A 56,579-nucleotide genomic window follows, 5' to 3' on the forward strand; every position below is an offset into this window, starting at 1 on the left:
GCCTTCCTGCATGAAAAAACGATGAGGACAAATGGTGTGCGCCTGGTCGGTATGCCGGGATGGAGCAGGTTGAAGGTGAAAAAAAATGGAAATGTGATTGTTACGGAAAGGAAAAAAATGATGACGCCACGGAGACCCGATCCTTCGGAGTGGACTGCATTGAGTCAGGCCTTCCCCAATCTTGTGCAAAATGATGTATGGATCACGGACATGCCAACGAATGCTTACAACTGTATCGCCTGGGCGCTTGGCTACACGGATCGCTGGATCAATCCGCCTGCGGATCTGGGTGATTTTGAAAAGCTCTTTTTGGCTTCGCCCCTCTATACCAATGTGCTTCCGGCTGAAGATTCCCGAGCTTCCGCCGATGGCTACAGGCTCAGCGCCATGACCCACGCAAGCCGTTTTCACGGTGGAAGCTGGACCTCAAAACTTGGAGCCTCCTTCCGGATCACCCATAACCGAAAAGGGGTGACAGGGGCGCTTTACGGGCAGATTGTTGTATCCTTTTCATGATGGAGCAGGAGGACACATGGCAGATATAAAATCGTCAGAAATGCTGTCTTCAGAAGAGAAGATGCAGTTGCATGAGATCGCAGGAGAGGTGGACAGGAATCTTGGTGAAGCGTTTGAAAAGGCGTTCATGTCCTGGAAAGCCAAATGGTTTACAGGGGAGGCTGCTTTTAGCAGCCACACCGAAGACAATAAAAAACTGCCTGAGTACCAGGCCCTGCGGGAAATGGGAGCAGCTATCATCCCCCTTGTGGTAGGAAAAATGATCGAAAAGGATCAGTTTGTTGCCCTGGTACTGTATGAGGAGCTGATTGAAAAGGCTGCTTTGAGGATCCGTTATGCGGGATCAAAGGATCCTTTTTTTATGGAAGGAGAAGCTGCCCGCGCCATCCGTACAGCCAGACTCTGGCTGGAGGCGCAGACATTATAAGTGCTAAGAAATCCATATAGCCTGAAAGATACAGACAAAGGGTTCAGAGCCGGAAGGGAAACGTCCTTTCGGCTTTTTATGGTTTCAGGTGCAGAGGCGGGATAATGTGAGGAGATCAGACGATGGGACGATTTTCCTGTCTACCAGCGGACGTAATGGTCTTCTGTCCATCCGGGGGTGGCGGAAAGTTCAAGGGCAGGGAGGGACGGAAGGTGGATACGGCCGGTAAATCGTCCTGTGTTCTGCACAAAATCCGTGGCCATGAGTCCTGCATTGAACCGTTGGGAGAGGGTTCCCAGGGGGTGAAAGTGAAGATTGATGCTTTTGTCTTCATTATGAATATGCCACAAATCCTGAGAGCGGTTTTCAGGAACATGAAAAAAGACAGGGCCGAGATCCACGGGATGGTCATCAAGCCATATCCGGTTTTCCGTAAATCCTGTTTCATTCACTCCCCAGGCAAGGTTCATACCGAAATTTCGGCCATCAGGAAGCAGGCTTGCGGCTGCGGCCCAGTTCCAGAAGGTTTCCCTGCGCAGGAGACCACAGGTACGGTCGGTGAGGACCCGGCAGGAGAAAGGAAGTAATTCCCGGTGAAAGTGTCCTTTGCGGAAATGTCCATGGGCTGTGATGGGCGCTGCCTTTCGTGTGAAAGTCCATCCGCGGTATCCTGTCTGGGTACAAAGGCGCAAGGGAGGCGGTTCTTTTTCGAGCTGGACTTCAAGATGGGCATTCCCGCAGCAGGCCCTGAGTGTCCCGTTCAGAAAGGAAAGATGGAAATCTCCGTGATTGAAGGAAAAATCTGGAAATTCTGATTCCGGATCCATGGGAGATGGGGGGAAAAGACTCCGGGCAAGGGTTCGGACCCAGAAGGGACCTGCATCGGGTTTTGCATAGAAAAAAGCCTGCTGGACGTATTTGAGATCTGCCAGGGCGATTCCTGCGCTAAAATCCTGGTCCGAAACGCCGAAAAATACAAATTGCCTGTACCGCAAAGGGAGGAGGCTCCGGGGCAGGGTGCAACCCATGGGGGTTTTTAAAATGAAATCCTTGAGATTGATGCGGCAGGGGCCGGTATAACGGCCATAGCGAACCCTGCCGGTTTCTGGACAGATCAGGGAAAGGACCATGGAAATACTCCGGGAGTTTTATGCGGCGGAAATCAGCGTATCCATTTCTTCTGTGGTAAGGACCTTGTCAATGTCAAGGAGGATTTTCACCCGTCCCTCCATTTTTGCCATACCGAGAATGTAGTCCGTATGTACGCGGGTTCCGAAGGCGGGAGAGGCTTCAATCTCTTCGGCCTTGATGTTGAGGACTTCTGACACGGAGTCCACGACGCAGCCCATGAGCAAGGAGCCGGAAGCGCCCTTGATTTCCACAACGATGATGCAGGTCCGTTCCGTATAATCCACAGGAGGCATGGAAAATTTCAGCCGCAGATCCACCACAGGAATCACCTTGCCCCTGAGGTTGATCACACCCTTGACAAAACGAGGCGTCTGGGGAACGGGAGTGATGGGCATCATGCCAATGATCTCTTTGACCTTGAGGATGCCGATGCCGTACTCTTCTTCACCTAAAGAAAAGGTGAGATATTTCCCAGCGTTTGCAATTTCACCCATGTGCCGTCTCCTTTCACGCTATGCCAGATTACGCCCACCGGCCCTTCACCCGTCCATGGCGAGCTTGCTTCTGTCTCAGGCCGGTGGGAAGGGGGCCACAAATACGGGGTTGATCTGCTTTTGCCCTGCATGGAGGCATAAGCCGTTGCTATCTGAAAAAATAAAACTGCACATTTTTTTAATTGGCCTGTTTTTTAAGCTTCATATAATATCATAAAAGCCTTAAAAAAAAACTTTTTTTTGCTGGAGTAAGTCGTTAGGATGAAAACATGGTTCCAAGGCTTTTGGGAAAAAGCTTCGGATCCAAAAAAACCGAGATTGATCGTTTTTGGAGTCTTTTTTACGTACCCATATCCCATCTGCGAGGGAGGCCTTCAATGCTTGAAAGCCGTTTGCGCCCCCTGATCCAACCCCTTTTTAATCTCATGGTACGGCCCTTTGTGGCATGCGGCATGACAGCCATGCATCTTACTTTTCTGGCTTTTTTTCTGGGCCTGATATCTGCTTTTTTGCTTCTGCAGGAGTATCCTCCCGCTTGGGCTGTGTTTTTTTTGTGGCTGTCGGGTCTGTTTGATGTTCTCGACGGAACCCTGGCCCGACGACGGGGAACCTGCTCCGCCACGGGGGCTTTTCTGGATGTCCTCGGAGACCGCTGTGTGGAGGTTGCGGTGATTATGGCCCTGGCCCTTGCCAGGCCCGAATTGCGTCTTGTGCTGATTTTTTTGCTTGCCGCTTTGCTGGTTTCAGTGACAGTGCTGCTGCTGCATGGGGCTCTGCTGCCGGGTGATGCGCGCAAGGTTTTCCGTCATCAGCCCGGATTTGCCGAGCGGAGCGAGAGTTTTCTTTTTTTTACCCTGATCATCCTTTTTCCCAAGGCAGCCATCTTTGTCACCCTGCTTTTCATCCTGGCTGTTCTTATCACGACAGGGCAGCGCATCCTGGAAAGCCTGATGCTTTTTCGCATGGAAGGGCAAAGGGCTGAATCCGATGGTTTTGAAGAATTTCCTTGACTGGGCCTCAGGTATCCTTAATTTTATGTACGCATTTTTTGCGAAGGAGGAATGATGCCCATTTATGAGTTTGTCTGCCTGAAGTGTGGTCACAGCTTTGAATTGCTGATGCGCCTGAAAGATCCGAATCCACGCTGCCCGTCCTGCGGTTCGGAAAAAACCCGGAAACTGATTTCCTGCGGAGCCATCCGACCGGATGGAATTGCCAAGGGGAAGGGAGGGTTCAGTGCGCCGTCCTGCGGTGGGGGTGGGGGGGGATGAAAAATCTGATGCCCGCCTGGATGGCGGCAGGCATATTTTTCATTGACGGTTACCGGGAAATACAGTAAAAGAACGCTGCTTATGCGGGAATAACTCAGTGGTAGAGTGTCAGCTTCCCAAGCTGAAGGTCGCGGGTTCAAGTCCCGTTTCCCGCTCCAGAAAAAATGAGAACCGACCCTAAAAAAGAGGGTCGGTTTTTTGTTTTGGATTTTTCTTGGGCCTGTATTTGATCGGGTAACTCAAATTCAAAGCCCCTGTCGGAAATCCGGCAGGGGCTTTGAGGTTTAGAAACAAGGTGTTAAGGCTTAGCCAATTAGTTCTTGGTCTGGTTTCTGCGGTAAACCACCATGAGGCTCACGAGGCCGATCATAAGGCCGAGGAAAAGGACAAAGGCGTCCTGCTGGGAAGCTGCGCTGTCGATGAAGCAGGGACCACCAGCGATCTCACTTTCCACCTTGGCGGGTTTGGGGTAGTTTCTTGCATCCGAGGTCCTGGCTTCCTGAATATCAGCTGCCAGCATGGAGTGGGCTTTGGAAGTGGGGTGGAGCAGATCCCAGAAAATGTAGGAGTCCGGATTTCTGCCATCAACAAGTTGACCGGCCATGACAATTTTATTGAGTTCGGCCAGAACCACTTTTTCCACTTCAACTTCAAAGATGGCTTTGAACTGGGGATTATTCATGTTGACAAGGGGATTTGGGTCAACGGCAATACCCTGAGCGATGGCGATGGGTACGGTATTGGCGTACCCTGTGTTGAAGACGGTTGATCCGGGCGTGCCTGCAGCTGTCTTGAGAGCCGCTAACTCCGCTGCAAAGTAGAAGTCCGGAGGCAGTTTAAAGGATCTGTCTTCTGCAGCCTTGTTTTTTTCAGCATTGATGATGCTGTCGAGGAATCCATAGACATTGTAGTACTGGAGAGAATATTTGGAACCCATGGCCTGGAAAGTCTGCTTGAGGGCGCTAAAATACAGGTCATTAAACCCAGCGGTCACGGCCGTGGCCAGAGCGATGGTATCTTCGCCCTTCATGACCACGCCTGGGGTACTTCCTACATTGGGCACGTTCAGAACGAGGAAATCCGTGGCACCTTTTTCCGTGAGTGTCCGGATGCTGGGGAGAATGTTGGTCTTGATGTTATCCAGGAGGTCTCCCCGGACAATGGTTTCTCCGGCATATGTCTGGATTTTTTCTTTGATGAGTTTTCCGATTTCTTCCTGAATCAGTGCCTGATCCAGCTGTATGCCCTCTGCCTGGGATCTTGCCAGAGCCTTTTGGTAGCCTGCAAGGAAAAGTTCCGACTGAGGATTTGCGGCTTCTGTCATCAAGGTTTTCTGGTAGGCAGCGATTTTTTCCAGACCAGCGCGAATATCGTTTCCACCAATCCAGAGGGCAACAAGGGTTCTGTCGCCATCAATGGAGTCTTTGTAGTTTTGGATGGCGGTTTTGAAGGCCTGGGTTGTCGCTCCACTTGCCGCTTTGTTTATGACATCATTCTGGAGAACCCCCATTTTTTCTGCCAGATACTGGACCCATACCTTGTCGTTTGCAAATTTGTGAACATTCGTACCATCATCTGACAGGCTGTCTCCGAAAACAAGGATCTGTGTGTACGTCTTTGCCCAGGCACCGGAGGCCATGGCGCAGAGGAAGAGGGCCGCAAGGCCGATGACAAGAAAATGCTTTCTGGAAAATTTCAACACGGTTTCCTCCTTTGGTCGATGTTTTCCTAAGGTGTACAAGACTGTTTTTTGTGAAATGCTGTTCAGGTTGCGAATCACTATACATGGGAGCGTACATGAGGGCAAGCCCTTTTCACAGGGGTTGCAAGAATTTTGGAGCTCCGGAAGCCAGAGGAAGGGCAGGAGAAAAAAAGGACTCGCAGGATATAGTGGCGATGTGGCGAAGAGCTGAAAAAGCAGGACTCTCAGAGGGGAGAGCCCTGCTTTTACAGGGGGCGCGGTCTTTTTCAGAGGACTGATGCTTAAAGGATGCGCTGCAGGGCATGACGGGTGACTGGCCATGCTGCGGCCTTATTGTCGGACAATCCTGCAAAACAGCACTGAGGAGTCCGCCTTACAGTTCGTGAAGAAAAATATCGGTTTCTTCGGGTTCTTCAATGCCAAGGTATTCCCGGGTTTGTTTCTGGCTGCTGTGATTGAAGATTTTCATGAGTCGGGAAATTTCCACGCCAAAGCTGTGGTTCTGGTGAAACCCCCAGGTTTTGCGCAGGGTGTGGGATCCAAAATTGCCAGGAAGATTCACGGTCTTGCACCATTTGGTGACCAATCTGTGCAAAGAAGGCACCACAAGGTTGCCGCGCTGGGACTTGAAAAGAAAATCTTCATCTGCGTAGGTGTCCGTTTCCAGGAGAGCCTGTATGGCAAGGACAGAGATGCGGTTAATGGGAATTTCTTTGGTTTTTCCGGTTTTTTCGTCCGTGATGGTGACAGGTGCGCCGGGTTTGAGGTTTCTGACCTGATGGACCTTGAGATGGAGAAGTTCGTTGGGCATGAGGGGGGTATTGATGCCCAGAGTGAAGAGCGCGGAATTACGGGGATTGTCTTTGATCAGTACCTTAATGGCTTTGATGTCCCGAAGCCGCCGGATGGGCTCAACCCGTGTCTGCTGCACGGCATCCGGCTCTTGCAGGGTATCGGAGGGTTCGTTTTCACTCATGTCCTGGGTTTGCATGGGAACCTCCTTGGTGGGTGGTTATGTTTTTACAGATAATTACCAAAACTTTGCAAGTTTTCAAGTTTTTTTTAGGGTTCCTGGAAAAAAAGATGGGGATGGAAGGTCCAGTTTTGTCTGAAAGCCTCCGCCATCCGCCCATAATGACCGCTGACAACAAAGGCGTCGAAAATTTTTGTGAGTTCCTCTACCAGTATGGGGTCGCTTTTTTTTCCTGTGACAAGGTAGTAATCACTGTCAAGCTCAGGGAAGAAATGGACAGCACGCAGAAGACTGGGGTCGTATCCCAGTTCCCGGGCGAGCTGAAAACCGACAATGAGGTTGCCGGCCCACAGATCAATGCGTCCGGCCATGAGTTTGCGCATGTTCTGGCGATAGGTGGAGACCCTCTGAAGCTGAAGTCCCATGGCTTCCTGTCTGGCTGTCAGATACTGATCCACCACATCCTCAATGACAGTGCCAATCTGAAAGGCCGCCATGTCTCTTGCTTCTGTAAGCCGGATATCTTTTCTGGAAGCGAGGCTGAGCAGGCCTTCGGCAGTGGGCCCCACAGGGCCGATCCAGTGAAAGAGGTCTTCCCGTTCCGGCGTGCGCGCCACGCAGAATTCAAAGATGTTTTTCCCATCCCGGGTGGTGGCATAGGCCCTGGCAAAGGGAAAAAGCTGGATGGTGAGGGTATAGGGGTGGTCTTTCAGGGCGGCATGGACCATATCCATGCAGATGCCGGAAATTCTGCCGTTTTCTGCAAAGCTGTAGGGAGGAAAATCATCGGTCAGCATGTCCAGCTGCGCAGTGCGGGCCACAGGCGGCAGCATCAAAAGCAGGAACACCAGAAGTCTTGTCATGGTCCTTTTCCTTTCGATAAAGCCAGATCTGGACACTCCCGGCTGGCGCAGGGGGGAGCCCGACTGGGATCAGCGGAAATGCTTTAAAAATACATGCACACTGCCGGATGGACCTCCATCGGTTTCATGTTCCCATTTCCAGGCAAGGAGTGTTCCCGCTCCTTCCATTTCCCGCAGTTTCTGGTCCACGATATCCGGCAGTACGGCGGGACCTTGGGAATGCAGGCCCCGGCCTACGATGATACGGACGGTGAAAAAACCTTGCCGCTGCGCCTCCTCAAGAAAAATTTCTGTTTTCAGACGGGCCTGAATCCCGGAAAAGCCGTGCAGGTCCAGGGTTTTCTGGGGTTTGGGGTAGCGACGGAGACGTTCTTCAAGGCTTATGGGGGCGTTTTTGGGAGTTCCGGCCTTTTTTTCCCGTAAGAGTACGTCTTGATTTTTGAGCCCCAGATTCTGCAGTAAAACACTGGGAAACTCGCCAGCCTTTTCTTTTTGCCCCGGATAGGGGGGGGAGGTGTGATGACCGGATGGGCGAGTGTGTGAAAGAGAGTCTTCTTCTCGGGTGTTGAAGATCCGGGTGAAATCCGTCTGGTCTTTCAGAATGGGAATGCCGTTTTTGTCCCTGGAAAGGGGCTTGGTTCTGGCGGCGGGAACGCGGACCTTTTTTTTCACGTGGGAAGGCAGTTTCCGGCCTGTGTTGTCATGGGGGGGGGAAGACGACTGCATGGCAAGGAAAAGATCCGCATCCTTGGGGAGAATGGGCAGACCCTTTCGGGAAATTTTTGCCTTTTTGTCCTGGCTTCCCGGCGCCTTGGAAAAAGAGACAGGCTTTTTTTTCAGGCAGACCAGATCCTGCGAGGTTGTCTGGGGATGCTGGGGAGCGCTGGTTTCCATGTCCAGAAACAGATCCTCTGCAGGGCCTTTGAGCAGAGGAATGCCATGTTTGTTCTGCTTTGTTTTTCCCACGGGTTTTTCCGTGGGTGGGGAAGAAGGAAGGGCGGCTTGGGGCGCAGGCCCGGAGATGGGCGCTTCAGAGCCCAAGGGCTTTACCTCAGAATCTTCCTTCCGGGGCAGGTGCTTAAAGAATTTTTGCAGGCCTTCAAAAAAGCTCATGGGGCAAAGGTTCCATTCTGTTCTTCTGGGGAGGGCAAAAGAATTTCCCTGGGACGGGCGCCATCTCCAGGGCCGATAATTCCCTCCTTTTCCATGGTTTCGATGATGCGGGCTGCGCGATTATAGCCAATGCGCAGGTGACGCTGTACAGCGGAGATGGAGGCCTGGCGTGTGCGCAGCACCAGATCCACGGCTTCATCGTAGCGATCATCATACTCTGTCTCTCCGCCTTCGGAGGTTTCCCTGTGTTCTGCGGTGGTGATGTCCGGCAGATAGTCGGGTTCTCCCTGGGACTTGAGAAAGCCTGTGATGCGGGAAAGCTCGGTTTCCGAGACAAAAGCGCCGTGGATGCGCTGGATGCGGGAAGTACCGGGCGGCACAAAGAGCATGTCTCCGTTTCCAAGGAGGCTTTCTGCCCCCATGCTGTCGATGATGGTGCGGGAATCAATCTTGGAGGAGACCTGAAAGGAGATGCGCGTGGGGAAGTTGGCCTTGATCACACCGGTAAGCACATCCACCGACGGTCTCTGGGTGGCGAGAATGAGGTGAATACCCGCAGCCCTTGCCATCTGGGCCAGTCTTGCCAGGGCCACTTCCACATCTCTGGAGGCCACCATCATGAGATCAGCCAGCTCATCAATGATGATCACGATAAAAGGCAGAGGAGCTTCCAGACCTGTTTCCCGCATTTTTTGATTAAAACCTGTGATATTGCGGGTTTTATGCTCAGCCAGCAGGGTATAGCGCCGTTCCATTTCACGGACCGCCCAATAAAGGGCATTGGTGGCGAGCTTCATATCCGTCACCACAGGGGAGATGAGGTGAGGAATATCATTGTAGAAGGAAAGCTCAATGCGTTTGGGATCAATCATGAGCAGCTTCACCTCGTCAGGTCTTGCCTTGTACAGGAGGCTTGTGATCATGCTGTTGAGCCCCACACTTTTTCCCGTGCCCGTGGCACCTGCAATGAGCAGGTGGGGCATGTGATCCATGGGGGCCACCACGGGTCGTCCTTCGATGTCCTTTCCCAGGCAGAGGGTGAGGCGTGAGGGATGGTCGCTGAAGGCGGGGGACTCAATGACTTCCCGCAGGCGCACCATTTCACGGTCCTGGTTGGGAATTTCTATTCCAATGACATCCTTTCCCGGTATGGGCGCCACAATACGGATGCTTAAGGCGGAGAGGGCAAGGGCCAGGTCATCGGAAAGATTCACGATCTTGCTGATCTTGATGCCGGGTGCGGGCCTGTATTCAAAGGTGGTGATGACAGGCCCTGGCACAATGCGCACCACGTCTCCCCGGATGCCGAAATCACCCAGTTTGTTTTCAAGAATTTCAGACTTCATCCGCAAAACACCTTCATCCTGATTACGGGGAGAAGGATCCCGTGGGGTGAGAAAATCCGCAGAGGGCATGGACCAGGCGAGCGGAGTCGGAGGTTTGGGTTTTTTATCAGAAAAAGATCCAGCAGCGGCAGGCGGAGGCTGGAGGGGGGGTACAGCGGTATCCTTTTTTCTTAAGGAGTCCGTGGTCAGGGTTGTGGAAGAGATCGCCGGAGTCTGGACGAGCAGAGGAGAGGGGCTCTCCGAGGATATGGCGCAGGAGGCATCCGGATCAGGGCGTTTGTTTCCTTGCATGGCGTTTTCCCCTGGGTGGAAGAGGGGAGGATCCATGGTCTTTGTCTCTGTCCGGAGGGGGCTGGCGGAAGAAGACACAATCTCCGGTGTTTTCTTGCAGAGGGCTGTGTTGAGACAGCAGAGCAGGGTGTCAAAGCGGTTGGTGACAGTATCCTGGAGAAGGGATTTTTCCCGTCGCAGCTCCAGAAGTTTTTTGGAAAGATTTAAGGCCGCTGTGAGCAGAAGCTTTTCGTTACCCACCATGTTGGGGCTTGGCGGCGCATTGCCCTGCACGGCTTTCAGCTCTTCGCTGAGCAGGGAGAGAACGGATTCCGGCTCCGTCACAGAGGAGGAGGCTATGATTTTATGGGGCGTTCCAAAAAGATTGATGGTGAGCATTTTATGGTTGTCGGCGCGGGACATGACGGCTCCGTTTCTGGGTAAGGGGGAGTGTCTTATGGCACTCCGGGACGTCTCAGGGCCTGGTGATCAGGGCCTTATGGCAAGGGTATGACCACAGTTTTCCGGAGAGCGATTTTGCCTTTGCAGAATATTTTCTGCCCTCGCTGTGACGACCCTGACCTCATTCTGGTATCCCCTGCTGAAAATTTCACTGGTCCAGTACCAGCGGTCCGGATAGGGGAGGGGATAGGCTGGCGGATTTTTAAACAAAACAGCCAACTCGTTTTCTGTTGGCAGACGCCAGTCTCTGTAGCCCCCCAGCTCCAGTTGTTGCACAAAGTTTCTGGCACCTTCAAAATCCAGACAAGAACCCGTATACGCCTCGGCATCCACCAGCATCCATATTTTCTGGGTACGCGTATCCTGCATAACCCCGTTTCCCAGGTTGCGGAAGCGTTCGTGAACCTGGGTAAGTCGCTGATTCATTTCACGCTGGGCATTTTCGAGGCGCAGCCTGGCAGCGGCCCTGCGGGCCCTTTCTTCCTCCTGCTGGCGCTGGAGCGCAAGGGCGGTCTGTCGGGCTCTTTCTTCCCTGGCTTGTTTTTCCTGGGCTTCCATGCGTTCGGCCATGCGTGTGCGTTCTTTCTGTGCTTCCATGCGGTGGCGTTCCGGTGGATTTTCCATGAGGTAGCGATCAAGGAGGGCGATGCGGGCAGGATCGGTGAGGCCCGGACGCCTGAGATCCGTCAGTACCTGTTCCCAGATGCGGTCCTCGTCCACCCTTTGTCGCAGCTCCGTGATGCGTTCCTGGAGGAAGGGTTGGACCAGGGGATCCTTTTCCTCACGCCTTGCCCTTTCATAAAACCGGAGCTGATCGGCATGATCTGGCATCTGTGAGGCGGCAGCCCTGAAAGCGGCGATGCGATCTTCCCGATGCAGATGGTCGAGGTATTCGCCGACTCGGGTGCGACCGGGATGTCCGGGAAAATTTTGTATAAAATCGCTGGCAAGGGCTATGATCTGGCTGCGGGCCTGGGAGGTTTGCGCAGGAAGTGTGAAGATATGTTCCATATGAATGTTGCCACGCATGAGAAGGCTTTCCTGAAGCGCCTGAATACCGGGACTTTCCGGAAAGCGGGAGGTAAAATTCCGGACCTCTTCCAGCCATTGGGCTTCCGCTGGGGTTTCCCTGCCCCTTGAGGCCAGATAGTGGGCCATGGCGAGGATGCGGTTTTCCTGCAAGGTACGCACGGCATTGGCCTTGTCACCCTGGGGGTGGGAAACAAGGAAGCGCTCGTAAAGGCGCAGCGCCTTGTCAAAGGATTCGGGAGTCTGGGAAAGACTGGATTCCTCGGTAAGGAGATCCTGATAATCGCGCTCAAGGATCAGATCCCGGAGTTGGTCCCGGGTTTTTTGCAAATCCGGCGCATGACGGCTCTGGGGAAAGGAGGCGAGAAAACGGCTGAGTACGGCTTCCCGCTGTTCCGGCAGTTCCAGACGGCCGAGGGCTTCCTGGAGTCGGGCATAGGCATCCTGGTGCTGGTAGATTCTGTATGCGTAAAGACCTCCGAGGGTCATGAGAGTGGCCAGTGTGAGGATGGAGACGAGAAAGAGGGCGGCTTTTTTTCGGGAAAAAGAAGGCTTTACCGTAGCAGGTGCGGAGGCAGGCGAGGCTGGTTTCCGGGTGCGGCCGGTTTTTTTTGGGGATTTTTTCTTTGGGAGGGGATCCGTCTTTTCCGTAGCGTCCAGGGAAAGCTGCTGGGTGAAGTCCGGCTGAGTGGCCTGGCGGAACTCCTCATCGGAAAATTCATAAGCCGCAAGTCCTGAAAGGTCCGGATCCTCCGTTTCCCACCCTGGGGTATCCGCATGATGCTGGGGAGAGTTGGGGGCCCCTGGGCCTTGAAATGATTCCGGGACGCAAGGGGGGGGTTCCGGAGACACTTGTGGAAAAAAATCCGCATCCTCTTCGTCAGAAATCCGGGAGGCGCGTTCATCAAACCGCCTTGTGCCTTCCATGAGAAGGTGCATCATGGGAACCCGGATTTGCCTTTGCGTATGTGCGCAGTCCTTTTCCATATGAATGACAGGATCCGGGAGGCAGAGAATCTCATAGGCAGCTTCCAGAGCCGCAAGATCGGCGTACTGGGCGTCAATGACTTCACCATCACGGATAAAGAGCCTGCCTGTGGATCTTTTGCCTTGAACCGTGAGGGTGCAGGTGCTTTTTTCCATTTGAATCATCTGGAGAAAAGCGGGGAGACTGATGCCCTGGATTTTTCCGCCTGGAGATGAGGCCATGAAACTCCCTTGGATACGAAGGCAATGGGGCGCATGACATTGCCGACGGTGGTATGGGTTGCGCAGGGTCTGCGGGCTGCCCGGAAAAGACAAAACGTTCAGACAGCTTTTTTTAAAGTGAAAAATATCCTGCCATTCTCCGGAATGACAAGACGTTTTTTAATGGGGATGGGGGTGGGGATTTTCCGGCGGCAGAAAATCCAGGGATTGCACGCTGCGGAACCCCCTGGGCAGGAGCTGGCCCCTGCGTCCGCGTACGCCCTTGAAGGGATCGAGAAAACTCGGCTTGAGGGAAAGGCTTCGTTTTCCCGCCTGGATCACAAGGGTGGCGTTTTCCGGAAAGACGAGGAGATGCTGAAGTCTTTCCTCTCCGCTGGCCGCACGGGCGGCAAGGATGTTGATGATTTTATTGCCCTTGCCCCTGGGAAGCTCGGGCAGATCCTTTACCGGAAAAATCAGCAGGCGGCCTTCGTTGGTAAGGGCGGCCAGAAGGCTTTCTTCTTCCTGGGGCAGGAGGATGGGCTTTAAGGGGCTGGCCCCCCGGGTTAAGGTGAGAAAGCTCTTCCCCGCCCGGTTCTTGGCCATCATGTCCCCAAGGCGGGCGATGAAGCCGTAGCCTGCGTCACTGGCCACAAGAAAACGGTCTTCCGGGTCTCCTGTGAGAAGGTGGAGGGGGATGGCATCGGGCGGAAAACTTAAACGTCCGCTCAAGGGTTCTCCGTAACCTCTTGCCGAAGGCAGGCCGTGGGCGGGAAGGGAATAGGAACGGCCTTCAGAGTCGATGAACACGGCCTGCTGATCGCTCCGGGCCCGGACAGCGGTAAGGAAGGCATCCCCGGATTTGTAGGAAAGGCTTTCCCCTTCGACTTCATGGCCCTTGGCGGCCCGTATCCACCCCTTTTCCGAAAGGATGAGGGTGAGGGCTTCGGTGGGCAGAATCTCCTCGTGGCGCAGCACCCTGGATTCTTCCCGCAGGACGACCTCAGACCTTCGCGCATCCCCGAAGTTTTTGGCATCCTGGAGCATTTCCTTTTTAAGAAGACTTTTGAGCTTTTTTTCCGAACCGAGGATGTCCTCGATGCGGCTGGCTTCGGCCTCACAGGCATCCTGTTCGGCCTTGAGGCGGATTTCCTCAAGCCTTGCCAGCTGGCGCAGGCGGGTGTCGAGGATGTAGTCCGCCTGAATGTCCGTTAAGCCGAAACGCTCCATGAGGATGGGTTTGGGCTTGTCTTCTTTCCGGATGATGGCGATGACGGCATCGATATTGAGGCAGGCCAGCAGAAAGCCTTCCAGCAGATGCAGCCGGTCTCTGAGTTTTTCCAGGCGGTGCTCAAGGCGTTTGCGCACGGTTTCGGTGCGGAAGATCAGCCACTGGGAAAGGAGAGTTTTCAGGCCCAGCACACCGGGTCTGCGGTCAAGGCCGATGAGGTTCATGTTGACCCGGCAGTTTTTTTCAAGATCCGTGGTGGCGAAAAGATGGGCCATGAGGGCTTTGGCATCCATTTTTGCATTCTTCATGACCACCACGATGCGTACGGGTTCTTCGTGGTCGGCCTCATCCCGGAGATCCACCACCATGGGAAGTTTTTTGGTCTGCATCTGGGCTGCGATCTGCTCTAAGATTTTAGCCCCTGAAGTCTGGTGGGGAAGGGCTGTGATGATGATCTCTTCGTTTTCCACCGTAAAGACCGCCCGCATCCGGACAGACCCCGAGCCGGATTCATAGAGGCTTAAAAGCTCTTCCTTCGGCGTGATGATTTCTGCTCCCGTGGGAAAGTCCGGGCCTTGGATGAAGTGGCACAGGGCTTTTGTATCCGCCTCCGGATGATCAAGAAGATGGATACAGGCATCGGTGACTTCCCTCAGGTTGTGGGGCGGGATATCCGTTGCCATGCCTACGGCGATGCCGGAAGCGCCGTTAATGAGCACATTGGGAAGCCTTGCGGGCAGAACCTTCGGCTCGGTGAGGGTGCCGTCGAAGTTGGGAATCCATTCCGTTGTCCCCTGATCCAGCTCCGCCAGCAGCACTTCCGCATAGGGCGCAAGCCTTGCCTCGGTGTAACGCATGGCGGCAAAGCTTTTGGGGTCGTCCTGGGCCCCCCAGTTGCCCTGACCGTCCACCAGGGGATAACGGGTGGTGAAGGGCTGGGCCAGATGCACCATGGCCTCGTAGCAGGAGGCGTCTCCGTGGGGGTGGTACTTGCCGAGAACGTCCCCTACGGTGCGGGCGGATTTCTTGTGCTTGGCCGCAGCTTTCAGCCCCAGCTCGCTCATGGCATAGACGATGCGGCGCTGTACGGGCTTGAGGCCGTCTCCGATGTGGGGAAGGGCCCGGTCCAGAATCACGTACATGGCGTATTCGAGGTAGGCGCTTTCCGTGAAGGCGTGGAGGTTTAAGGATTCGTCTCCGCCCGGCTCCAGCCTTTCCTTTTCCGGGGCATCTGGTGTCTGGATTGTCATGTGAGCACCTCTTTTTCTCCATCCATGCGCGCCTCAAGGGTTTCATTGCCGTGGGTTTCCAGCCAGACCCGCCTGTCTGAAGAACGTTTTTTTGCAAGGAGCATGTCCATGATCTCCAGAGTGCGAGAGGCATCCTCCAGGGTCAGCCGCACCAGCCTCCGGGTGTCCGGTGCCATGGTGGTTTCCTTGAGCTGGATGGGGTTCATTTCCCCAAGACCCTTGAAGCGCAGCACACTGGCAGGCCCCTTTCTGCCCTTTCCCGAAGCAAGGCGTTTCAGGATGGCGTTTTTTTCCGACTCGTCCAGGGCGTAAAAGACCTCCTTTCCCGCATCAATGCGGAAGAGGGGCGGCATGGCCACATGCACGTGCCCCTTTTCCACAAGGGGCCTGAAGTGGCGCATGAACAGGGCGCAGATCAGGGTGGCGATGTGCAGGCCGTCGGAGTCCGCGTCCGCAAGAATGCAGATTTTGCCGTAGCGTAAGCCGGAAAGATCCTCGGAGCCGGGATCGACCCCGATGGCAACGGAAATGTCGTGGATTTCCCTGGAGCTGAGAATCTGTTCCGAATCCACCTCCCAGGTGTTGAGGATCTTGCCCCGCAGCGGCAGGATGGCCTGGGTCTGCCGGTCCCGCGCCTGTTTGGCTGACCCGCCTGCGGAATCCCCTTCCACGAGAAAAAGCTCGGTGCGCTGGCAGTCCTGGGAAATGCAGTCCGCAAGTTTACCCGGAAGGGCTGGTCCTGCGGTGATTTTTTTGCGGGACACGACCTTGGAAGCCTTGAGCCGTTTCTGGGCCGCCTGGATGGCAATGGCGGCTACGGCTTCCCCCACTTCCGGGTGACGGTTCAGCCAGAGGCTGAAGGCATCCTTTACCGAGGCCGAGACAAAGCCCGCCGCTTCCCTGGAGGAAAGCCTTTCCTTGGTCTGACCGGAAAACTGGGCTTCGGCCATTTTGAGGGAAAGAACAAAGGAGCAGGACTCCCAGACATCCTCCGGTGCGAGTTTCACCCCCCTGGGCAGAAGGTTTCTGAACTCACAGAACTCCTTCAGGGCAATGAGAAGGCCCGAGCGGAAGCCGTTCACATGGGTGCCGCCCTGGGGCGTGGGGATGAGGTTCACATAGCTTTCTCCCACAAGGCCCTGGCCTTCGGCCATCCAGGTGGCGGCCCATTCCACCTGCTCGTTGGCGGATTCTCCCTTGCCTGTGAAGGGAACTTCCGGCACCCGCTCTTCCATGCCGAGGGTGGTGTCGAGGTAGTCTCTGAGGCCGTCCTGATACTGCCAGTTTTCCTTTTCACCGGTGATTTCGTTCTGAAAAGTCACGGAAAGTCCGGGACAGAGCACGGCCTTGGCCCGGAGGGCATGGCGGAGCCTGGATGCGGAAAAATCCTGAACGTCAAAATAGCGGGGTTCCGGCCAGAAGTGAACTTTGGTGCCGGTGTTGCGGCGACTCACCGTATCGAGGATTTCAAGGTCGGATACCTTGTGACCCTGTTCAAAGGCAATGGCGTAGCGCTGGCCGTTTCTGCGGATTTCCACTTCCAGGCGGCGGGAGAGGGCATTGACCACGGAAACGCCCACCCCGTGGAGCCCCCCTGAAAAGCGGTAGGTCTTGCTGGAGAATTTGGCTCCGGCATGGAGTTTGGTGAGGATGAGCTCGACCCCGGTGAGGCCTTCTTCGGGATGGATGTCCACGGGCATGCCGCGGCCGTCGTCTTCCACGGAAAGGGACTGATCCTTGTGCAGAATGACGGTGATTTTTCTGGCAAACCCGGCAATGGCCTCATCCACGGCGTTGTCGATGACTTCCTGGGCCAGGTGGTTGGGCCTCTGGGTGTCCGTGTACATGCCCGGCCGCTGGCGGACAGGGTCGAGGCCCTTGAGTACCTCAATGGATTCTGCGGTATAGGATGTGTCAAAAGGGCTGGGTCTTTCGAACATGGGGCTTTTCCGATGCGGATAGTGTATGGGCTGACCGAAAAGATTCGATGCAGGCTTGGGGCGCTGTTTTCGTTCAGGCCGTTTTTTCCTGAGGGATCCGGTGGTTCCGTCTGGAGTATCCAGTATGTATTCAGAAAACGGCCTGTCAGCATATACCCCAAAAGACCCGGCGGAGAAAGGCCCGCAGCTGGATTTTTTTTAAGGCAGGTATCCCATGGCCCTTGAAATTTCCATGGCTGTCACGAGAAGCTCATGGGTGTGGTTTTCCCGGTCCGGTCCGGAAAGGAGGGTGGGGCTGTCGGAAATGCTGATGGCGCCTACACACTCACCATGGCTGCCCCGGATGGGGGCTGCAATGCAGCTCATGCCGTTCATGTATTCCTCGGATTCCGTGGCAAAGCCGGTGAAGTGAACCTGGCGCAGCTCTTCCCTGAAAAGTCCTTTGTCCGTGCGGGTGGCGGGTGTGAAGGGGATAAAGTCTGTGCCTTCAATGAAATCCATACGGGTTTCTTCGGGAAGAAAGGCCAGCATGGATTTTCCAAGGGCAGTGCAGTAGGCCGGGAGTCTTGGCCCCAGGTGATGCTGAAATCCCGTATGCACATGGGGAAAAAGGTTAAGGGTGACAAGAGCTGCGCTGTGGTCCCAGATGGCCACCCGGGCCATGCGGCGGGTGTTTTCCGCAAGTCTGCGGGCCGGACCCAGGCCCACCTGATTGATCTTGAGGGTGGCGGAAAGGTAGGTGCCCAGTTCATAGATTTTGAGTCCTAAGGCGTATTTCCGGGTTTCCGGGTCCTGCTGCAGGAAGCCTTCCTCATGGAGGGTCTGCATGAGTCCGTGGACCGTGGGTTTGGGCAGCTTGAGGCGCTTGCTGATGTCGGTAATACCCAGTCTTGGATTTTTACTGGAGAAAAAAGAGAGGATGCGCAGGGCGCGCTGCACAGACTGTATGCTCATGAGCGACTCGTTTCATTGCCTGAGTGGATGGGTGGAAAGGGGCCGGAGGCCGGGTAACAGGGGCGCATGGGCCGTGAGAATCCTGGGAAAGACAAGGTGAAAACGGATACCGCCTTCCTTGGGGCTTTCACAGGAAATGTTTCCCTGCAGGGTCTGGGTGACAAGATTGTAAACAATATGCATGCCAAGGCCCGTGCCTCCCTCCTTGCGGGAGGTTGTGTAAAAGGGATCAAAGATGTGCTTGAGCGTGTGGGCGGAAGCCCCGCTGCCATTGTCCCTGTAAATGAAATCCAGCATATCATCCGTTGCCCGGATGTCAAAATGCATTTCTCCGGTCTGAGTCTCCCTGAAGGCATGGCTGAGGGAGTTTAGGATGAGGTTGGTGACGATCTGGGATATGGCGCCGGGATCCTGAAAAAGCTCCAGGTCTTCGGGGCACTGGAGGCTGACCCTGTGGGGGAGCCCCCGTAGCCGGGGTTTCAGACTGAACAGGGTATCTTCCATGTACTCCTTAAGCCTGAACAGTCGGGGTTGGTTGCAGGTCTGATCCACGGAGACTTTTTTGAAGCTGGAAATGAGATCCGCAGCCCGGCTGAGATTGGTTTGGATAATACCTGTGGCTTCCTCGGCGTTTTGGAGGTAGGCGGTGAAATCCGATTGGCGGAGAATACCTTGGGAAAAGAGGCCGCGGATATGCCGGGTTCTTTCCGCAAGAAAGGAAGACGCGGTCACGCTGTTGCCCACAGGCGTATTGATTTCGTGGGAAACTCCCGCCACAAGGGATCCCAGGGAAGCCATTTTTTCCGACTGGACCAATTGCTCCCTTGTATTTTCAAGGGCTTCAATGGATTCTTTGAGTTCCCGGTTGATTTTTTCAAGCTCCGCGCTTCTTTCCCGTAAAGCGGTTTCCGCCTCCCTCTGAACTGTGATGTCAAAGGCCATCTCATAACGAACAATGCGGCCGTCGGGCCAACGGATGTTTCGGCTGAAGCATCGGAACCAGTTTTGACTGTTGGCCTGGAAAAACTCATGGGGAAAGCCGTTTTTTTCTGTGCCCTGAGACATATGGATGCCGGTGCAGTGGGTGCAGGGCTGGGGGTTTCGGTGAATGATGTGATGGCAGACCTGACCGGTGGCGTCTCCCCAGAGTTTCTTGAATGCCTGATTCACAAAAAGCAGACGGTGAGTGGAGGGATCCGTGACATAGATGGCTTCATCAATGCTGTCGAAAATGGAAAGGAGCTGCTCCCTTTCCTCATTGAGGGCTGCGGTGCGCTCTTCCACCCTTTGTTCCAGATCCTGATTGAGGGTCTGGAGGCGGCTAAGAATTTCGTTGATGGTGAGGGCAAGATGTCCCATTTCATTTTTTTGGTGTTTTTCGGGTATGGTAATGCGTTTATCTTCGGGTTTTGAGGGATGGATCAGGGTGATTTCCCGGGCCATCTCCAGGAGCGGGCGGGTGAGGTTACGATAAAATATATAAGAAAGAATCAGGGCCATGCTGAGGTACTGGGCCAGCTCCATGAGCAGGTTCATGGCGGATCTGCGGAAAAGGCCGGAAAGGAGAGGGTGAGGATCGATCTCGATTTCAATGTATCCTACGGCCGTATGGCTGGGTCTGAAAACCAGAGGATGGCGAAAACGGTGGGGATGGGGCATGAAACGGACAAAGGGCCTGAAAAAATCTTCTGTTTTGTTTTTTTCCTTTTCAATCAGCACCAGTCCGAAATCATCCACAAGGCGGACCATGCCGATGATGGGAAGACCGGTAAGTCCTTCCGCAGTACGTTGGGCAAGGGCCTTGTCCTGGTAATAGAGGGATTGGGCTGCGGAGGCCTCACTGATGGTAAAAAGCTGGGCAATCTGGTTTTCCAGGGCCCTTTGCTCACTGTAATAATCAAAAACTGTGCGGATGCAGCTGGTGCCAAGGCCCATGCATATGGCCAGAATGAGAACCCATAGGGTCTGGCGCAGGGCGAGGCTGCTGCGGATGTGGGACAAGAGTCCTGTCATGGTTCTCCCCTGGGTGCGGGTTTGGAACTGACTGGGGCAAGGTAGCGGGCAAGGCTGCCGTCTGCCTTCATCTGGGCAATGATACGGTTGATTTCAGGAAGCAGAGCAGCGGCGGGGCTGTCCTTGGCAATGGCGATATGCAGATCCTGGGAGGCCAGGGCTTTGGGATGAATTTCGAGAAAAAGGGCCTGGGGCATGGTTTGCATCCGCGCCCGGATGTTGCTTTCCGTGCCAATGAAAAAATCAATGCGGCCTGAAGCGAGGGTGCTCAGTCCGGCATCCATACTGGGCAGGCTTTCCACGCGCAGACCCAAGGCATGGGCACCCTGTTCCAGGGATGGAACCTGGCCTGTGACGAGGCCCAACGTATAGCCCGCAAGATCTTCCAGACTGTTCAGGGCAAAATCGGGATGTTTGCGGGTATCATAGCAGAGAACGGTGCGGCTTGTGAAAAGGGGATCGGAATAGCGTACGCGGGTGGAGAGGGAGGGTTGCTGCTGAACCAGGAGAATGCCATCAATATGGCCGAATTCCAGCATGCGGGTCACCCGCAGCCAGGGATGGACCACCACCTGGATGGCGTGGCCGGTGCGGGCGAAGATTGCTGAGACAAGATCCACCCCCTGGCCCTGGTGGGTGGGACCGTACTCCCCCTCCACCCAGGGGGGCATGGGATCGCTGGCCAGGAGAAAGGGAATGTCAGCGCGCAGAGATCCGGATGCTCCTGGCAGAAGCGCAAGGAGCATGGGGATGAATATCAACCATCTGCGAAGCGACAGGAACCTCATACCTACCCGGTCACGTGCGTTTTAAATTCCTGATGAGTCTGGGACACCGACCGGAGTCCCTGAAAAGAAGGCCATGGGTGCATTTCCTATGCAATAAAAACAGGTTTTCATGGGGCCAAGCCATGCTTTCCCCTTTGTCTGTGGGGCTGGGATCCATGCTTCGGGTCTGGGGCAAGAATGTACGGCCCCTCTGCTCCGCGTGCGAAGGAGATCCGGATCCGGGAGTTTTTTTTTAGCGCATGGCCCTGAAGCAGGGGTGCAGTCAGAGCCTTACTTATCATTTCGCATCGGAATTTTCCAGAGAAGACCCATGCGGAGGTCCGGAAACATCCGGATGAAGGGAATCCTTAAACCAGGGCCTTAGATCTTCCGTATCCGGAATTCCGTCTCCATCGCTGTCCGCATCCAGGGTGAGGCCGCTTTGGAGGATCTGGGATTCTGAAGCCAGAGGCGAGAAGAAATCCGGATGACCGTCGCCATCCGTATCAAAACGGGCGACCCCCTGACCTGGAAAGGCATCGTAAAGCAGGACATCCTGGCGAATGCGCAGCATAAGTTCAGTGTCCAGGCCTTCTTCAATGGAAACATGGCGCAAAGCTTCGTAGGCTTCCCTGAACCAGCCTGCCTGAATGTAAAGTTGGGCGATGAGAAGCTTGAGGTTTTTCTGGAGCATGGGATTGACGATTTTGTCTGAAATCGCCTCATTTTCCCGGAGGAGTACGCGGGTCTGATCATCGCGTATGCCAAAGCTCAGGCGCAGCCTGATCATCCGGATGAGCAGATGGAACCTGGTTTCATATTCGCGATCCGAGGGCAGCAAGGAGATCTGGCTGCGGATGAGCCTTTGCTGGGCTCTGGCGTGCAGTTGCAGAATGCGTTGGTGCAGGGTGGGATCATTGAATCGGCGGCAGAGGATACCCAGGTGCTGGATGCAGGATGCAGCCTTATCCGGATCCATGTCCATGGCTTCGAAAATATCCATGGCCTCAGTCATGAGTTCATTTGCGACCTCCGGAAGAAAATCCGTGAATGCGGCGGCAAGTTCTCCCATTTCCCAGGGGCTCTGTTCTTTCCAGGGCTTGCGGCGGAGTTCCATGCGCAGGCTTTCCATGATCTGGCGTGCATGGGCCGGATTCTGTCCCTGGAGGAGGGCGGTGATCAATCTGCGGACCTCCGTCGGGCGGACAGGGGGGGAAGCGGTGGATTCGAGGACGTGGTACTCTTCCCAGAGGAGAGGCGCTTTCTGACCTTCGCGGATGCGGCTTTGCAGGGCGCGGATTAAAAGGGTGGGCCTGTGGTCAGGATCAGGAAAATCCTCGATGAAGTTGAGGATATCCTCTTCACTTTCCTTTGGCCCCATCAGGCTGATCAGACGGGATGCAAGATTCTTCTGGATCTGAGCCGGACGCCTGAAATTATAAAGCCGCTGACGTGTCCGTAGAACGGCCAGGTTCTGATCGGAGAGGCCGGGATCCGGGTGTACGGTAAAGGGAAAAACGGCTGGAATGCGTGCGGATATTTCGAAGGCCTCTTCTTTGAAGCCTGCGCTGTAGAGAATTTCTGCGATGGTGGGGAGCAGGGCCTCAAAGCTCTTCCCGGAACTCCGGGCTTCAAGGGCCCTTTCCCAGGAAAGGAGAAGTTGTTTGTAAAGGGCAAGGATTTTGTCCGGGGGAGCGCCGGTCTGTCCGTAAAAGCGCAGCAGGGCTATCTGGATGACGGCCTGGGACGTGCTGTTCTGGGTTTTTCCGCCTTTGCCGAAAATATAGGTGTGTTCAAGATTCTCGTGGATTTCGCGTTCGGAAAAAAAAGGCTGGGTATCCCTTGAGGCGACAATTCTTTCCAGTAGCCGGGCGCTGCGCTCCACAGCCTGGACATCGCCCCGGGCATGGGCCATAAGGCCGAATCTTCTGATTTTATGGAAAAATTCGAATTTCAGAGCAAAGGTCGGAATCTGGGGGGAGAGTTGTTTTTCCAGTAGGAGAAAATGCTTTTTTGCCAGGGGATACTGGTTTTCCAGGAGATACAATTCCAGCCACTGCTCCTGTACCGCTGGGCTCTGCTTCTGTTTGCGGGTAAAGCTGCGGTCCAGGCGCAAGAGCAGTAGATGGGCTTCCTTTTCCATGCCCAGGCTCTGAAACTGGTTGTAAGCCAGGCGGTAGATGCGAAAGCGAGTGGCCAGGTTGTGGATGCGGGTATCGGCCACATGGAGGGCCGCTTCCGTTTCTTCCTGACACAAGAGAATCCGGGCGAGGAATTCTTCATGCTGGGGGGTGTGCCGGAAATCAGGGATTCGGTGCAGAATCCGCCAGGCAAAGCTTGCGGGCGAGAGATCGGAGTTGTGGAAAAGGGCGGCCCTTGCGGCATTGTCATTACCGGGAAGCTCCTCAGGGCTGAGGGGAAGGTGGCTGGGCAGGGGATGCAGGGCGCCGAGGCTGAGAAGCCGGACTCTGTTCTCCTCCCCTTTCATTGCCGTATGGGCGCAGGCAGTCAGAAGAAGACAAAGAAGTCCGAAGAAAAAATGGCGCATGTTCATGGGGCTTCTCTGCCGGGGGGCTCGATGTAAAAGAAAGGGGCCTCAATGGTTGTGGCTCGACAGAGAGGGCACTTTCCGGGTTTGGAAAAGCGGCTCCGGTTTTTGAAGGCATACTGACAGCTGCGGCAGAAGGGCGGAATCTGGCTGATACGGAGATGCAGGGGCTTAAGGCTTCTTTCCACATGGGGAAGTTCAGCCAGAATATGTTTTTCGGGCATCCCCAGGGTCTGGGAAAGATCCCGCAGGCAGTGGGGGCCTTGCATGAGCAGCTCCCGGATTTTCTGTCTTGGCGTATGATCCCCGTTCATGCGGCTACCTTTGTTGAAAAAATATAACCATACGTTTTTTCTGGATAGGATTCAAATGTTTTTCCTGTTTTTGCTGGCAGGGGGATGCGGAATGTTATCCCATGCGGATGGCTGTGGGCCTTTTGTCTGGCGGACACTGCTCCAGAAAATAGCGGTCTGTCATGCCTGCGATGAAATCCCGGACAATCTCGGCGTCCCTGTGAGTTTTTACGTACCCTTCATCCATGTGGGCCAGGAAGTGTGTAAAAAGCGGGCTGGAGTCTTTTTTATGGGCCAGATCCGTCATAAATCTCTCAAAGAGCAGGTGAAAGAGATTCCGGACGCCGCTGAGGTGCTTTTTGATAATCGGGTTGTGGTAAATGGCTTTCAGGTTGAACTCCCTGAGCAGGAGGAGGGCGTGGGAAACCCCGGAGCTGAAGCGGATTTCTCCCCTCTGCCCGCTGTGGGTCAGGACATCCGTGACCAGGCGGTAGACAATGCTGCCATTGGTATGACCCAGAACTTTCACCGCTTCGGCGGGGAGATCCTCCCTTGTGATGATTCCGATGCGGATGGCATCTTCCATATCCCTGCCGATGTAGCCGATGGTATCTGCCATGCGCATGACGCAGCCTTCCGGGGTCATGGGCGTGAGAGGAATTTCCGGCGTTTGAATAAGGGCCTGGATTTCCCTTTCATGGACGGAAAAATCTTTATTTTTCATGGGGAAAAGTTCGATATCATGAATCTCCCCGTCATGGCAGAGGATACCGTCGAGGGTCTGGAGGCTTAGGTTCCAGCCCCTGCCTTTACGCTCCACCTTGTCAAGGAATTGCACACTCTGGGCATTGTGCTGAAAGGTTCCGATGCCGCAGGACAGGCAGATTTCCGATAAAAAGCCTTCCCCATCATGGCCAAAGGGCGGATGTCCGATGTCGTGTCCCAGGGCAATGGCTTCAATGAGATCCTCGTTGAGACCAAGAAAACGGCCGATGGTGCGGCCTATTTTGGATACGAGCTGGACGTGAAGAACCCTGTGGGTCAGGTGATCGTTGTGGATGAGGCTGAAGACCTGGGTTTTATCAATGTAGCGCGTGTAGGCAAGGGAGTGCAGGATGCGGTCTGCATCCACACTGAAGGCTGAACGGTAATCGGTTTTCAGCCGGTCTTCGGAAAGGCGGCGAAGGGCTGCGGTATCGGGGGTGGCCTGGGCCTGCATGGGGCTGGGGGACTGGCTGTGGGGCATGGGAGCCTTGTGTGCGGTGTGATCGGCTTGTTTTTAAGGCACCACCCAATGGATGACGGTGGGGGCGGGCCGCAGCGTTGCGGCCCGCAGGCAATCAGAGCTGGGCCATGAGATTTTTTATAACCTGATCCAGATCCCGTGTAAAGCCGCTTTCCTTGCGTGCGATGGGATCCCCTGCGTCGCAGGCGTCCACCACAAGGGCGTCGTAGGGCAGGGTGCCGAGGAAGGGGATACCCGTGGCCTTGGCTGTGGTCTCGCCGCCGCCAGTCTTGAACAGTGCGATGCGTTTTCCGCAATGAGGGCAGTCAAAGGGCCCCATGTTTTCCACAAGGCCTGCGATGTCGAGGTTCACGGTTTTGCAGAAATTGATGGATTTGCGGACATCCGCAAGGGCCACTTCCTGGGGAGTGGTCACCACGATGGCCTTGGCCTCGGGAACACTCTGGACCACGGTGAGGGGCTCGTCGCCGGTGCCCGGAGGGGCGTCGATGATGAGAAAATCCAGGGTTCCCCACTCCACGGAGGTAATGAACTGCTGGATCATACCGGATTTGGCGGGGCCTCGCCAGATGACAGCCTGATCACGATCCTGCATGAGGGACTGCATGGAAATGACGCCCAGGTTTTTGCCGCCATTGGCGGGAATGAGGCGTTTGGCTTCGGATACGTCGAGAAGACCGGAGAGTCCCATCATCTGTGCGATGCTGGGACCATGCAGGTCCACGTCCATCAGGCCGACCTTAAAGCCTTTTTCCGCAAGGGCCACAGCCAGGTTGGTGGCCACAGAGCTTTTTCCCACGCCGCCTTTGCCGCTCATGACAAGAAACTTATGGCGGATTTTTCCCAAAGACTCCCGCATCATGGCTTCTTTTTCATCGCTGGGGTTCTTCTTTTTCTTCTGCTCTGGCATTTTTTCATGGATCATGTTTTTTCTCCCACCGTATTCACGGTTGCACACAGGTAAGCATCAAGGCATTGACCGTTTCTAAAAAAAGTGGCGGAAGACTCCTGGCATTGCGGGGAGGAGCCCGCTATTTTTTTAGAAGTTTCCGCCCCCTGTCTCCCGGAGAGGCGGAACAGGGCATACGGCTTAGGGTTTTATTGCCTCGTTTCGGAAGCGTCAATAGAATTGTTTTGGGATATGGCTCATTAATCCGAAAAGGCCACAGCCCGGACATGTAAGGGCAGCCGCAAGATAAGGTGTCAGCAGGGGAAGGCAGGGGGATGTCATGGCAGAAGAAAACGGTCGGCTCCGATACCAGGCAGGACTTCCATATACCGGATACGGAGTCTGAAGGCATGGTCTCCGCTTTCAATGGCCCATATGCGAGGGGCTTTGCTGAGCGAGGTGAGGGCATAGAGGGGGACGCCTCTGTGGATGCGCTCCATGCGCAGGATTTCACCCTGGGCATCCAGAACAAGGCGGGCCCGCAGGTGACGTCCCTCGTGCAGCAAAAATACATCCGGAGCTTCGGAGACAACGGCAGTCCATGGGGGCAGAGGAAATTCACCCGCCAGAAGATGGGTGAATTCTTCCATGCTGAGGGCAAGTCCCAGAGTTTTCCGGGTCAGGGTTTCAAGGGAGCGGGTTTTCTGCTCTTTACCCGTTTCGGCTTCGCGTATCTGAACAAGGCCAGGAGTTGCCAGCATTTCAAAAAGTGGGGTTCCCATGGGGGAGAGAGCTGCCAGGCGGAGGCCCTGGCCTTTTGAGACCAGGCCTGCCAGCTGGAGACTTCCGCCCGGTGGAATGGCGTCCGGAAGGGTGAGCACGGCGCGGGTTGTAAAATGATCGGGAATCCGGGGTTGCGTCTGGAGGGCGGAAGGCAGCTTGCCCGGATCCAGGGGAGTGGGGCGGTGAAGTCCGCATCCTGGCGCAAAAACAGAAACTGCCAGCAGGGCCCAGAGGATCTGGATACTTCGGTTAGGGAAAGGGAAATGGGAAAGAAGGTTCAAGGATTCTGACTCCCCGTTGCCTGCTGCGGATCTGCGAGATTTTTCAGTTTTTCCAGCACCACGGGATCTTCTCTGAAGAAGAGGGATTTCTCATAGGCTTCCCGGGCGGCCTGGATGTCGTCAAGGTGGTGATATACATCCCCCAGATGTTCCAGGATGGTGGGATCCTCAGGAAGAAGGCGAGCGGCCTGTTCCAGATAGGGGAGGGCCTTTTCCGCTTTACCCTGTTTGAAATAGACCCAGCCCATGCTGTCGGTGATATACCCGTCGCCGGGCTTGAGATGCATGGCCCTGCGGATGAGCATTTCCGCTTCGTCCAGCCGGGTCCCCATTTCCGTGAGGGTGTAGCCAAGGTAGTTCAGGGCATTGGCATGATCCGGATTCTGACTGATGAGGATCTCCATCTGGGTGATGGCTTCCTCCTTTTCTCCCATTTTATCGAGAACAACCCCCAGTCTGTACCGGGTATGCGGATCTTCGGGATCCTGTTCAAGGCTGTTTCGGAAAATGTCTGAAGCCTCTTGCAGACGCCCGGCTTCTTCATAGAAGGCGCCGAGATAGAGCCGAAGCGTGGGCTCTTCGGGGTTGGCGGCAAAGGCGGCTTCCAGCATGGCAAGCCCCCGTTCCACTTCCCCGGCCTGCTGATCCATGTAGGCAAGGTGGACAACGGCCTTGCGATAAACGGGGTCTCTGGGATCAATGGAAAGATAATGCCTGCGTGCTTCTTCCAGCATGCCCGCCTCTTCATAGGCCAGCCCGAGGGCATAGCGGATTTCTGCATTTTCAGGGTCACCGGATAAGAGTCCCTGAAGGAGAAAGATAGCGTCCCTGAAACGTTTGTTTTCCATAAAAACGGAAAAAATACGACGGACTGCGGCTTCCCGGAGTTCATCCTCTGCGGCCAGGGAAGCCATGCGGGTGAGGGCGGCTTCCTCTTGTCCCATCTGTCTCAGAAAAAGGGCAAAATCCGTAAGCACTTCTACGGAAGCCGGATCCATCTCAAGCAGCTCTTCGTAGGCCCGGTGGATCCGACTGACCATGGGGTTGTTCTTCTGGGGGGGCATGAGGATTCTTTTACCTGTTTCCAGGTGATCCACATCTTCAAGCAGGGGATTGAGCGCCAGAACCTGCTTGCGCAGCCGGGGGGAAGGAGGTCCGGAATGGCGGACTAAAAGGGCATCCAGGGTGTCGCCTGCCTGGATCTCCACGGAAAGGGAGCGGGTGAGCTTGTGATTAAGGATTTTGATGCGCTCCAGGTAGGGCTCCAGAAGCTGGGGCGCCATCTCAATGACTCTTTCAAAGTTTTCAAGGGCTTCTTCCGGTTTCCCCAGCAGGGAGAGCAATTGTCCGAGGTAATAGTATCCCGCATAATTCTCAGGATACTGAGTCACCAGGCTGCGGTAGATCTGTTCGGCTTGATGCGGTTTTTTCTGGGCCAGGTAGAGATTGCCGAGAATGAGGTAGATCCTTTCCCGGGTGGGGTCCAGGCGGATCACCTCTTCATAGATGGGAATGAGTTCCTGGATGTCCTGCTCCAGCATCTGGCGGATACCGGCAAGGACAATGAGGGTGTCAGGATCCCGGGGATCCAGTTCTCTGGCCCGTTCAATGGCTTGAAGCGCAGCCCTGGGCTGTCCGGCGCGTACGAGAAGGGCGGCCAGCTCCCGCTGGAGAAAGGGAGACTGGGGGTCCAGGGCAGCAGCCTGACGGAGAAAGCCAATGGCTTCCAGAGGGCGGTTGCGATTCAGGCGGATCTGGGCTTCCGTAAAGTAATAATAAGGGGATTCCGATGCCCTGGGTCGCTGTATGACAACTTCTTCGGGCATCTCCGGAGGAAGGGGCTGATGCTGGGCAGGTTCATCCTGCTCCGGAATCGTTGGGGAAATTTTTGCTGTGCATGCAGGGAGAAGAAAAAAGAACAGAAGCACAGAGGCAAGGTGCAGAACCTTTTTCCCGGAATCCGGGCAGTTTGTATGGAAATTACGATGGCGCAGTAGTTTTTGCATACTTTGAAGATCTGCTTTCATGGATTCGTTTTTTTTTGGGGGGCCGACTTGCCCGGACAAAGGGCAGACCGGGCGCATGCCTCAGAATTCAGAGAGCATCGGAGGTGTATACATCAAAATCAGGAAGCTCTTTCTGGAAATAGGTCTGCATTTTCTTGATGATGCCCTTTTCAATCTGCCGGACCCGTTCCCGCGAGATGCCATAGGCCTCGCCGATTTCCTGGAGGGTCACGGGTTCATCGGAAAAAATTCTTTTTTCAAAAATTTCAAGTTCCCGTTCATTGAGCTGGGAAGTGAATGCTGCGATTTTATCGTGAAGCATATTCTCGATCTGCTTGCGTGCCACCTCATCTTCTGCGGAGGTGGCCTCGGAGCCGAGAAAGGACATGCGGTCGGTTTCCGAGTCTTCCCGGACCGGCGCATCCAGGGACAGATCCCAGGCATCCAGGCGCTGGTCCATGTCAATGACTTCTTTCTGGGAAACGCCCAGGCGATCGGCCAGAAGTTTGGGTTTGGGATCAAAGCCCTGGTCAATGAGATTCTGTTTTTCTTTTTTAAGTTTGAAGAAGAGTTTGCGCTGCCCCTGGGTCGTTCCGATTTTTACAAGACGCCAGTTGTCCATGATGAATTTGAGGATGTAGGCCTTGATCCAGAAAGAGGCGTAGTAGGAAAACTTAACACCCTTGTAGGGGTCAAATTTGCGCACAGCCTGCATGAGCCCGATGTTCCCCTCCTGGATGAGATCCAGGAGGTTCTGCATCCAGACGCGCTGAAATTCAAGGGCGATTTTCACCACAAGCCTCAGATTGGCTGTGGTGAGGATATAAGCGGCTTCAGGATCATTGTCTTCCTGCACCCGACGGCCCAGTTCCACTTCTTCTTCACGCGTAAGGAGCTTATATTTACTGATTTCGGAAAGATAGCTCTGAAGGGGATCAATTTTGGCAAGGGCGTTGGCAGACTCTTTTCTGGGTACGGGAAGGTTTCGGTTGGAAGGGGATTTTTTTTGTGCGTTTTTTTCTGTCATGGTGGCATTTCCCGCTGACTGTTGAGCTTTGGGTATAGGCCCGGATCGGAGTTTTCGGAATCCATTGAAGGAGGCTGGTCCGGTTGCCAGAATGGGTATCATCCCATGCCTGCATGCGGATGTAAACCGTACAGCGGATAATGGCTGGGAGAACTGGGCGGCTCCTGAGCCTATCTTTTTTTAATTGTTGCATTTTTTTGTTTTGCATTTTTGATCTTTCCCCATGGGAGAGGCTCGCTTCTGGCATGGAAAGGGGGATTAAGGATTTTTTTTGAGGATACGATGCGCAAAAAATCTGTTGTAAAGAGCATTTTTTTGCTGGACAAGGCAGGCCCCCTCTGCTAGAAAGCGTTTTCGTTATGCGCCAGTAGCTCAGCTGGATAGAGCAACGGACTTCTAATCCGTAGGCCGGGAGTTCGAATCTTCCCTGGCGCGCCATGCGCCTTGAAAAATGGGGTTTTCGAACCTTATTCATAACAGATGGGCGGGAATAACTCAGTGGTAGAGTGCAACCTTGCCAAGGTTGAAGTCGCGGGTTCAAATCCCGTTTCCCGCTCCACATATATTTTTTGTCATACCCTCCCATATGCGGGAATAACTCAGTGGTAGAGTGCAACCTTGCCAAGGTTGAAGTCGCGGGTTCAAATCCCGTTTCCCGCTCCATCCGCATTAAAAGCCTTCTCTTCGGAAGAAGGCTTTTTTATTTCCAGGCCCCGTAGTCAGCCCATCTGAATCCGGCGAGATCGGTTTTTTTCATTCCGCCTCTTCAGAACGGAAGACCTTGGCCGCTTCCACGGCCCGCTCCCAGCCCCGGCAGCGTTTCAGAGCCTCTTTTTTGGGCATCTCCGGCGTAAAGGTCTGAAGGCTTCCTTCCCTCTGAAGTTCCTCTCGGTTTTTCCAGAAGCCAAGGGCCAGTCCCGCAAGGTGGGCCGCACCCAGGGCCGTGCTTTCCACAGAGCCGGGTCGGTCCACGGGAATGCCGAGGATGTCGCTCTGAAACTGCATGAGAAAATTATTTTCAACCGCCCCGCCGTCCACCCGAAGCCTGGGAATGGGGATGCCCGCATCCTTTTCCATGGCAAGCAGCACATCCCGGCTCTGGTAGGCTAAGGATTCCAGCGTGGCGCGGATGAAATGCTCCTTTTGCGTACCCCGTGTGAGCCCGAAAACCGCACCCCGTGCATCCGGATCCCAGTGGGGGGTACCCAATCCCACAAAGGCGGGCACCACATAGACCCCTGCTGTGTCCGGAACGCGACGGGCATAGTCTTCGGATTCCGAGGCATTCCGGAACATGCGCAGGCCGTCCCGCAGCCACTGGATGGCAGAACCTGCCACGAAAACGGAGCCTTCCAGGGCATAGGTCACTTTGCCCTCCACCTCCCAGGCGATGGTGGTGAGCAGCCCGCTCTGGCTTTTAACGGCTTTCTCTCCGGTGTTCATGAGCATGAAGCAGCCCGTGCCATAGGTATTTTTGGCCATGCCCGGCATGTGACAGCCCTGACCGAAAAGGGCGGCCTGCTGGTCTCCGGCCATGCCGGCGATGGGCAGCACATGACCAAAGAGGGTTTCCGGAAGGGTGTGGCCGCAGATGCCGGAAGAAGGAACAATACGGGGCAGCATGGCTTCCGGAATGCCGAGGATGTCAAGGAGATCCCTGTCCCAGCCTTTGGTGTGGATGTTGCACATGAGGGTACGGGAGGCATTGGAAAGGTCGGTGACATGGCTCTTGCCGCCGGTCAGCTTCCAGATGAGCCAGGTGTCGATGGTGCCAAAGAGGATTTCTCCCTTTTTGGCCCTTTCCTGTGCGCCCGGAACCCTGTCAAGGATCCAGCGCACCTTGGTGCCGGAAAAGTAGGGATCCAGAAGAAGGCCGGTGCGCTGCCAGAAAAGGGGTTCATGGCCTGCCTTCCGGAGTTTTTCGCAGATGTCCGCACTCTGTCGGGACTGCCAGACAATGGCCCTGTGGATGGGCCTTCCCGTTGTCGGATCCCAGATCACCGTGGTTTCCCGCTGATTGGTAAGGCCTATGCCCGCAATGCTTTCCCCGCTGACTTCGGGTTTTCCCAGCATTTCCGCCACAACGGCCTGCACTGAGGCCCAGATTTCCATGGCATCCTGTTCCACCCAGCCGGGCTTTGGAAAATGCTGGGTGAATTCCTTCTGGGTGATGTGGAGAATCTCGCTCTCTTTATTAAATAAAAGGGCGCGGGAGCTGGTGGTTCCCTGATCAATGGCAAGGATGTGGGGTTTTTCGCTCATGAAAACTCCGTGAAGGCAGGAGGGGAAGACGGCGGGCAGGGGCCTTTTTTAGATTCAGCAGTCAGAAAACAAAAAAAGCCCCGGAAAAACTTCCGGAGCTTCCCTGAAATTTCTTTTGTGGCGCGCCCGGCACGACTCGAACGTGCGATCTTCGGCTCCGGAGGCCGACGCCTTATCCACTGGGCCACGGGCGCAACAGACGACTAATTAGAAGAAAGGCCTTCGGCTGTCAAGGAATTTTATGGGAACGGAGGAAGCAAGGGGGGCCTCTGAAGAAATAACGGGATTGCACGCATGGGTGGCGGGTCTTCTCCCTTTCCTCTGAAGGTTTTGTGTGAGAAAGAAGAAAGGGAGGCCCAAGGCCGGGCCAGGTATTTTTTTGAATGTCATTATTTTGAAAGCATGAGCCCTCCCAATGGAAAAAACACCCATAGAACTTCTGGCCCCGGCAAAGGATCTTGCCACAGGCCTTGCCGCTCTGCACCATGGTGCGGATGCCGTATATATCGGAGCCGACCGTTTCGGCGCACGGGCCGCCGCAGGCAACTCCATGGCGGATATCGAGGCCCTCTGCCGTCATGCCCACGGCTTTCATGCAAGGGTCTATCTCACCCTCAACACCCTCTTCCATGACAGCGAGCTGGAGGCGGTTTCGGTTCTCGTCCGTGAGGCCTGGAATGCAGGGGTGGATGCCCTCATCGTGCAGGATATGGCCTTTCTGGAGATGGATCTTCCTCCTTTTCCCCTGCATGCCAGCACCCAGATGCACAATATGGATGCAGAACACATCGCCTTTCTCGAAGCCGCAGGTTTTTCCCGGGTGGTGCTGGCCAGAGAGCTGGATCTTGGTGCCATCTCCCGTATCCGGGAGAAGAGCTCCATTGCTCTGGAGGCCTTTGTCCATGGGGCCCTCTGCGTGAGCCATTCGGGGCGCTGCTGGATGAGCCTTGCCATGGGCGGCCGAAGTGCCAACCGGGGCGTCTGCGGTCAGCCCTGCCGCCTGCCCTGGAATCTTGTGGACGAAGGGGGAAGGCTTCGTGCGCAGGATAAGCACCTGCTTTCCTTAAAGGACATGGATCGTTCAGGCGGGCTTGTTTCCCTTCTTGAGGCCGGGGTGACTTCCTTTAAGATTGAGGGCAGGCTCAAGGACGGGGCTTACGTGAAGAATGTCACGGCCTTTTACAGAAAGGCCCTGGACGGGGCCCTGGAAAACTGGAAAAAGGGCAGGCCCGCCTCCCATGGCAGATGTACCTTCTCCTTTACGCCTGATCCCAGAAAAACCTTTCATCGGGGAGCAACGGAGTATTTTCTTTCCGGAAAAAGGGGGGATATCAGCCATATGGATACGCCCAAATCCCTTGGGGAGCCCCTGTGTCCCATCCAGGGCCTTGAGGGGGCTGTTCTTGTGCTGCAAAGGGAGGCGGATCTTGTGCCAGGCGACGGGCTCTGCTTTGTGGATGTAAAGGGCCGGATGCGGGGACTTTCCGTGAACCATTATGAGGGGAAAAAAATAGGGCCTTCGCCCGGTTCCCTGAGTGGTCTTAAGTCTGCGGATGTGGCGGGCCGTATGCTGTACCGGAATCTTGATGTCCGGTTCCGCAGGCTTCTGGATTCGGAAAAAAGCGGGGTGCGCAGGCTGCCCGCAGCCCTTTTGTTCCGGGAGGAGAAGGGGACGTTTTTTCTGGAGATGCGGGATCTTTCTTCGGGTCTTCATGTGACTGTGGGCTTTGAGGGGGAGGCTGAACCTGCCAGAAATCCGGAAACCGGCCGGGAGGTGATCCGGCGTCAGCTGGAAAAGCTCGGGGATACGCCCTTTATCGCGGAAGGGGTGGAAGTGACGGCGGGGAGCTGGTTTTTCCGGGCCTCGGATCTCAATGCCCTGCGCCGCAGGGCGGTGGCAGCCCTCTGGGAGCTGCGTGAAGCTTCCCATGAAAGGGGGTTCCGAAGGACACCTTCTCCGGGTTTTGATTCCTTACCTTATCCGGTGAGGGTGCTGGATGCCTCTTTCAATATCCTCAATGATCTGGCAAGGGCCTTTTACGAAAAACATGGCGCTGAGGTGCTGTCCATGGCCCATGAGAAGGTGGGGATCAGACCCGGAGACCGGGTCATGACCACCCACCACTGTCTGCGCTATACCTTTGGGGCCTGTCCCCGCCACCATGGGGGAGAAAGCAGGGAGAACTGGCGGCTGGAGACAAAGGGGCTTGCCTTTACCCTGGTGTTTGATTGTGCTGCCTGCAGGATGCAGGTTTTTTTGCCTGAAAAACCACAGGATGTGGGTTTGTAAAGATTTTTTTATGATCTTTTTTTCTTCTTTTTTTGAGACCTTTGAGGGCTTTGGGAAGATTCGGAATGCACCTTTCCTGTTGGCTGCAGGGGGACACTTTCTTTTCTCGAATAAAGGAAGAGGAGGAGGCCGCAGAGAAAAAAGGGCAGACTCAGGATTTGTCCCATATGAACAGGAAGGTTAAAGGCCGTTTGCTGGGTCTTGAAGATTTCAAGAAAGATTCTGGCCATGGCCGGGGCCATGAGGGCAAGGGAGGTGAGTCGCCAGGGGATTTTTCCGGCTCCTTTTTTCCAGGTGAGAAAAAGGAGCAGACTGCATCCTGCATAGGCCAGAGACTCGTAAAGCTGTACGGGGTGTCTGGGAAGAAGGTCTACGTGGGTGAAGACCACCCCCCATCCGGACCGGATGGGAATGCCCACCAATTCGGAATTAAAGAAGTTTCCAAGGCGGATAAGGGCAGCCCCCATGCAGCCTGCCACCACAAGGTGATCTGCAAGCCAGGAAAAGGGAGTTTCCCTGTGTTTTCGGCTGTGGAGGTAGAGGGCCAGGAAAAGCCCCAGAATGCCGCCATGGCTGCCAAGCCCCCCTTCCCAGATTTTAAGAATTTCCAAGGGGTTGCTTAAATAAAAAACCGGATCATAAAAAAGGCAGTGGCCGAGGCGGGCACCGATGATGACGCCTGCCATAATGCGATACAAAAGGGGCTCCAGGGCCTCGGGGTTCTTGCCTTCTTTTTTATATACGTGCTGCATCCAGATCATACCGCAGATAAAGGCGGACGCAAAAAAAAGCCCATACCAGCGGATGCTCAAAGGTCCGAAACTGAAGAGAACGGGGTCTGCACTCCAGATTATGGGTGTTGGCACGGGGATGCGCCTCCATAGGTGTTGGTGTGAATTTTTTCACGCATGAGGCTTTCTTCAGGGTGCCCCTTCAGGGTTTCTGCTCCATAGCCAATGGCAAGGATGGCCAGAACTTTCATACTTTCCGGGATGCCAAGGATTCGGCGGGTTTCTTCCTCAGAGCTGATATGGTCGCTGAACAGGCGTTTTCTCACCTGAACCCAGCAGCTTTTAAGCCCTATGGATTCTGCCGCAAGCTGCATGAAGATCATGGCGATGGAGGCGTCTTCCACCCACACATCGCAGCGCTTGGGATCCGCAATGACCACCACGCCCAAGGGGGCTCCGTTGAGAAAGGAGGCGCCATGGGGTTTCACCCGGGACAGTTTGGCAAGAAGGGCAGGCTCTGTCACAAAGATGAATTCCCAGGGGTTGAGATTCCGGGAGGAAGGGCTGCGCAGGGCGGCTTCCTGAAGAAGAAGGATTTTTTCCTTTTCAATGGGCTGGTCCAGAAACCTTCGGATACTGCGGCGTTTGCGAATAAGGTCCATGAACATGGGTATTCTCCATTGTTTTTCCGGTTTGGATATGAAAAAGGACAGGGACATGAGAGACTTGGGGAACCTCAGGCTTGGGGGACGTTTGGGATTCCGTGGCAGAGGATGTAGGAAATCTGCGGGCTTTTTGTCAAGGAGGGTTTTTTTCTTTTCATATAAGCAGGCGGAGGGGTTTAAGCCCTGAAATCCTGAAGGCACCAAGTGAAAAGAATCTCCCGCTGGGCGGTAAGGCCTTGGGGGAGGAGATGCCTTCGGCCTGAGGCTCTGGCTTTTGATTTTTTGTGAAAAAAAGGCGGGTGCATGCCGATGGAGCTGACTCTTGATGGCATTCCTGTGGATGTCACATTCAAGAAAATCAAAAACATGCATCTTAAAGTGCATGCTCCCGAAGGGCGGGTGACGCTTTCCGTTCCTCTGGGTATGGGATCGGAGGATGTGCGCAGTTTTGCCATGTCCCGCCTGGGCTGGATCCGGAAAAACCGGGAGAAAATGCGGGCCCGGCCAAGGGAGATCTGCTATGGCTATGAGGAGGGGGAGAGGCATTTTTTCTGGGGGATTCCCTGTGTGCTGAAGATCTGTGAAAGCCCCAAGGCTGCCACGGTGATTCTGGATGGCGATAAGGTGCACCTCCAAGTGCGGCCTGGTGCGGGGAGGAGGCAGCGGGCCGCCTGCCTGGAGGCTTGGTCCCGAATGATATTGCGGGAGGCCGCCCTTCCGCTCCTTGCAAAATGGGAAGCCCGGATGGGCGTGAAGGTGGAAAGGCTTTTTATCCGGCAGATGAAAACCCGCTGGGGTAGCTGCAACTGGCGGGCGGGTAGCATACGCCTGAATACGGAGCTTGTGAGAAGGCCTGTGGGATGTCTTGAGTATGTGATTGTGCATGAACTGGTTCATTTGCTGGAGCCCTCCCACAATGCCCGGTTCAGGGCTTTGATGGATGCGTTTCTTCCCCAGTGGAAGTCCCTTAAAGTGCTTTTGAATCAGCCTTTGCAGGCGCAGGAGGGGATGGAGAGGCTGTCTGTACTCTGTCCAGGTGATGTGTATTCGGAGCCATGAAAGGAGAGAATGGATGAAAACGCGCATTACGGAAAAGCTTGGAATTCAGCATCCCATTGTCCAGGGAGGGATGCAGTGGGTGGGAACGGCGGAGCTTGCCGCAGCGGTTTCCAATGCGGGTGGGCTTGGTATTCTCACGGCCCTTATCTCTCCGGATCCGGAATCCCTTGGCCGTGAGATCGAAAGGCTTTCGTATATGACGGCTAAGCCCTTTGCCGTGAACCTCACCCTGCTGCCGACCCTGAAACCGGTTCCTTACATGGAGTATGCACGGATCATCGTGGAAAAGGGGGTGAGGATTGTGGAGACCGCAGGGAGAAGTCCTGAGGAATTTCTGCCCCTTTTCAAAGATGCGGGCATCACGGTGATCCACAAATGCACCTCCGTGCGTCATGCCCTGAAGGCCCAGAAAATGGGCTGCGACATTGTGAGTGTGGATGGCTTTGAGTGCGCAGGTCATCCGGGAGAAGAGGACATTCCAGGTCTTGTGCTTCTGCCTCTGGCTGCAGATCAGTTGGAGATTCCCATTCTTGCCTCAGGGGGTTTTGCCGATGGCCGCGGCCTTGTGGCGGCCCTGGCCCTGGGGGCCGATGGGATCAATATGGGCACCCGTTTTCTTGCAACCCAGGAAGCGCCTGTGCACCCCAACATCAAAGAGGCCCTTGTGAATGCCAACGAGCAAAAGACGGCTCTGATTTTCAGGACTCTCCATAATACGGCAAGGATATTCAGAAACCGCCTTGCCGAGGAGATCATGGCCCTGGAAGCCAGGGGAGGCGTGACCATTGAGGAGCTGGCCCCCCTGGTGGCGGGAAAACGGGGGGAAAAGGCTCTGAAAGAAGGGGATGTGGACGGGGGGGTATGGGCGGCGAGTCCCGTTGCAGGCCTGATCCGGGATATTCCAACGGTCAGGGAGCTTATGGATCGCATCATTGCTGAGGCGGAGACGCTGATTCAAAAGCGCCTGATTGGTCTGGTGGGCTCCCTGCCCTGATAGGGAGGGGAGGCTTCGTTTTGTGATTTTCAGAGCGCGTTTTTTTTCTTCTTATGCCTTGATATTTCAGGAAGGTATGGGCTAAGGTTTTTTCCATAACGCTGTCTGGCTTTCCTGGCCTCCATGCGTTCCTCTGCTCCGAGCCCGGAGACCTAAAAGGCGTCGGCCCGCCTCATGGCCTCGGGACGGGGTGCAGCTGGAAACGGTTGCGCCACCCTGCTGGAAAGGAGTTTTTCCCCAAGGCCGGTCTTTCCCCAAGGAAAGGAGGATCGCCATGTCCGATCGCATCCTTCGCATTGACATGACTTCCGGATCCGCAGTTTTTGAACCCGTCCCCGAAGCCTGGGCAGGCCTCGGAGGCCGGGGACTCACCTCGGCCATTGTGGCTGCGGAAGTCCCTCCCACCTGTCATCCCCTTGGTAAGCAGAATAAGCTTGTGTTTGCGCCAGGGCTTCTTTCCGGCACTCGTGCTGCCAATTCCGGCCGTCTTTCCGCAGGCGCCAAAAGTCCCCTTACCGGCACCATCAAAGAGAGCAATGCCGGAGGTACCGCCGCCCGGATGCTGGCCCTCATGGGGATCAAGGCCATCATTGTTGAGGGCATGGCGGAGGACAAAAAATGGTTCGGCATCCATGTTTCCCATGACAAGGTGCGCATTGCGCCCACAGATCTTGGCGGGCTTGGAAATTTTGCCCTTGTGGAAAAGCTTGGCGCTCAGGAAGGGGAAAAGGCAGGAGTTCTGTCCATCGGCCCTGCCGGAGAAATGCGCATGGCGTCTGCCAATATTTCGGTGAAAGATCCTCAGGGGCGGGTGCGGAGTCTCGGACGCGGCGGACTTGGGGCTGTCATGGGTTCTAAAGGAGTAAAATACATCTCCATTGACCCGGGTAATGCGCCAGGCATCACCTATGCCCATGAAGAGGCCTTTAAGGAGGCCGCCAAGGTTTTCGCCAAAGCCCTTACGGATCATCCCGTCAGTGGTCAGGGCCTTCCCACCTATGGCACCAATATTCTTTTGAATGTACTCCACGAAGCCGGAGGGCTTCCCACCCGGAACTTCCGGACAGGCAGCTTTGACGGGCACGAGGGGATTTCCGGAGAAACCATGCATGCCCGCATTGAGGCCCGGGGTGGTGCGGGTCGGGTGCGCCATGCCTGTCATCCTGGTTGTCTTATCCAGTGCTCCCAGGTTTATCCGGACAAAGAGGGCAAGGTTCTCACCAGCGGTTTTGAGTATGAGAGCATCTGGGCCATGGGGGCCAACTGCGCCATTGATGATCTCGACAGTCTGGCTGAGGCGGATCGCATGCTTGACGACCTGGGTATGGACACCATTGAGTTCGGCGTTACCCTGGGAGTTGCCATGGAAGCGGGTCTGCTGCCCTTTGGTGACGCTGCGGGGATGCTGCGCATTCTGAAAGAGGATATTGCCACGGGATCTCCCCTGGGACGGCTTTTCGGAGCCGGAGCCGCCTGTCTTGGCAAGGCCTATGGCATGCGCCGGGTGCCTGTGGTCAAGGGGCAGGCCATTCCCGCTTACGACCCGAGATCCGTGAGGGGCATGGGTATTACCTATGCAACATCGACCATGGGGGCGGATCACACCGCAGGCTACACGGTGGCCACCAATATCCTCAATGTGGGCGGCAGTGTGGATCCCCTTAAAAATGAGGGGCAGATGGAATTGTCCCGTAATCTTCAGATTGCCACGGCCGCCATTGATTCCACAGGACTCTGTCTCTTTGTGGCCTTCCCCGTTCTGGATATTCCCGAAGCCTTCAATGCGGTGGTGGACATGCTCAATGCCCGTTTCGGTCTTTCCCTCACGGGCGATGACGTTTCTTCCCTGGGGAGCAGTATCCTGAAAATGGAGCGGGAGTTCAATCGCAAAGCCGGATTCAATGAGGCTTCCGACAGGCTTCCGGAGTTTTTCAGCGAGGAAACCCTGCCACCCCACAATACCATCTGGGATGTGAGTGACGCGGAGATGGATACTTTCTGGAATTTTTAACCCACATCGTCCTTTGTGAGCCGATGTTTTTGCGGGTGCCTCGTCATTTCGGCAGTAGGGGGCACCCGTTTTTTCGTGGGAGAGGTACCATGGAAATTCAGATCCGGCTTTTTGCCGGTTTCCGGGAAGGCCGTTTCCGGGAAAGAGCCATGGCCTGGGAAAGGGGCATGACCCCCCGCAGGCTGGCGGCTTTTCTCGAGATTCCCATGGAGACCGTGGGCATTGTCTTTGTCAATGGCCGTCATGCGGACCCGGATGCCCCGCTTCTTGCGGGCGATGTCCTTTCCCTTTTTCCCCTGGTGGGGGGTGGGTGATGGATGTGAAAGACTGGCTTCAGGACAAGGGGGAGGCGGGGATTCTCTCCTTTGAAAGACAAGAGGCGATGCAGATCCTTTTTAACCTGGATGCCCGGATGGCCGAAGGCAGGATTCTGGATGCGGGGCTCATGCCGGAACGCTATGCCCGCAATCCCTGGAATGCGGCGGATCAGAAAAGGCTCCATGGCAGCACCCTTGCCGTTGTGGGTTGCGGTGCGTTGGGTTCTGCCCTGGTGGAGCAGTTTCTCCGTCTGGGGGCGGGAACCCTTAAGGTCATGGATCCCGATGTCTTTTCTCCTTCCAACCTCAACCGTCAGATCTTTCTTACCCGGGAGGACCTGGGACGATCCAAGGTAGCGGTGGCGGCTCAAAGGGCCCAGGCGGTGAATCCTGCGCTGCGCTTTGTGCCGTTTCAGGCTTTTTTCGGAAAAGATTCGGCGGAGACTTTTTTAGAGGATGCGGATCTGGTGCTGGACGCCCTGGACAATATTCCTGACCGCCTTTTTCTGGAAAAAATCTGTGGCGAGAAGGATCTTCCCCTGATCCATGGCGCCGTGTCCGGATGGGCCGGGCAGGTGGGGGTGGTGCTTCCTGGCTCGGGCCTTCTGGACGGCATTTACAAAAGTTCTGGAGGTGGGGGTGGCGGAGCGGCGGGAAATCCTGTGTTCGGGGTTTTTGCCACAGCGGCTCTGCAGGCGGCCCTTGCCTGTCGTACCCTGCTTGGAAAGGAGGGCGGGAGCGGAGAAAGGCACTGGTTTCTTGATTTTTTAGGGCCGGAATGGGTGGCCATGGACTGAAGGGGGTTTCAGGAAAATAAAAAGGGTCTGAGGTTTTCACCTCAGACCCTGATCTTTATTTTGGTAGCGGGGGCTGGATTCGAACCAACGACCTTCGGGTTATGAGCCCGACGAGCTACCAGACTGCTCCACCCCGCAGCAACGAAAAACAGAATACAGATCCTGCTCTTTAAAGTCAAATTCTTTTTTTAAATAAATCGTTTCCATTTTATGTTTTTTCCAGATGCTCCCGGATTTTCTGGCAGAGGGCGTCTGGGGATTCCCCTCCGGCCAGGGGAACGAGGAGCTGTTTCTGCCGGGAGCTATGGCCGGAAACAAGACAGAGGGAGGAGGGCGGCCGTCGGATCATTTTTGCGATGAACTGGATGCAGGCCTCGTTGGCGGCCCCGTCCACGGGCGGAGCCTTGATGCGGATTTTAAGCGCATTGCCGTGCAGCCCCAGGATTTCGTTTTTGGAAGCCTTGGGCTGCACAAAAAGGGCAATCCGAACGCCTTCCTTGCAGAGGGAAAGAAAATCCGCCATGGGCTTTCAATCCTATGCCACTCCGAGGGAGACCCGGATGTGGTTTTTTAAGGTTTCATAGTCCCGTGTCACAGGAAACTGGGGGTAGTCCGCCACCACATTGTCCGGAGGCTGGAAGAAAAAGCCGAAGTCAGCGGCTTCCAGCATACCCACGTCGTTGTAGGAATCTCCGAAGGCCAGCACCGTATAGTCGAGGCTTTTCAGGGCATGCACGGTTTTGCGTTTGGCATCTTTCTGGCGCAGCCTGTAGTTTGTGATCTGGCCATCTGCGGCCACTTCCAGTTCATGGCAGAAGAGGGTGGGCTGGTTCAGTTTTGCCATGAGGGGGGCTGCAAACTGTAAAAAGGTGTCGGAAACCACGATGAGCTGACTTTTTTCCCGGAGCCAGCCGACGAAATCCGCAGCACCGGGCAAAGGCTCCATGGTGGCAATGACGGCCTGAATGTCCTGAAGTTTCAGACCATGGGCGTCCAGCACCTTGAGGCGATGGGTCATGAGCTGGTCATAGTCGGAAATATCCCTTGTGGTGAGCCGCAGCTCCTCAATGCCTGTGCGCTCGGCCACATTGATCCAGATTTCCGGAATAAAAACGCCTTCAAGATCCGAACAGATGATATGCATGACAGCTTTCTCCTGGGATGGGTGGGTTGATAGGCACGCTTTTCCACATGGGGTTTATGGTCTGCCGTTGGCGCTGGGATCTTCAATGCGGATGAGTACGGGATCCCGGCAGACTTCGGGCAGGGCCCGGATTTCCTCAAGGGCCCTGCACATGTCGGCTTCTCTGGCGCGGTGGGTCATGAAGACCAGGGGAACGGCATCGGAAACGTGGCGTTCTTTCTGATGGACACTCATGATGCTGATGTTGTGCTGGCCGAGAATGCCGGAAACCCTGGAAAGCACGCCTGGACGATCCGCTGCGGCCACGCGGAAGTAATAGTGGGTCCGGATTTCGGATATGGGCATGACGGGAATTCTGCGGATGCTGCCGGAAAGATAACCAAGGGCCGGAAGGCGGGAGCCATCGGAGCGACCCATGTCCCGGGCGATGTCCGCGAGATCCGCCACCACGGCACTGGCCGTTGGCATCATGCCCGCTCCGTGGCCGTAGAGCATCATTTCTTCCACAGCGTCACCGTAAACGCTGACAGCGTTTAAGGATCCATTCACCTGAGAGAGGAGGCAGTCTGTCGGGATCATGGCCGGATGGATGCGGGCTTCCACACGATCACCGTGATTTTTGGCAATGGCAAGAAGCTTGATGCGGTATCCAAACTGATCCGCATAGAGGATGTCCATGGCTTCGATGCGGGAGATACCCTCCACATAGACGCCTTCAAAATCAATTTCCATGCCAAAGGCAATGGCCGCGAGAATGGCAAGCTTGTGGGCTGCGTCAAAGCCTTCAATGTCAAGGGTGGGGTCGGCTTCGGCAAAGCCCTTGGCCTGGGCCTGGCCCAGGGCTTCCTCAAAGGAGAGGCCAAGACGGGTGATCTCGGAGAGGATATAGTTGCAGGTGCCGTTGAGGATGCCGGTCATGGCGGTGATCCGGTTGGCCACAAGGTTTTCCCTTAAGGTCTTAATGATGGGCATGCACCCGCCCACACTGGCTTCATAGGCGATGGTGACACCCTTGGCCGCAGCTTCGGCAAAGAGGCTGTTGCCGTCCAGGGCCAGGAGCTTTTTGTTGGCCGTGACTACATGTTTTCCTGCCTGGATGGCCCTTTGGATGACATCCTTGGCAAAACCGACGCCGCCCACCATTTCCACCACCACGTCAATCTCGGGATCTGAAAGAATTTCGGAGGCATCGGTGGTGAAAACCCCTTCGTCAAAGGTGACAGAGCGTTTTCTTTGGGTATCGGTGTCCGCCACTTTTTTCAGGACAAGTTCCATGCCGAGGCGATCTCTGAGAAGTTTCTGCTGGCCCAGAAGGATGCGGGCGACGCCTTCGCCTACGGTGCCGCATCCGATCAGGCCGATCTGCATCCGTTTCATCAAAACTCCAGTGGGGTAAGGGGTGATGCCGGGGGGCCTTTGGGCTGTATTCCGTATCCGCAGGGCACAGGCAAAAGGTCCGGGGCCGGATAAAAAGGCCCGCCGGTTTCAGGCTAACTACAATAGCTTATACGTAAATGTCAAAAATTGTTTTGACTTTAAACGGTTGCAGGGGTAATTTTTCAAGGTTTTCATATCTGTTTTTGCTGGCGGGAGCAGGATGGGGAAGGCACCTATATCCCAGGTTTCAAAGGGCAAAAACAGAATTTTTGACTATGCCGTTTCTATTATTTTTATGGATCAACCTGCAAGAGGATTTCCATGACCAAACCCCTGACCTATGCGGATGCCGGTGTCGATATCGATAAGGCCAACAGCCTTGTACAAACCATCAAAAAGCTTGCCAACAATACGCCGCGATCCGGAGTGATGGGAGAAATCGGCGGATTTGGAGGTCTTTTTTCCCTGAACCTGGGAGAGATCAAAAGACCTGTACTGGTCAGTTCCACCGACGGTGTGGGCACGAAGCTCAAGATTGCCTTTATGATGCAAAGGCATGACACCATCGGTATCGACCTTGTGGCCATGTGCGTGAACGACATTCTGGTGCAGGGAGCCAAGCCCCTTTTCTTTCTCGATTACTTTTCCATCGGAAAACTGGAAAATGAGGTGGCTGCTGCTGTGATCCAGGGGGTGGCCGAGGGCTGCCGTCAGGCCCAGTGCGCCCTTATTGGCGGAGAAACGGCAGAAATGCCGGGGCTTTACAGCGATGGCGAGTATGACCTTGCGGGTTTTGCCGTGGGGCTTGTGGACAATGAGAAGATCATTGACGGATCTTTCATCCGGGGCGGGCATCAGTTGGTGGGCATTGCCTCCAGTGGCGTACATTCCAACGGGTTTTCCTTGGTGCGCAAAATCTGTTTTGATACCCTGGGCCTTACCGTGGATTCTCCTGTGGAAAGTCTCGGGGGCACCCTTGGCGAGGTGCTGCTCACCCCCACCCGGATTTATGTGGACTCCGTTCTTTCCCTGATCAAGGATCAGCCGGTTCATGGTCTGGCCCATATCACCGGCGGCGGCATCACGGAAAACATTGTCCGTGTTCTTCCCCAGGCCTGCAAGGTGCGTATCCGAAAGGGAAGCTGGAACATCCCGCCTGTGTTCACCTTCCTCCAGGAGGCGGGCGGAGTTGAGATTCATGAGATGCACCGCACCTTTAACATGGGTATCGGCATGATTGCGGTGGTGCCGGAAAACGCCACAGCGGATGTGATGGACCGTTTGCGTATTCTCGGAGAAAAGGCCTTTGTGATCGGCGATGTGGTGCAGCGGCAGGGGGATGAACCCCAAGTGGCCTGGATCGACTAGAATTTTTGTGTGCAATACGGATGACCGGGATCCGCCTTGGGCAGGATTGCCGGTCATTTTCATTTTGAAAGGTAGAGAATGCGTATTCTGGGAATCGAATCTTCCTGTGATGAAACCGCGGCTAGTGTTGTGGAAGACGGGATTCGGATACTGAGCTCGGAAGTGGCTTCCCAGGTGGCGATCCATCACCGCTACGGGGGCGTTGTGCCGGAGCTGGCTTCCCGTCGCCATGTGGAGGCCATCTGTCCTGTGGTGGAGGCGGCTCTGATGGGCTGTGGCATGAAAGTCAGGGATCTGGATGCCGTGGCTGTCACCCAGGGGCCGGGTCTGGTGGGAGCCCTTCTGGTGGGGTTTGGGTTCGGAAGAGCCCTGGCCTTTGGTGCGGGTCTTCCCTGTGTGGGGGTGAACCACCTTCTGGGCCATGTACACTCCGTGTTTCTGGAGGCGGACAGAAAGCCACCCGTCTATCCCTTTGTGGCCTTGGTGGTGTCCGGCGGTCACACAGCCCTTTACCATGTACCCGATCCCCTGACCCTGCGGCTTCTGGGGCAGACACGGGATGACGCTGCAGGAGAAGCCTATGACAAGGTGGCCAAGCTGATGGGTCTGGGGTATCCCGGTGGCGCGGTGGTGGATGGTATGGCTGCGGAAGGCAGGAGCGCCGGTATTTCCTTTCCCCGAGCCTTTCTCGATAAGGAGGGGCTTGATTTCAGTTTCAGTGGTCTCAAGTCCGCCGTAGCCCGCTATCTTACAGAAGACGGAGGAAAAACACCCAGGGTGGATATTGCAGCTGCCTTTCAGGAAGCCGTGGTGGAGGTGCTGGTCACCAAGGCTTTCCTGGCTGTGAAAAGGATGGGATGCCGGGATCTCATCATTGTGGGGGGCGTGGCGGCCAACCGGGGCCTGAAACAGAGGGCTGGGGAGGAGGCCCGACGTCAGGATGTCCGCCTGCATGTGCCCTCGCCTTCCCTGTGCGGAGATAATGCCGCCATGATTGCGGCTGCGGGGTATCATTATCTGAAGGCCGGAAAAATGCTGGCCCTGGAAGGGGATGTCTTTTCCAGGGCCACGGATCCGGAGCGTCAGGGGGTTCTTCATCGTTGAATCTTAAAAAAAATGTTCCATACCTCTGGAGGGCATGATCACCCAAGGGGTACCGCAGACTGAATGGTTTTGCGGAATTTGAGATAATCCTCTGCGCTTTTTTCCGGTGCTTCCATCATGGGCAGATGACCGATTCCCTCCATGAGAACACGTCTGGAGTTGGGAAGGAGCTCATGGAGCAGATCCGCATTGCCGGGATGCAGCACCCGGTCTTTGTTGCCCCAGACAATGAGGCTTGGGATATCCAGCCCACGGATATCCTCTGTGATGTCATGACTTTGAATGTCGGTGAATACCTGTTTTTCGATGCTGGCGTTGGCCATACGTTCCCTTGCGATGAGTTTGAGAAAGGCCTTGGGCGTGAAGGGGGGCTTTTCCATGACAAGGGAAACCAGGGCTACGACATCTTCTTCCCTCTCGAGAACCAGGGGATTGAGAGCCTGGGGATTTTTTTCCAGTTCTTTCCAGATATCCGCCACGGGCCCTTTCCAGAGTCCTCCGGGTGCCAGAAGCCAGAGGCTTTCCACACTATCCGGGTATAGTTGAGCATACACAAGGGCGATCTGTCCGCCCATGGAATTGCCCCCAAGATGCACCTTGGAAATTCCTAAGGCCAAGGCGAGTTCATGCAGCCGTTTTGCCTGTTCTGTGGGCGTGTAAGAAGCCCCTTTGGGTTTGGCGGATTCCCCGAATCCCGTATGATCCGGAATGATGACCCGGTAGTGGGGGGTGAGGAAGCGGGCGATGCGTGTGAAATTGTCCTTGTTGGCACCAAAGCCGTGGAGAAGCATCAGGGGTTCTCCCTGCCCACCTTCAAGAAAAACGTAGTGCAGATCCCTTCCAAAATGGATTTCCTTTCGCACAAGACCTGCCTGCTTACGTTCCGCGTCGAGGGCGAACATGAGGACCTTGGCGGGAAAAAAATGGATGAAAACAAGAAGACAGGTGACAAGGGCTGCCACGGCCAGCAGAATGAAACGCAGGGCTTTCAATTTCCAAACTCCTTTACCCAATCATGGATGGGTGGGGTGGGGTCCATGGTTTTGGGATCCGGTTGACCCTTGCCCCGTGAATACGTATATTTAGAACCGTGAAGATTTTTAATGGACCACTTTGCCCGGATTATTGTGCAAAGGATTCAGAAAAAATGGGAGGTTCCATGCTGCCAGCCATTGATTCCGGAGTTCAGGCCATGAAAGCCATTGGCACCCGTTTTTCCGTCACAGCCCACAACGTGGCCCATGCCAGTACCGATGGCTTTCTTCCGAAGAGAGGCCTCCTTGTGGAAGGACAGAAAGGCGCTGGACCTGCGGTGCAGATCCAGTCCAGGGAGATTCTGTCCCCATCTTTGCCTGCCTTGTCAGAAGTCCGTCCGGAACAAGAATCCCTGACACTTCCTTCCCAGACCGATCTTGGGGTGGAGATGACTCACAGTATCCGGGACACCAGAGCCTATGGGGCCAATGCCCGTCAGCTCCGCACGGCCGATGACATGCTGGGAAGTCTTCTTTCCATCAGGGAATGATTTTTTCGCTTCTTCGGTTTTCCATCCGTCCCGTTTGCTCGGATATGGAACGATAATCATAGTAATTGGTTGTGCCTCCGCCCCGGGTATTCCCTCCGGGGCGGTTTGTGTTTTTGCGCCAGGTGGGATGGTTGATTTTTTTCTGCTCTCGGATTTCATAGCCTGGATAATTGGCGCGATTGGCGGGTGGCGTCCAATCCGGGCTGGGGTGCCGAGGGATTTCTTGGGCAGACAGGATGGCAGGAACAAGAAAGAGCGACAAGGCCTGTATGGCCAGGATGCGGAGGATATGCTTTGTATGGATATGCATGGGCTTTCTCCTTTTCGGAAGGGAGCTGCGTGCAGATCAGGCATTTTTCTGTTCGACGGTATGGACTTTTTTCTTTAAGAATAAAAAAAGCCCCAGGTCTTGTTTCGGTTGTTGAACGCAGGGGCTCTTTGGTATTGGCTGAATTTTTGCATATTTTCTGTAAAGCTGGCTGCGGATACACAACATCAGAAAACCGGCCGAAAATCAACCCATACCTTTTTTCTTTGATGGAAGGGTGGTCATGCCCCTGAGTATTATGTGGATTCCTGAAAACACACAGAGCATACCCCTTTTGTCTTCCTTTCTGGATCCGGAAAAGGTTGAGCTTCTGGTATACCCTCCCGGAAGTGCGGAGCCCTTTGCCTGGAATGCGGATCTTGTGATCTGGCAGATGCCCTCGGATCCTGGATTGGCGAAGGCTCTGATCCACCGTGTCCGCAGTCTTTCTTCCCAATGCGACCTTGTGATCCTTGGGAAACCGGAGCAGGAAGAGGACATGCTTTTTTGCATGGACAGAGGGGCTGTGGATCTTCTTTTTCTGCCCCTGAGATTCCAGGATGTGAGGGCGCTTTTGCGTCGCCATGGGCAGCGCAGGCAAAAGGATCGGGAGCTGCGTCGGTTGGAAGGTTTTTTCCACAATGCGCCCTGTTATATCACCATACAGGGGAAAGAATGCAACATTCGCGCAGTGAATCGTCGATTTGTCCAGGATTTCGGAGTGAAGGTGGGGCTGCCTTGCTACATGGTGTACCGGGATGATCCTCAGGTGCGGTCTGCACCCTGTCCCAACTGTCCTTTGAAAAAAAGCATCCAGGACGGGGCCATGCACCAGTCTGAAATGGTGATGACGAACCGGAGAGGGGAAGAGGTGCGGCTTCTTGTCTGGACAGCGCCCATCCATGATGAAAACGGTTCCTTTCAGGAAATCATGATGGTGAGCACGGATGTCACCAATTTCCATAAGGAGAGGGAGCATCTTTCCCACCTCGGTCTCATGATCAGCACCCTGTCCCACAGCATCAAGGGGCTTCTCACGGGCATGGACGGGGGGCTTTATCTCATGAGCTCCGGTTTCCGTAAAAAAAGTACGGAAGAAATGGAAGAAGGCTTTGAAGCGGTTAAGCACATCACAGCCCGTCTGCGCAGTCTGGTGCTGGACATCCTGCTCTATGCGAAAGACAGACCCCTCGACTGGGAGCGTGTGGATGCTTTGAGTTTTCTTGAAGATGTGTTTCAGACCATGGCCCCCCGCATCCGGGTGCAGGGGATACATTTTGTCTCCTCATTTGATTCCGGTCTTGATTTTTTCGAGGTGGATGCGGGGATTTTCAGGACAGCCCTTATCAATCTTCTGGAAAACGCCCTGGATGCCTGTGTGTCGGATACGGAAAAAGAAGGTCACCGCATTGAAATGTTCGGCCGGGAATCGGATGATGGCAATGAAGTATACATTGAGATCCGGGATAACGGGGTCGGCATGGATGAAGAAACCCGAAGGCGCATGTTCACCATCTTTTTTTCCTCCAAGGGCCGCAGCGGAACGGGCCTGGGGCTTTTCATCACCAGCCGTATCATTCACCAGCACGGCGGGTCCATCCGGGTGCAGTCTGCGCCTGGAGAGGGCACAACCTTTGTCCTTTCCATGCCCAAGATCCTGGGGGATACGGCCAGGGGAAGCCGTGCCCTGTCTTCCTGAACTGGAGTCCTGAAAAGCGTACTTTTCCATTTTTGTCCGAAAATTCAGTCTTGTTCAGAGGCTTTCTGAATGGGATTGGTCCCTTTCCCCTGTCCTGATTTTTTTTGACGCAGAATATCCAGAAAAGTCCCTTCCTCTGCCATCGTTATAAAAAGATCACGCTGAATTTTTCCCATGGGTTTTGGAAATCAAGGGCAGCCCCTGAGGTTTAAAGAACCATGGCCCGTAAATTGCTTTTCTTCTGGCCTATCACGAGTGGCGTTTGCAGGGGAAACCGGATGGGGCTCTTCCTGCATCCCATCCAGCCGGTGGCCCTTCAAAGTCCATCGAACTTTCTGAGGAGATGCGCCGATGATGCATACTGAAAACATGAATGAAAATCTGACCGAAACCACAGCCTGGGACTGGCAGGTCGGCCTGCGTGTTGTGGCGGATCTGCACCAGTGGAAAGAAACCTACGGCTATGTGGAAGAACCTGTCATGGAACCCAACGGCGAAGAGGCCGCAGCCGTTGTGCGCGTGGATGAGGGCGAGTATTCCGTTGTGCGGAACGGGGATCTCTGGGAAGGGCGCTGGGACAGGATCTGGAAGCTTCGCTATGGGGCGGATCACCGTCTTTCCTGCCTGGCATCCGAAGTGGGGGCCTGGTCTGTGGTGGTGGATGGAGAGTCCTGGGAAGAGAGTTTTGATTTTCTCTGGTCTCCCCTGCAAAGTGCCGATGGCAGGCACATTGCCGTCTCGGTGCAGCAGGGGCGGCAGTATGGGGCGCTTCTGGACGGTGTGCCCTGGGAAAAGACCTTTTTCACCATCAACGATCTCGTCATGGCTCCCGGAGGCGATGCTGTGGCTGCCGTGGTGCAGACCGTGGCCCTGCAGGAAGGGGATATTGAAAAATTCCAGAGCGGCTGCTTCACCGTGGCGGTGAACGGGGAGCCCTGGCACCAGAATTTTGTGAATCTCTGGGATGTGCGTTTTTCTCCGGACGGAAATCACATTGCCGCAGCGGCCCGCTCCACGCTCTATGATTATACGGTGGTGGTGGATGGCAAAAGCTGGGGGGAGCGGTTTGACGGTGTCTGGGAACCCCTGTTTCTGAAGGATGGCCGGGTGGCGGTTCCTGCCCGCTCCGGAGGCAAGTGGCGTCTGGTGGTGAACGGGGAGCCCCTCTGGAATGAATCCTTTGTACAGCTCTGGCAGCTCACCGAACATCCGGGAACAGGAAGGCTTGCCGGGATCTGCGCCTCGGATTTCGGGAAATGGACTCTGGCGGATGGGGGACGGATCTGGAAGCAGAGTTTTGGGGATATGGTGATGGATCCTGTGTTCAGCCCCGATGGCAGACGTCTGGCCTGTACGGGGAAAAGAGATCAGCACTGGACCGTACTCTGTGAGGATACTCCCTGGGACTGCCGTTTTGAGCAGATCTGGGCTCCTGTGTTCTCCCCCGATGGGGAGCGTCTTGGATGCCGCGTTCGGCACAAGGGTGCCTTTGCCGTATATGTGGACGGAAAAGCCCTGGCTTCGGGCCTCGCCTTTGCCTGGGACCCTGTGTTCAGCCCGGATGGCAGACGTGTGCTGATCCGTGGCATTGGTGGCGAGGGCGCCCTTGCCGGTAAGATTTTCCGGGAAGTTCTGGAAATCGGATAGGGGCTTGTTGAAGGCCTTGCACAAAGGCTTTCAGGCCCGGATGTTGACATAAGGAGGCTCCATGACCCTGCAAACCCTGTATGCCCTTGCGGCTGGGCCGCTGGCTCTTCTGGCCATCTCCGCATTTGTCCTTGGCTGCGTTTACCGCATTGTCACGGCTTTCCGGCAGACGGCATCGGACCGGATGGTTCTTTACTATTTTCATCCCCGCTATGCCCTGAGATCCATCCTCCGCTGGCTGACACCCTATGCCACGGTGAACATGCGCCGCCATCCCGTGATGACGGCGGTCACCTTTGTTTTTCATTTCGGCATGGTGCTCATGCCCTTTTTCATCTTCGGCCACATGATTCTCGTGTATGAGGCCTTTGGCCTGTCCTGGCCCACCCTCCCCGATGTTCTTGTGGAGGCCCTGGCCTGGGCTGTGCTGCTGGCCCTTTGTTTTTTTGCGGGAAGAAGAATTCTTCTGCCGGAGGTGCGGTATCTGACGACACTTTCGGATTTTCTCATTCTTCTCCTGATCGCCCTGCCTTTTCTCACGGGAATCTGGGCCTACAGGGGCTGGTGGGGAGCGGAATGGGCCACGGTGTTTCACATCCTTTCCGGGGAAGTGCTTCTGGTGGCCATTCCCTTTACCCGACTGGGGCATATGGTTTCATTTTTCATGACGCGTGGCTATATGGGCTCTGAATTCGGCGGCATCCGCCATGCCCGGGACTGGTAAGGGAGGCATCATGGCACAAGAGGGAACCAAGACAGCAAAAACCATTGTGGATGAGGGGATTGAGGCGGGCCTTGCCCGTCTCACGCCGGAGCGCATTGAGGCGGTGATCCAGCGGGTGCTGAACCGGGAGGCGGGTGCTCGTCTGAAAACCTATGCCCGAACCTGCGTGCACTGCGGCCTCTGCTCCGATGCCTGTCATCACTTTGTCTCCATGAACCGGGACCCGAAACTTTCGCCTGCGGGCAAGGTGAAGCGGACCATTGGAGTCATGCTGCAGAAAAAGGGACGGGTATCCACTGATTTTATCCGGGAAGCGGCCATGGTGGCTTACAGCGAGTGTAATCTGTGCAAGAAATGCGTGCTTTACTGCCCCTTTGGCATTGATGTGGGGTACCTCATGACCCTGGTCCGTCGCATCTGCCATCTTTTGGGGGTGGTGCCCCGGTACATGCAGGATACGGCCCACAGTCAGTCCGTACACTTCAACCAGATGTGGATCAATGGGGATGAGTGGGTGGATACCCTGTTCTGGCAGGAAGAAGAGGCCAGAGACGAGGTCCCGGACATCCGTATTCCTCTGGATAAGGAGGGGGCGGATATCTTTTATTCCGTGATCGGGCCGGAGCCCAAGTTCCGCGCCCAGCTCATCTATCAGGCGGCCATGATTTTTGAAGCCGCAGGGTCGGACTGGACCATGCCCTCCATGCCGGGCTGGGACAACTCCGATCTCTGTATGTTCAGCGGAGACAGTGAGATGATGGGTCGCATCAAGCGGGCCCATTTTGATGCGGCCACAGGGCTTCGGGTGAAAAGGATCGTCATGGGCGAGTGCGGCCATGCCTTCCGTTCGGTGTATGATGTGGGCAACCGCTGGCTGGGATATAAGATGCCGCCCCTTCCCGTTGTCCATGCCGTGGAGTTTTATCATGATCTGGTCACCACGGGAAAAATCCGCATCGTAAAGAAGTTTGCTCAGCCCGTCACCCTGCACGACCCCTGCAACATTGCAAGGGGCATGGGGCTCTATGAAAAAGCCAGAGAGCTGGCCCAGGCCTTATGCGAAACTGTGGTGGAAATGACGCCTAACCGGGAACACAATATCTGCTGCAATGCCGGAGGCGGCATCATCAACTGCGGCCCTCCCTTCAAGGACAAACGGGTGGAGGCCAACTCGGTGAAAGCCAAGCAGCTTTTTGACGCCAAGGCCCTGGGTGCTGAGGTGGTGATTGCCCCCTGTCATAACTGCCATGGCGGCCTCGAAGACATCATTCACCATTATGGGGTGGAGATGGAGCTGAAGTTTTTCGGGGATATCATCTACGAGGTCATGGAGAAGCCCGCATGAGGGGCAAAGGAGCGGCCATGCTGAAAAAAATTACGGGAATCCTGTTTGTCCTCGCCATTCTGGGGCTGATTGTGTTTTCCATCAACGCCTTTTCCGGTATAGATGAGGGAACGGTGACAGACCCCGCCTTTTCCCGGAAGACCCGGGGGGATGTTTTTTTTGATCATGAGATGCACATGGGGGCTGCCGGTGTGGTGGATTGCAGCACCTGCCACCATGTCTATGAAGATGGCAAGCTTCTGGAGTTTGAATCTTCCGAAGGTATGAGCTGCTCGGAGTGTCATTTGGGGAAAGACGGTGATATTCTGCCGCTCATCGAGGCCTATCATCAGCAGTGCCGCAGCTGTCATATCGAAGAGAAGGCCGGGCCTGTGACCTGTGCGGGCTGTCATAAAACCCCCTGATCCCGCACTTTAAATATCCTATCTCACCTTCTTCCTTTGGGAGAGGGGCGGGGGGTGAGGGCTTCAACATCTCCCCCTCTCCTTCCGGGAGAGGGCCGGGGTGAGGGGCCAGCCTCCGGGGGGATTCAATCCTGAAAATGGCCTTAAGTCCTTGCCCTTATACCTGTTTTTTTAAGGAGGTTCGGCATGCTGAAAAAAATCATGGTGGTGGATGACGACCCCATCATCCGCAAGTATCTGATCAATGTGTTCAATGACAACGGCTATGAGGCCTGGGGGGCTGCATCCGGACCCGAGGCCTCGGAGATGCTGGAGAAGAAAAAGCCGGATCTCATTACCCTGGATCTGGAGATGCCCGATGAGTGGGGGCCCCGTTTTTACCGCCGTATGACCAAAAATCCGGAGTTTGCCAATATTCCCGTGATTGTGATTTCCGGCATGCAGAGCCGCCATCTTTCCATCAATAAGGCCATCGCCTATCTGGATAAACCCTTTGATCCGGAAAAGCTCATCGGCATCATCAAAAATACCATCGGCTGAATAAGAAAAAGGTGTCTTAAAACATACAAACGCTTTCAGAGGATTCCATCCGGAATCCCCTGAAAGCGTTTGTGCGTTCAGGGGCTGGGTTCTGTGAGCTTTCCCTTTTTTACGGTCATGACGGGCATGCGCAGGTGGGGCTTGAGGATCTGCCATGCAAGGAGGCAGAGACCGCCGCTGCATGCGGCCATGAGGCCAATGGTTCGGATTTTATCTGACCAGTCAAGGGAGATGAAGGACATGGAAAGGGCTCCCATGACAAAGTAGATGAAAATAAGGATGGAGGAAGCGCTGCCCGCATCCACATCCACCTGTTCCAGGGCCATGTTGTTGGAGGGCGGGCGGCTTAAACCCAGGCAGAAGGTGATGCAGGCCATGGGAAGGGCCAGCTTCATGGGGCCGGGCAGGGGAAGAAAGATCAGCGCCAGGCCGCCAAGAAAGATACCGGAAAAGCCAAGGCTCATGAGACGCATGCCGCCGAATCGCGGAGCCAACCTGGAGCAGCAGATGGAACCGATCATGAAGCAGAGGGCGTTGCCGCCGAAGAGCAGTCCAAAGGTGGTTTCCGAAAGACCCATGCCTGTGATGTAGATGTCTGAGGAGCCGCCGATGAAGGCGAAAAGGGGGACGCCCACCAGGGAGATGACCAGAACCACGCTGATGAAGCGTCGGTTTTTCAGAACCCCGACATAGCGGCGCATGAAGGATGCGGGAATGATGCGGCTTCGATCCAGGGATTCCTGCATCATGGCGACCCCTCCTAAGGAAATGAAGCCCAAAAGGGCCTGCATGATGAAGATCCAGGGCCATGAAAAACGGATCATGATAATGCCGCCGATAACAGGGGCAATCATGGGAGCTAAGGCGGTGATCACCGCAACATGGGCCATGGTCTGTTCCCGTTTCTGACCGGGAATGCGATCTTTGATGATGGCCATGGCAATGGCCGAGGCTGCGGCTGCTCCAGAGGCCTGGAGAATGCGGTACACGATGAGGTGGTAGATGGAAGGGGCTGCGGCGCAGAGAAGGCTTGCGCTGACATAGATGCAGATCCCGGCCATGAGAGGAGGCTTGCGGCCGAAACGGTCGGACAGGGGGCCGTAGACCAGAAGAAAAAAGCAGTAGGTGACAAAAAATCCGACGAGGGTCAGGTTCACCACACTGAGCGGCTGATTCCACTGGGCCTGCAGGGAGGGCAGGGCCGGAAGGTACATATCCGTGGCCAGGGGCGGAAAGGCGGACAAAAGGGCGATAAGGGCCACAAGGCGGCCCGTTGTATGCGTTTTCATGGCAGAGGTCCGAGGAAGTTGCGTATGCCGGTAAAAATGATCTGTGCGGCAATGGATGCGACAAAGAGTCCTGTGAGTTTGGTGAGAATGGAAAGCCCCAAACGGCCGATAAGCCGCTCAACCCCGCCTGCGGTCCAGAGCAGGGCGCCTACGGAAAGGCCTGCGGCGGTAAGGGAGAGGCAGGCTGTGATTTTTTCCAGCAGGCTCTGATACCCCGTACCCATGACCAGGAGAGCACCGATGGTGCCTGGTCCCACGGTGATGGGAATGGCCAGAGGGACTACGGAGAAGTCCCCCTCATTGGCTGGCAGGGCGGGTCCGGGCGCAGGGCCCTTGATCAGGGTAACGGCGGAAAGGAAAAGAATGGCTCCGGCACCAATGCGGAAGGCGTCGATGGTGATGCCGAAGATGTAAAAGATGTAATGTCCGAAGAAAAAGAGGACAAAGGAGGCCACAAGGACAGCGATGGTAATCTTGCTGGCGATCCTGCGACGTTCTGCGGTGCCCATACCTGCGGTCATGGACAGGAAGACGGAAAGAACGAAAAAAGGGGTGAGCAGGAGAAAAATTTTTAAGTAGAGGTGGATGAAATTCTGCAGCATGGGAGCTCCGTGGGGTGGTGGGACAATGTCTGTGGGCATGGGATTGGGGGGTTCTTTGGTCTCCGTTTGGTATTCCCATGGCCTTTATATAAGGTATGGGCAGGGAAGAAAAGCTTTGGGTTATATTTTTTCTTGATAAGAAGAAAAGGTGGAAAAGGGCCGACCGAGAGAAAGGGGGGATGGGAATGTGCGTGATCATTTCTCAAAAATAGAGTTGCCCCATTGAAAAATTTGGAAGGCCACAAGCATGGGAAATCCCGAAAGTGGTGGCGGATGTGAGCAATCGTATTCTTGACTTTTATGGTCCTGTGTGGGATTTTTAGCCATGCATTGTCAAATGGTTTTTGGTGTGCCTGAGGTTCTGA

The 56,579-nt window shown here is 55.2% G+C and carries 49 protein-coding genes, 6 tRNA genes and 1 riboswitch; of the genes, 23 read left to right on the plus strand and 32 right to left on the minus strand.

What is annotated here, in order from left to right:
• Positions 1-117 precede the first annotated feature (117 nt).
• Complete coding sequence (locus RBR60_RS01840) at positions 118-516, plus strand: hypothetical protein (RefSeq protein ID WP_320353989.1); 399 nt, start codon at positions 118-120, stop codon at positions 514-516.
• Between the two features lie 16 nt (positions 517-532).
• Entirely contained in the window at positions 533-943 is a 411-nt protein-coding gene (locus tag RBR60_RS01845) for a hypothetical protein (RefSeq protein WP_320353991.1), read from the plus strand.
• Between the two features lie 140 nt (positions 944-1,083).
• On the opposite strand, the gene RBR60_RS01850 is transcribed toward RBR60_RS01845, so the two are convergent.
• Both RBR60_RS01850 and RBR60_RS01855 read right to left on the minus strand, forming a co-directional pair.
• A complete protein-coding gene (locus tag RBR60_RS01850; protein WP_320353992.1) occupies positions 1,084-2,073 on the minus strand; it encodes a DUF2804 domain-containing protein in 990 nt (329 codons plus the stop codon).
• A gap of 18 nt (positions 2,074-2,091) precedes the next feature.
• The gene (locus RBR60_RS01855; RefSeq protein WP_320353993.1) at positions 2,092-2,568 is read right to left on the minus strand and encodes a chemotaxis protein CheW; all 477 of its coding nucleotides are present in this window, start codon (positions 2,566-2,568) and stop codon (positions 2,092-2,094) included.
• A 377-nt stretch (positions 2,569-2,945) separates the two neighbouring features.
• On the opposite strand from RBR60_RS01855, the gene RBR60_RS01860 reads away from it, so the two are divergent.
• The 3 genes from RBR60_RS01860 to RBR60_RS01870 all read left to right on the plus strand — a co-directional run bounded on the left by RBR60_RS01860 (position 2,946) and on the right by RBR60_RS01870 (position 3,997).
• Positions 2,946-3,578, plus strand: coding sequence for a CDP-alcohol phosphatidyltransferase family protein (locus tag RBR60_RS01860; protein ID WP_320353995.1), 633 nt, complete (start codon positions 2,946-2,948; stop codon positions 3,576-3,578).
• A 54-nt stretch (positions 3,579-3,632) separates the two neighbouring features.
• Positions 3,633-3,839, plus strand: coding sequence for a zinc ribbon domain-containing protein (locus RBR60_RS01865; protein WP_320353997.1), 207 nt, complete (start codon positions 3,633-3,635; stop codon positions 3,837-3,839).
• Positions 3,840-3,922: 83 nt separating this feature from the next.
• A tRNA-Gly gene (locus RBR60_RS01870) sits at positions 3,923-3,997 on the plus strand.
• A 155-nt stretch (positions 3,998-4,152) separates the two neighbouring features.
• On the opposite strand, the gene RBR60_RS01875 is transcribed toward RBR60_RS01870, so the two are convergent.
• The 18 genes from RBR60_RS01875 to RBR60_RS01960 form a co-directional block, all read right to left on the minus strand.
• Positions 4,153-5,538, minus strand: coding sequence for an SGNH/GDSL hydrolase family protein (locus RBR60_RS01875; protein WP_320354000.1), 1,386 nt, complete (start codon positions 5,536-5,538; stop codon positions 4,153-4,155).
• Positions 5,539-5,914: 376 nt separating this feature from the next.
• Positions 5,915-6,532, minus strand: a complete 618-nt coding sequence (locus RBR60_RS01880) for a tyrosine-type recombinase/integrase (protein WP_320354002.1) — start codon at positions 6,530-6,532, stop codon at positions 5,915-5,917.
• Between the two features lie 71 nt (positions 6,533-6,603).
• A complete protein-coding gene (locus RBR60_RS01885; protein ID WP_320354003.1) occupies positions 6,604-7,377 on the minus strand; it encodes a substrate-binding periplasmic protein in 774 nt (257 codons plus the stop codon).
• Positions 7,378-7,446: 69 nt separating this feature from the next.
• On the minus strand, positions 7,447-8,490 hold the full coding sequence (locus RBR60_RS01890; protein ID WP_320354004.1) for a Smr/MutS family protein: 1,044 nt from the start codon (positions 8,488-8,490) through the stop codon (positions 7,447-7,449).
• Positions 8,487-10,529 (minus strand): DNA translocase FtsK, encoded by a 2,043-nt coding sequence (locus RBR60_RS01895; RefSeq protein ID WP_320354006.1) that lies wholly within the window; start codon positions 10,527-10,529, stop codon positions 8,487-8,489. Before RBR60_RS01895 ends, RBR60_RS01890 begins: the two co-directional genes overlap by 4 nt.
• Before the next feature lie 66 nt (positions 10,530-10,595).
• The gene (locus RBR60_RS01900; protein ID WP_320354008.1) at positions 10,596-12,806 is read right to left on the minus strand and encodes a DUF4388 domain-containing protein; all 2,211 of its coding nucleotides are present in this window, start codon (positions 12,804-12,806) and stop codon (positions 10,596-10,598) included.
• A 159-nt stretch (positions 12,807-12,965) separates the two neighbouring features.
• A complete protein-coding gene (gene parC / locus RBR60_RS01905) occupies positions 12,966-15,266 on the minus strand; it encodes a DNA topoisomerase IV subunit A (protein WP_320354010.1) in 2,301 nt (766 codons plus the stop codon).
• Complete coding sequence (parE, locus tag RBR60_RS01910) at positions 15,263-17,206, minus strand: DNA topoisomerase IV subunit B (protein WP_320354012.1); 1,944 nt, start codon at positions 17,204-17,206, stop codon at positions 15,263-15,265. The genes parC and parE overlap by 4 nt, the downstream gene beginning before the upstream one ends.
• Before the next feature lie 198 nt (positions 17,207-17,404).
• A complete protein-coding gene (locus RBR60_RS01915; protein WP_320354014.1) occupies positions 17,405-18,160 on the minus strand; it encodes an IclR family transcriptional regulator in 756 nt (251 codons plus the stop codon).
• A 12-nt stretch (positions 18,161-18,172) separates the two neighbouring features.
• Complete coding sequence (locus RBR60_RS01920; protein WP_320354015.1) at positions 18,173-20,173, minus strand: ATP-binding protein; 2,001 nt, start codon at positions 20,171-20,173, stop codon at positions 18,173-18,175.
• Entirely contained in the window at positions 20,170-20,919 is a 750-nt protein-coding gene (locus RBR60_RS01925; protein WP_320354018.1) for a substrate-binding periplasmic protein, read from the minus strand. Before RBR60_RS01925 ends, RBR60_RS01920 begins: the two co-directional genes overlap by 4 nt.
• Before the next feature lie 319 nt (positions 20,920-21,238).
• Positions 21,239-23,494 carry a hypothetical protein gene (locus RBR60_RS01930; protein ID WP_320354020.1) on the minus strand — a complete coding sequence of 752 codons (2,256 nt, stop codon included), beginning with the start codon at positions 23,492-23,494 and terminating at the stop codon, positions 21,239-21,241.
• Complete coding sequence (locus RBR60_RS01935) at positions 23,491-23,802, minus strand: transcriptional regulator (protein WP_320354021.1); 312 nt, start codon at positions 23,800-23,802, stop codon at positions 23,491-23,493. Before RBR60_RS01935 ends, RBR60_RS01930 begins: the two co-directional genes overlap by 4 nt.
• Before the next feature lie 94 nt (positions 23,803-23,896).
• The gene (locus RBR60_RS01940; RefSeq protein WP_320354022.1) at positions 23,897-25,027 is read right to left on the minus strand and encodes a deoxyguanosinetriphosphate triphosphohydrolase family protein; all 1,131 of its coding nucleotides are present in this window, start codon (positions 25,025-25,027) and stop codon (positions 23,897-23,899) included.
• 94 nt (positions 25,028-25,121) lie between these two features.
• Positions 25,122-25,952: an Mrp/NBP35 family ATP-binding protein gene (locus RBR60_RS01945; RefSeq protein WP_320354023.1), complete on the minus strand. Its 831-nt coding sequence runs from the start codon at positions 25,950-25,952 to the stop codon at positions 25,122-25,124.
• Between the two features lie 302 nt (positions 25,953-26,254).
• Positions 26,255-26,980, minus strand: coding sequence for a hypothetical protein (locus tag RBR60_RS01950; protein ID WP_320354024.1), 726 nt, complete (start codon positions 26,978-26,980; stop codon positions 26,255-26,257).
• Positions 26,977-28,986 carry a tetratricopeptide repeat protein gene (locus tag RBR60_RS01955; RefSeq protein WP_320354025.1) on the minus strand — a complete coding sequence of 670 codons (2,010 nt, stop codon included), beginning with the start codon at positions 28,984-28,986 and terminating at the stop codon, positions 26,977-26,979. The genes RBR60_RS01950 and RBR60_RS01955 overlap by 4 nt, the downstream gene beginning before the upstream one ends.
• 88 nt (positions 28,987-29,074) lie before the next feature.
• A complete protein-coding gene (locus RBR60_RS01960; RefSeq protein ID WP_320354026.1) occupies positions 29,075-30,013 on the minus strand; it encodes an RNA polymerase factor sigma-32 in 939 nt (312 codons plus the stop codon).
• Positions 30,014-30,374: 361 nt separating this feature from the next.
• On the opposite strand from RBR60_RS01960, the gene RBR60_RS01965 reads away from it, so the two are divergent.
• From RBR60_RS01965 to RBR60_RS01975, 3 genes are all read left to right on the plus strand, one after another.
• A tRNA-Arg gene (locus RBR60_RS01965) sits at positions 30,375-30,451 on the plus strand.
• Positions 30,452-30,497: 46 nt separating this feature from the next.
• Positions 30,498-30,572: transfer RNA gene (locus RBR60_RS01970), tRNA-Gly, on the plus strand.
• Positions 30,573-30,601: 29 nt separating this feature from the next.
• Positions 30,602-30,676: transfer RNA gene (locus RBR60_RS01975), tRNA-Gly, on the plus strand.
• Positions 30,677-30,766: 90 nt separating this feature from the next.
• Here the strand turns inward: RBR60_RS01975 and glpK are convergent.
• Both glpK and RBR60_RS01985 read right to left on the minus strand, forming a co-directional pair.
• Entirely contained in the window at positions 30,767-32,275 is a 1,509-nt protein-coding gene (gene glpK, locus RBR60_RS01980; RefSeq protein ID WP_320354027.1) for a glycerol kinase GlpK, read from the minus strand.
• A gap of 118 nt (positions 32,276-32,393) precedes the next feature.
• A tRNA-Arg gene (locus RBR60_RS01985) sits at positions 32,394-32,469 on the minus strand.
• Between the two features lie 221 nt (positions 32,470-32,690).
• On the opposite strand from RBR60_RS01985, the gene RBR60_RS01990 reads away from it, so the two are divergent.
• On the plus strand, positions 32,691-34,565 hold the full coding sequence (locus RBR60_RS01990) for a U32 family peptidase (RefSeq protein WP_320354028.1): 1,875 nt from the start codon (positions 32,691-32,693) through the stop codon (positions 34,563-34,565).
• 8 nt (positions 34,566-34,573) lie between these two features.
• On the opposite strand, the gene lgt is transcribed toward RBR60_RS01990, so the two are convergent.
• Together lgt and RBR60_RS02000 are read right to left on the minus strand one after the other, a co-directional pair.
• Positions 34,574-35,431, minus strand: coding sequence for a prolipoprotein diacylglyceryl transferase (lgt, locus tag RBR60_RS01995; RefSeq protein WP_320354029.1), 858 nt, complete (start codon positions 35,429-35,431; stop codon positions 34,574-34,576).
• Positions 35,416-35,964, minus strand: a complete 549-nt coding sequence (locus tag RBR60_RS02000; RefSeq protein ID WP_320354030.1) for a nitroreductase family protein — start codon at positions 35,962-35,964, stop codon at positions 35,416-35,418. Before RBR60_RS02000 ends, lgt begins: the two co-directional genes overlap by 16 nt.
• Before the next feature lie 300 nt (positions 35,965-36,264).
• Here RBR60_RS02000 and RBR60_RS02005 point away from each other — a divergent pair, with 300 nt between their 5' ends.
• The 5 genes from RBR60_RS02005 (at position 36,265) to RBR60_RS02025 (ending at position 41,139) form a co-directional block, all read left to right on the plus strand.
• The gene (locus tag RBR60_RS02005) at positions 36,265-37,020 is read left to right on the plus strand and encodes a SprT family zinc-dependent metalloprotease (RefSeq protein WP_320354032.1); all 756 of its coding nucleotides are present in this window, start codon (positions 36,265-36,267) and stop codon (positions 37,018-37,020) included.
• Positions 37,021-37,033: 13 nt separating this feature from the next.
• Positions 37,034-38,014 carry a nitronate monooxygenase family protein gene (locus RBR60_RS02010; protein WP_320354034.1) on the plus strand — a complete coding sequence of 327 codons (981 nt, stop codon included), beginning with the start codon at positions 37,034-37,036 and terminating at the stop codon, positions 38,012-38,014.
• A gap of 124 nt (positions 38,015-38,138) precedes the next feature.
• Positions 38,139-38,260: riboswitch (molybdenum cofactor riboswitch) on the plus strand.
• Positions 38,261-38,288: 28 nt separating this feature from the next.
• Positions 38,289-40,025: an aldehyde ferredoxin oxidoreductase family protein gene (locus tag RBR60_RS02015; RefSeq protein ID WP_320354036.1), complete on the plus strand. Its 1,737-nt coding sequence runs from the start codon at positions 38,289-38,291 to the stop codon at positions 40,023-40,025.
• An 89-nt stretch (positions 40,026-40,114) separates the two neighbouring features.
• Positions 40,115-40,339 carry a MoaD/ThiS family protein gene (locus tag RBR60_RS02020; protein ID WP_320354038.1) on the plus strand — a complete coding sequence of 75 codons (225 nt, stop codon included), beginning with the start codon at positions 40,115-40,117 and terminating at the stop codon, positions 40,337-40,339.
• Positions 40,339-41,139, plus strand: a complete 801-nt coding sequence (locus RBR60_RS02025; protein ID WP_320354040.1) for a ThiF family adenylyltransferase — start codon at positions 40,339-40,341, stop codon at positions 41,137-41,139. Before RBR60_RS02020 ends, RBR60_RS02025 begins: the two co-directional genes overlap by 1 nt.
• Before the next feature lie 61 nt (positions 41,140-41,200).
• Here RBR60_RS02025 and RBR60_RS02030 read toward each other — a convergent pair.
• The 4 genes from RBR60_RS02030 to RBR60_RS02045 form a co-directional block, all read right to left on the minus strand.
• Positions 41,201-41,277, minus strand: a tRNA-Met gene (locus RBR60_RS02030).
• Positions 41,278-41,347: 70 nt separating this feature from the next.
• A complete protein-coding gene (locus RBR60_RS02035) occupies positions 41,348-41,662 on the minus strand; it encodes a DUF167 domain-containing protein (RefSeq protein ID WP_320354041.1) in 315 nt (104 codons plus the stop codon).
• A 12-nt stretch (positions 41,663-41,674) separates the two neighbouring features.
• Positions 41,675-42,283, minus strand: a complete 609-nt coding sequence (thrH, locus tag RBR60_RS02040) for a bifunctional phosphoserine phosphatase/homoserine phosphotransferase ThrH (protein WP_320354042.1) — start codon at positions 42,281-42,283, stop codon at positions 41,675-41,677.
• 54 nt (positions 42,284-42,337) lie between these two features.
• Entirely contained in the window at positions 42,338-43,660 is a 1,323-nt protein-coding gene (locus tag RBR60_RS02045) for a homoserine dehydrogenase (RefSeq protein ID WP_320354044.1), read from the minus strand.
• A 321-nt stretch (positions 43,661-43,981) separates the two neighbouring features.
• On the opposite strand from RBR60_RS02045, the gene purM reads away from it, so the two are divergent.
• Positions 43,982-45,028 carry a phosphoribosylformylglycinamidine cyclo-ligase gene (gene purM, locus RBR60_RS02050; protein ID WP_320354046.1) on the plus strand — a complete coding sequence of 349 codons (1,047 nt, stop codon included), beginning with the start codon at positions 43,982-43,984 and terminating at the stop codon, positions 45,026-45,028.
• 78 nt (positions 45,029-45,106) lie between these two features.
• Positions 45,107-46,132 (plus strand): tRNA (adenosine(37)-N6)-threonylcarbamoyltransferase complex transferase subunit TsaD, encoded by a 1,026-nt coding sequence (gene tsaD / locus RBR60_RS02055; protein WP_320354048.1) that lies wholly within the window; start codon positions 45,107-45,109, stop codon positions 46,130-46,132.
• A 38-nt stretch (positions 46,133-46,170) separates the two neighbouring features.
• Here the strand turns inward: tsaD and RBR60_RS02060 are convergent, their stop codons facing one another.
• Complete coding sequence (locus RBR60_RS02060) at positions 46,171-47,124, minus strand: alpha/beta hydrolase (protein WP_320354049.1); 954 nt, start codon at positions 47,122-47,124, stop codon at positions 46,171-46,173.
• 155 nt (positions 47,125-47,279) lie between these two features.
• On the opposite strand from RBR60_RS02060, the gene RBR60_RS02065 reads away from it, so the two are divergent.
• Positions 47,280-47,657 carry a flagellar basal body rod C-terminal domain-containing protein gene (locus RBR60_RS02065; protein ID WP_320354051.1) on the plus strand — a complete coding sequence of 126 codons (378 nt, stop codon included), beginning with the start codon at positions 47,280-47,282 and terminating at the stop codon, positions 47,655-47,657.
• Here the strand turns inward: RBR60_RS02065 and RBR60_RS02070 are convergent.
• Positions 47,647-47,967, minus strand: coding sequence for a hypothetical protein (locus RBR60_RS02070; RefSeq protein WP_320354053.1), 321 nt, complete (start codon positions 47,965-47,967; stop codon positions 47,647-47,649). The two genes, RBR60_RS02065 and RBR60_RS02070, sit on opposite strands and share 11 nt — an antisense overlap.
• 241 nt (positions 47,968-48,208) lie before the next feature.
• Here RBR60_RS02070 and RBR60_RS02075 point away from each other — a divergent pair, with 241 nt between their 5' ends.
• From RBR60_RS02075 to divK, 6 genes are all read left to right on the plus strand, one after another.
• Entirely contained in the window at positions 48,209-49,663 is a 1,455-nt protein-coding gene (locus RBR60_RS02075) for an ATP-binding protein (RefSeq protein WP_320354055.1), read from the plus strand.
• Positions 49,664-50,014: 351 nt separating this feature from the next.
• Positions 50,015-51,310, plus strand: coding sequence for an electron transfer complex subunit TmcD (tmcD, locus tag RBR60_RS02080; RefSeq protein ID WP_320354056.1), 1,296 nt, complete (start codon positions 50,015-50,017; stop codon positions 51,308-51,310).
• A 61-nt stretch (positions 51,311-51,371) separates the two neighbouring features.
• Positions 51,372-52,034: a TmcC family electron transfer complex membrane anchor subunit gene (gene tmcC, locus RBR60_RS02085; protein WP_320354058.1), complete on the plus strand. Its 663-nt coding sequence runs from the start codon at positions 51,372-51,374 to the stop codon at positions 52,032-52,034.
• A gap of 10 nt (positions 52,035-52,044) precedes the next feature.
• Positions 52,045-53,379, plus strand: coding sequence for an electron transfer complex ferredoxin TmcB (gene tmcB / locus RBR60_RS02090; RefSeq protein WP_320354060.1), 1,335 nt, complete (start codon positions 52,045-52,047; stop codon positions 53,377-53,379).
• A gap of 17 nt (positions 53,380-53,396) precedes the next feature.
• Complete coding sequence (gene tmcA, locus RBR60_RS02095) at positions 53,397-53,783, plus strand: acidic tetraheme cytochrome c3 TmcA (protein ID WP_320354061.1); 387 nt, start codon at positions 53,397-53,399, stop codon at positions 53,781-53,783.
• Between the two features lie 186 nt (positions 53,784-53,969).
• Positions 53,970-54,323, plus strand: coding sequence for a DVU0259 family response regulator domain-containing protein (gene divK / locus RBR60_RS02100; protein WP_320354062.1), 354 nt, complete (start codon positions 53,970-53,972; stop codon positions 54,321-54,323).
• 77 nt (positions 54,324-54,400) lie between these two features.
• Here the strand turns inward: divK and RBR60_RS02105 are convergent, their stop codons facing one another.
• Both RBR60_RS02105 and RBR60_RS02110 read right to left on the minus strand, forming a co-directional pair.
• The gene (locus RBR60_RS02105; protein ID WP_320354063.1) at positions 54,401-55,612 is read right to left on the minus strand and encodes a multidrug effflux MFS transporter; all 1,212 of its coding nucleotides are present in this window, start codon (positions 55,610-55,612) and stop codon (positions 54,401-54,403) included.
• Positions 55,609-56,214, minus strand: a complete 606-nt coding sequence (locus RBR60_RS02110) for a MarC family protein (RefSeq protein ID WP_320354065.1) — start codon at positions 56,212-56,214, stop codon at positions 55,609-55,611. Before RBR60_RS02110 ends, RBR60_RS02105 begins: the two co-directional genes overlap by 4 nt.
• Positions 56,215-56,579 lie beyond the last annotated feature (365 nt).

Source organism: Desulfobotulus sp. (assembly GCF_034006065.1).
In the GTDB taxonomy this organism is placed as follows: domain Bacteria; phylum Desulfobacterota; class Desulfobacteria; order Desulfobacterales; family ASO4-4; genus Desulfobotulus.

Coding starts and splice junctions, on each gene's coding strand:
- thrH (WP_320354042.1), bottom strand. CDS start 42,283: ATGCATATCATCTGTTCGGATCTTGAAGGCGTTTTTATTCCGGAAATC.
- RBR60_RS02065 (WP_320354051.1), top strand. CDS start 47,280: ATGGGAGGTTCCATGCTGCCAGCCATTGATTCCGGAGTTCAGGCCATG.
- RBR60_RS01880 (WP_320354002.1), bottom strand. CDS start 6,532: ATGCAAACCCAGGACATGAGTGAAAACGAACCCTCCGATACCCTGCAA.
- RBR60_RS01890 (WP_320354004.1), bottom strand. CDS start 8,490: ATGAGCTTTTTTGAAGGCCTGCAAAAATTCTTTAAGCACCTGCCCCGG.
- parE (WP_320354012.1), bottom strand. CDS start 17,206: ATGTTCGAAAGACCCAGCCCTTTTGACACATCCTATACCGCAGAATCC.
- RBR60_RS01940 (WP_320354022.1), bottom strand. CDS start 25,027: ATGCCCCACAGCCAGTCCCCCAGCCCCATGCAGGCCCAGGCCACCCCC.
- divK (WP_320354062.1), top strand. CDS start 53,970: ATGCTGAAAAAAATCATGGTGGTGGATGACGACCCCATCATCCGCAAG.
- RBR60_RS01885 (WP_320354003.1), bottom strand. CDS start 7,377: ATGACAAGACTTCTGGTGTTCCTGCTTTTGATGCTGCCGCCTGTGGCC.
- parC (WP_320354010.1), bottom strand. CDS start 15,266: ATGACAATCCAGACACCAGATGCCCCGGAAAAGGAAAGGCTGGAGCCG.
- tmcD (WP_320354056.1), top strand. CDS start 50,015: ATGATGCATACTGAAAACATGAATGAAAATCTGACCGAAACCACAGCC.
- glpK (WP_320354027.1), bottom strand. CDS start 32,275: ATGAGCGAAAAACCCCACATCCTTGCCATTGATCAGGGAACCACCAGC.
- RBR60_RS02045 (WP_320354044.1), bottom strand. CDS start 43,660: ATGAAACGGATGCAGATCGGCCTGATCGGATGCGGCACCGTAGGCGAA.
- RBR60_RS01945 (WP_320354023.1), bottom strand. CDS start 25,952: ATGATCCATGAAAAAATGCCAGAGCAGAAGAAAAAGAAGAACCCCAGC.
- RBR60_RS02035 (WP_320354041.1), bottom strand. CDS start 41,662: ATGGCGGATTTTCTTTCCCTCTGCAAGGAAGGCGTTCGGATTGCCCTT.
- RBR60_RS01915 (WP_320354014.1), bottom strand. CDS start 18,160: ATGAGCATACAGTCTGTGCAGCGCGCCCTGCGCATCCTCTCTTTTTTC.
- RBR60_RS02025 (WP_320354040.1), top strand. CDS start 40,339: ATGGATGTGAAAGACTGGCTTCAGGACAAGGGGGAGGCGGGGATTCTC.
- RBR60_RS01840 (WP_320353989.1), top strand. CDS start 118: ATGATGACGCCACGGAGACCCGATCCTTCGGAGTGGACTGCATTGAGT.
- RBR60_RS02105 (WP_320354063.1), bottom strand. CDS start 55,612: ATGAAAACGCATACAACGGGCCGCCTTGTGGCCCTTATCGCCCTTTTG.
- RBR60_RS01990 (WP_320354028.1), top strand. CDS start 32,691: ATGGAAAAAACACCCATAGAACTTCTGGCCCCGGCAAAGGATCTTGCC.
- tsaD (WP_320354048.1), top strand. CDS start 45,107: ATGCGTATTCTGGGAATCGAATCTTCCTGTGATGAAACCGCGGCTAGT.
- tmcC (WP_320354058.1), top strand. CDS start 51,372: ATGACCCTGCAAACCCTGTATGCCCTTGCGGCTGGGCCGCTGGCTCTT.
- purM (WP_320354046.1), top strand. CDS start 43,982: ATGACCAAACCCCTGACCTATGCGGATGCCGGTGTCGATATCGATAAG.
- RBR60_RS01960 (WP_320354026.1), bottom strand. CDS start 30,013: ATGACAGAAAAAAACGCACAAAAAAAATCCCCTTCCAACCGAAACCTT.
- RBR60_RS01935 (WP_320354021.1), bottom strand. CDS start 23,802: ATGAACGGGGATCATACGCCAAGACAGAAAATCCGGGAGCTGCTCATG.
- RBR60_RS02015 (WP_320354036.1), top strand. CDS start 38,289: ATGTCCGATCGCATCCTTCGCATTGACATGACTTCCGGATCCGCAGTT.
- RBR60_RS01930 (WP_320354020.1), bottom strand. CDS start 23,494: ATGAACATGCGCCATTTTTTCTTCGGACTTCTTTGTCTTCTTCTGACT.
- RBR60_RS01955 (WP_320354025.1), bottom strand. CDS start 28,986: ATGCAAAAACTACTGCGCCATCGTAATTTCCATACAAACTGCCCGGAT.
- tmcB (WP_320354060.1), top strand. CDS start 52,045: ATGGCACAAGAGGGAACCAAGACAGCAAAAACCATTGTGGATGAGGGG.
- RBR60_RS01895 (WP_320354006.1), bottom strand. CDS start 10,529: ATGTCCCGCGCCGACAACCATAAAATGCTCACCATCAATCTTTTTGGA.
- RBR60_RS02000 (WP_320354030.1), bottom strand. CDS start 35,964: ATGTTCATGGACCTTATTCGCAAACGCCGCAGTATCCGAAGGTTTCTG.
- tmcA (WP_320354061.1), top strand. CDS start 53,397: ATGCTGAAAAAAATTACGGGAATCCTGTTTGTCCTCGCCATTCTGGGG.
- RBR60_RS01865 (WP_320353997.1), top strand. CDS start 3,633: ATGCCCATTTATGAGTTTGTCTGCCTGAAGTGTGGTCACAGCTTTGAA.
- RBR60_RS01845 (WP_320353991.1), top strand. CDS start 533: ATGGCAGATATAAAATCGTCAGAAATGCTGTCTTCAGAAGAGAAGATG.
- RBR60_RS01900 (WP_320354008.1), bottom strand. CDS start 12,806: ATGGCCTCATCTCCAGGCGGAAAAATCCAGGGCATCAGTCTCCCCGCT.
- RBR60_RS02110 (WP_320354065.1), bottom strand. CDS start 56,214: ATGCTGCAGAATTTCATCCACCTCTACTTAAAAATTTTTCTCCTGCTC.
- RBR60_RS01925 (WP_320354018.1), bottom strand. CDS start 20,919: ATGCTCCTTGCGCTTCTGCCAGGAGCATCCGGATCTCTGCGCGCTGAC.
- RBR60_RS02005 (WP_320354032.1), top strand. CDS start 36,265: ATGCCGATGGAGCTGACTCTTGATGGCATTCCTGTGGATGTCACATTC.
- RBR60_RS01920 (WP_320354015.1), bottom strand. CDS start 20,173: ATGACAGGACTCTTGTCCCACATCCGCAGCAGCCTCGCCCTGCGCCAG.
- RBR60_RS02070 (WP_320354053.1), bottom strand. CDS start 47,967: ATGCATATCCATACAAAGCATATCCTCCGCATCCTGGCCATACAGGCC.
- RBR60_RS02010 (WP_320354034.1), top strand. CDS start 37,034: ATGAAAACGCGCATTACGGAAAAGCTTGGAATTCAGCATCCCATTGTC.
- RBR60_RS01855 (WP_320353993.1), bottom strand. CDS start 2,568: ATGGGTGAAATTGCAAACGCTGGGAAATATCTCACCTTTTCTTTAGGT.
- RBR60_RS02075 (WP_320354055.1), top strand. CDS start 48,209: ATGCCCCTGAGTATTATGTGGATTCCTGAAAACACACAGAGCATACCC.
- RBR60_RS02020 (WP_320354038.1), top strand. CDS start 40,115: ATGGAAATTCAGATCCGGCTTTTTGCCGGTTTCCGGGAAGGCCGTTTC.
- RBR60_RS01850 (WP_320353992.1), bottom strand. CDS start 2,073: ATGGTCCTTTCCCTGATCTGTCCAGAAACCGGCAGGGTTCGCTATGGC.
- RBR60_RS01860 (WP_320353995.1), top strand. CDS start 2,946: ATGCTTGAAAGCCGTTTGCGCCCCCTGATCCAACCCCTTTTTAATCTC.